The 56,528-nt window shown below is 70.1% G+C and carries 50 protein-coding genes and 1 pseudogene; 35 read left to right on the top strand and 16 right to left on the bottom strand.

Annotated elements, in window-relative coordinates:
* Window positions 1-65: 65 nt before the first annotated feature.
* The 4 genes from tsaB to U9R90_RS13465 are packed head-to-tail and all read left to right on the top strand — an operon-like array spanning window position 66 to window position 2,611.
* Entirely contained in the window at window positions 66-719 is a 654-nt protein-coding gene (tsaB, locus tag U9R90_RS13480; protein ID WP_411056687.1) for a tRNA (adenosine(37)-N6)-threonylcarbamoyltransferase complex dimerization subunit type 1 TsaB, read from the top strand.
* Between the two features lie 35 nt (window positions 720-754).
* Entirely contained in the window at window positions 755-1,240 is a 486-nt protein-coding gene (gene rimI / locus U9R90_RS13475) for a ribosomal protein S18-alanine N-acetyltransferase (protein ID WP_411056686.1), read from the top strand.
* The gene (gene tsaD, locus U9R90_RS13470; protein ID WP_411056685.1) at window positions 1,233-2,360 is read left to right on the top strand and encodes a tRNA (adenosine(37)-N6)-threonylcarbamoyltransferase complex transferase subunit TsaD; all 1,128 of its coding nucleotides are present in this window, start codon (window positions 1,233-1,235) and stop codon (window positions 2,358-2,360) included. The genes rimI and tsaD overlap by 8 nt, the downstream gene beginning before the upstream one ends.
* Complete coding sequence (locus tag U9R90_RS13465) at window positions 2,357-2,611, top strand: hypothetical protein (protein WP_411056684.1); 255 nt, start codon at window positions 2,357-2,359, stop codon at window positions 2,609-2,611. The genes tsaD and U9R90_RS13465 overlap by 4 nt, the downstream gene beginning before the upstream one ends.
* On the opposite strand, the gene U9R90_RS13460 is transcribed toward U9R90_RS13465, so the two are convergent.
* Entirely contained in the window at window positions 2,597-3,223 is a 627-nt protein-coding gene (locus tag U9R90_RS13460) for a dihydrofolate reductase family protein (RefSeq protein WP_411056683.1), read from the bottom strand. The two genes, U9R90_RS13465 and U9R90_RS13460, sit on opposite strands and share 15 nt — an antisense overlap.
* Window positions 3,224-3,738: 515 nt before the next feature.
* Between U9R90_RS13460 and U9R90_RS13455 the strand changes: the two genes are divergently transcribed.
* The 4 genes from U9R90_RS13455 to U9R90_RS13440 all read left to right on the top strand — a co-directional run bounded on the left by U9R90_RS13455 (window position 3,739) and on the right by U9R90_RS13440 (window position 7,959).
* Window positions 3,739-5,604 carry a glycosyl hydrolase family 18 protein gene (locus U9R90_RS13455; protein WP_411056682.1) on the top strand — a complete coding sequence of 622 codons (1,866 nt, stop codon included), beginning with the start codon at window positions 3,739-3,741 and terminating at the stop codon, window positions 5,602-5,604.
* A gap of 138 nt (window positions 5,605-5,742) precedes the next feature.
* Entirely contained in the window at window positions 5,743-6,099 is a 357-nt protein-coding gene (locus U9R90_RS13450; protein ID WP_411056681.1) for a YciI family protein, read from the top strand.
* A 44-nt stretch (window positions 6,100-6,143) separates the two neighbouring features.
* Window positions 6,144-7,439, top strand: a complete 1,296-nt coding sequence (locus tag U9R90_RS13445; RefSeq protein WP_411056680.1) for an RNA polymerase sigma factor — start codon at window positions 6,144-6,146, stop codon at window positions 7,437-7,439.
* 73 nt (window positions 7,440-7,512) lie between these two features.
* Entirely contained in the window at window positions 7,513-7,959 is a 447-nt protein-coding gene (locus tag U9R90_RS13440; protein WP_411056679.1) for a hypothetical protein, read from the top strand.
* Here U9R90_RS13440 and U9R90_RS13435 read toward each other — a convergent pair.
* Entirely contained in the window at window positions 7,888-9,132 is a 1,245-nt protein-coding gene (locus tag U9R90_RS13435; protein ID WP_411056678.1) for a THUMP-like domain-containing protein, read from the bottom strand. The genes U9R90_RS13440 and U9R90_RS13435 overlap by 72 nt on opposite strands.
* Window positions 9,133-9,222: 90 nt before the next feature.
* Here U9R90_RS13435 and U9R90_RS13430 point away from each other — a divergent pair, with 90 nt between their 5' ends.
* The 3 genes from U9R90_RS13430 to groL all read left to right on the top strand — a co-directional run bounded on the left by U9R90_RS13430 (window position 9,223) and on the right by groL (window position 12,412).
* Window positions 9,223-10,143, top strand: coding sequence for a polysaccharide deacetylase family protein (locus U9R90_RS13430; RefSeq protein WP_411057731.1), 921 nt, complete (start codon window positions 9,223-9,225; stop codon window positions 10,141-10,143).
* Between the two features lie 212 nt (window positions 10,144-10,355).
* The gene (groES, locus tag U9R90_RS13425) at window positions 10,356-10,664 is read left to right on the top strand and encodes a co-chaperone GroES (protein ID WP_055418319.1); all 309 of its coding nucleotides are present in this window, start codon (window positions 10,356-10,358) and stop codon (window positions 10,662-10,664) included.
* A 119-nt stretch (window positions 10,665-10,783) separates the two neighbouring features.
* Window positions 10,784-12,412: a chaperonin GroEL gene (gene groL, locus U9R90_RS13420; protein WP_411056677.1), complete on the top strand. Its 1,629-nt coding sequence runs from the start codon at window positions 10,784-10,786 to the stop codon at window positions 12,410-12,412.
* A gap of 93 nt (window positions 12,413-12,505) precedes the next feature.
* On the opposite strand, the gene U9R90_RS13415 is transcribed toward groL, so the two are convergent.
* Together U9R90_RS13415 and U9R90_RS13410 are read right to left on the bottom strand one after the other, a co-directional pair.
* On the bottom strand, window positions 12,506-13,279 hold the full coding sequence (locus U9R90_RS13415) for an SDR family NAD(P)-dependent oxidoreductase (RefSeq protein WP_411056676.1): 774 nt from the start codon (window positions 13,277-13,279) through the stop codon (window positions 12,506-12,508).
* A 21-nt stretch (window positions 13,280-13,300) separates the two neighbouring features.
* Window positions 13,301-14,860: a multicopper oxidase family protein gene (locus U9R90_RS13410; protein ID WP_411056675.1), complete on the bottom strand. Its 1,560-nt coding sequence runs from the start codon at window positions 14,858-14,860 to the stop codon at window positions 13,301-13,303.
* Between the two features lie 158 nt (window positions 14,861-15,018).
* On the opposite strand from U9R90_RS13410, the gene U9R90_RS13405 reads away from it, so the two are divergent.
* The gene (locus tag U9R90_RS13405) at window positions 15,019-15,915 is read left to right on the top strand and encodes a LysR family transcriptional regulator (protein WP_411056674.1); all 897 of its coding nucleotides are present in this window, start codon (window positions 15,019-15,021) and stop codon (window positions 15,913-15,915) included.
* Between the two features lie 113 nt (window positions 15,916-16,028).
* Here U9R90_RS13405 and U9R90_RS13400 read toward each other — a convergent pair whose 3' ends face one another.
* Window positions 16,029-16,358, bottom strand: coding sequence for a WhiB family transcriptional regulator (locus tag U9R90_RS13400; protein WP_411056673.1), 330 nt, complete (start codon window positions 16,356-16,358; stop codon window positions 16,029-16,031).
* 377 nt (window positions 16,359-16,735) lie between these two features.
* Here U9R90_RS13400 and U9R90_RS13395 point away from each other — a divergent pair, with 377 nt between their 5' ends.
* From U9R90_RS13395 to U9R90_RS13380, 4 genes are all read left to right on the top strand, one after another.
* Window positions 16,736-17,347, top strand: coding sequence for a response regulator transcription factor (locus U9R90_RS13395; RefSeq protein WP_003948568.1), 612 nt, complete (start codon window positions 16,736-16,738; stop codon window positions 17,345-17,347).
* A 277-nt stretch (window positions 17,348-17,624) separates the two neighbouring features.
* The gene (locus tag U9R90_RS13390) at window positions 17,625-18,200 is read left to right on the top strand and encodes a sigma-70 family RNA polymerase sigma factor (protein ID WP_411056672.1); all 576 of its coding nucleotides are present in this window, start codon (window positions 17,625-17,627) and stop codon (window positions 18,198-18,200) included.
* A gap of 183 nt (window positions 18,201-18,383) precedes the next feature.
* Window positions 18,384-19,895, top strand: coding sequence for an IMP dehydrogenase (guaB, locus tag U9R90_RS13385; RefSeq protein ID WP_411056671.1), 1,512 nt, complete (start codon window positions 18,384-18,386; stop codon window positions 19,893-19,895).
* Window positions 19,896-20,002: 107 nt separating this feature from the next.
* Window positions 20,003-21,127 (top strand): GuaB3 family IMP dehydrogenase-related protein, encoded by a 1,125-nt coding sequence (locus U9R90_RS13380; protein WP_411056670.1) that lies wholly within the window; start codon window positions 20,003-20,005, stop codon window positions 21,125-21,127.
* A gap of 119 nt (window positions 21,128-21,246) precedes the next feature.
* Here U9R90_RS13380 and U9R90_RS13375 read toward each other — a convergent pair whose 3' ends face one another.
* On the bottom strand, window positions 21,247-22,506 hold the full coding sequence (locus U9R90_RS13375) for a nucleotide sugar dehydrogenase (RefSeq protein WP_411056669.1): 1,260 nt from the start codon (window positions 22,504-22,506) through the stop codon (window positions 21,247-21,249).
* A gap of 222 nt (window positions 22,507-22,728) precedes the next feature.
* On the opposite strand from U9R90_RS13375, the gene U9R90_RS13370 reads away from it, so the two are divergent.
* The 8 genes from U9R90_RS13370 to U9R90_RS13335 all read left to right on the top strand — a co-directional run bounded on the left by U9R90_RS13370 (window position 22,729) and on the right by U9R90_RS13335 (window position 37,798).
* Entirely contained in the window at window positions 22,729-24,435 is a 1,707-nt protein-coding gene (locus U9R90_RS13370; protein ID WP_411056668.1) for a glycerol-3-phosphate dehydrogenase/oxidase, read from the top strand.
* A gap of 247 nt (window positions 24,436-24,682) precedes the next feature.
* Complete coding sequence (locus U9R90_RS13365) at window positions 24,683-26,503, top strand: serine/threonine-protein kinase (RefSeq protein WP_411056667.1); 1,821 nt, start codon at window positions 24,683-24,685, stop codon at window positions 26,501-26,503.
* 182 nt (window positions 26,504-26,685) lie between these two features.
* Window positions 26,686-29,334: a protein kinase gene (locus tag U9R90_RS13360; protein ID WP_411056666.1), complete on the top strand. Its 2,649-nt coding sequence runs from the start codon at window positions 26,686-26,688 to the stop codon at window positions 29,332-29,334.
* 43 nt (window positions 29,335-29,377) lie between these two features.
* On the top strand, window positions 29,378-30,751 hold the full coding sequence (locus U9R90_RS13355) for a protein kinase domain-containing protein (RefSeq protein WP_411056665.1): 1,374 nt from the start codon (window positions 29,378-29,380) through the stop codon (window positions 30,749-30,751).
* Window positions 30,748-32,439 carry a serine/threonine-protein kinase gene (locus U9R90_RS13350; protein ID WP_411056664.1) on the top strand — a complete coding sequence of 564 codons (1,692 nt, stop codon included), beginning with the start codon at window positions 30,748-30,750 and terminating at the stop codon, window positions 32,437-32,439. Before U9R90_RS13355 ends, U9R90_RS13350 begins: the two co-directional genes overlap by 4 nt.
* Before the next feature lie 32 nt (window positions 32,440-32,471).
* A complete protein-coding gene (locus U9R90_RS13345; protein ID WP_411056663.1) occupies window positions 32,472-34,091 on the top strand; it encodes a serine/threonine-protein kinase in 1,620 nt (539 codons plus the stop codon).
* Between the two features lie 136 nt (window positions 34,092-34,227).
* Complete coding sequence (locus tag U9R90_RS13340) at window positions 34,228-35,877, top strand: succinic semialdehyde dehydrogenase (RefSeq protein ID WP_411056662.1); 1,650 nt, start codon at window positions 34,228-34,230, stop codon at window positions 35,875-35,877.
* A gap of 124 nt (window positions 35,878-36,001) precedes the next feature.
* Window positions 36,002-37,798: a GMC oxidoreductase gene (locus U9R90_RS13335; protein WP_411057730.1), complete on the top strand. Its 1,797-nt coding sequence runs from the start codon at window positions 36,002-36,004 to the stop codon at window positions 37,796-37,798.
* Between the two features lie 124 nt (window positions 37,799-37,922).
* Here U9R90_RS13335 and U9R90_RS13330 read toward each other — a convergent pair whose 3' ends face one another.
* Both U9R90_RS13330 and U9R90_RS13325 read right to left on the bottom strand, forming a co-directional pair.
* Window positions 37,923-38,951, bottom strand: coding sequence for a peptidase (locus U9R90_RS13330; RefSeq protein WP_411056661.1), 1,029 nt, complete (start codon window positions 38,949-38,951; stop codon window positions 37,923-37,925).
* Window positions 38,952-39,158: 207 nt separating this feature from the next.
* The gene (locus U9R90_RS13325) at window positions 39,159-41,063 is read right to left on the bottom strand and encodes a glycosyltransferase (protein ID WP_411056660.1); all 1,905 of its coding nucleotides are present in this window, start codon (window positions 41,061-41,063) and stop codon (window positions 39,159-39,161) included.
* Between U9R90_RS13325 and U9R90_RS13320 the strand changes: the two genes are divergently transcribed.
* The 4 genes from U9R90_RS13320 to U9R90_RS13305 all read left to right on the top strand — a co-directional run bounded on the left by U9R90_RS13320 (window position 41,029) and on the right by U9R90_RS13305 (window position 44,301).
* Window positions 41,029-41,442: a ribonuclease domain-containing protein gene (locus U9R90_RS13320; protein WP_411056659.1), complete on the top strand. Its 414-nt coding sequence runs from the start codon at window positions 41,029-41,031 to the stop codon at window positions 41,440-41,442. The two genes, U9R90_RS13325 and U9R90_RS13320, sit on opposite strands and share 35 nt — an antisense overlap.
* Before the next feature lie 1,114 nt (window positions 41,443-42,556).
* Window positions 42,557-42,838 (top strand): hypothetical protein, encoded by a 282-nt coding sequence (locus U9R90_RS13315; RefSeq protein WP_411056658.1) that lies wholly within the window; start codon window positions 42,557-42,559, stop codon window positions 42,836-42,838.
* A complete protein-coding gene (locus U9R90_RS13310) occupies window positions 42,835-43,245 on the top strand; it encodes a type II toxin-antitoxin system VapC family toxin (RefSeq protein ID WP_411056657.1) in 411 nt (136 codons plus the stop codon). The genes U9R90_RS13315 and U9R90_RS13310 overlap by 4 nt, the downstream gene beginning before the upstream one ends.
* 657 nt (window positions 43,246-43,902) lie before the next feature.
* The gene (locus U9R90_RS13305; protein WP_411056656.1) at window positions 43,903-44,301 is read left to right on the top strand and encodes a hypothetical protein; all 399 of its coding nucleotides are present in this window, start codon (window positions 43,903-43,905) and stop codon (window positions 44,299-44,301) included.
* A 160-nt stretch (window positions 44,302-44,461) separates the two neighbouring features.
* Here U9R90_RS13305 and U9R90_RS13300 read toward each other — a convergent pair.
* Both U9R90_RS13300 and U9R90_RS13295 read right to left on the bottom strand, forming a co-directional pair.
* Window positions 44,462-44,667 (bottom strand): annotated as a pseudogene (locus U9R90_RS13300) (site-specific integrase); the annotation flags it as partial.
* A gap of 221 nt (window positions 44,668-44,888) precedes the next feature.
* On the bottom strand, window positions 44,889-45,431 hold the full coding sequence (locus tag U9R90_RS13295) for a hypothetical protein (RefSeq protein WP_411056655.1): 543 nt from the start codon (window positions 45,429-45,431) through the stop codon (window positions 44,889-44,891).
* Between the two features lie 360 nt (window positions 45,432-45,791).
* Here U9R90_RS13295 and U9R90_RS13290 point away from each other — a divergent pair, with 360 nt between their 5' ends.
* Window positions 45,792-46,427 carry a Uma2 family endonuclease gene (locus U9R90_RS13290; RefSeq protein WP_411056654.1) on the top strand — a complete coding sequence of 212 codons (636 nt, stop codon included), beginning with the start codon at window positions 45,792-45,794 and terminating at the stop codon, window positions 46,425-46,427.
* Between the two features lie 22 nt (window positions 46,428-46,449).
* Here the strand turns inward: U9R90_RS13290 and U9R90_RS13285 are convergent, their stop codons facing one another.
* Together U9R90_RS13285 and U9R90_RS13280 are read right to left on the bottom strand one after the other, a co-directional pair.
* Window positions 46,450-46,920 carry a pyridoxamine 5'-phosphate oxidase family protein gene (locus tag U9R90_RS13285; protein WP_411056653.1) on the bottom strand — a complete coding sequence of 157 codons (471 nt, stop codon included), beginning with the start codon at window positions 46,918-46,920 and terminating at the stop codon, window positions 46,450-46,452.
* Window positions 46,921-47,009: 89 nt separating this feature from the next.
* On the bottom strand, window positions 47,010-47,360 hold the full coding sequence (locus tag U9R90_RS13280) for a hypothetical protein (RefSeq protein ID WP_411056652.1): 351 nt from the start codon (window positions 47,358-47,360) through the stop codon (window positions 47,010-47,012).
* Between the two features lie 162 nt (window positions 47,361-47,522).
* Here U9R90_RS13280 and U9R90_RS13275 point away from each other — a divergent pair, with 162 nt between their 5' ends.
* Window positions 47,523-48,068: a DoxX family protein gene (locus tag U9R90_RS13275; protein ID WP_411056651.1), complete on the top strand. Its 546-nt coding sequence runs from the start codon at window positions 47,523-47,525 to the stop codon at window positions 48,066-48,068.
* A 156-nt stretch (window positions 48,069-48,224) separates the two neighbouring features.
* On the opposite strand, the gene U9R90_RS13270 is transcribed toward U9R90_RS13275, so the two are convergent.
* Window positions 48,225-49,808, bottom strand: coding sequence for a PspC domain-containing protein (locus tag U9R90_RS13270; RefSeq protein ID WP_411056650.1), 1,584 nt, complete (start codon window positions 49,806-49,808; stop codon window positions 48,225-48,227).
* A 169-nt stretch (window positions 49,809-49,977) separates the two neighbouring features.
* Here U9R90_RS13270 and U9R90_RS13265 point away from each other — a divergent pair, with 169 nt between their 5' ends.
* Both U9R90_RS13265 and U9R90_RS13260 read left to right on the top strand, forming a co-directional pair.
* Window positions 49,978-51,276: a PspC domain-containing protein gene (locus U9R90_RS13265; protein ID WP_411056649.1), complete on the top strand. Its 1,299-nt coding sequence runs from the start codon at window positions 49,978-49,980 to the stop codon at window positions 51,274-51,276.
* Window positions 51,273-52,073 carry a LuxR C-terminal-related transcriptional regulator gene (locus U9R90_RS13260; protein WP_411056648.1) on the top strand — a complete coding sequence of 267 codons (801 nt, stop codon included), beginning with the start codon at window positions 51,273-51,275 and terminating at the stop codon, window positions 52,071-52,073. Before U9R90_RS13265 ends, U9R90_RS13260 begins: the two co-directional genes overlap by 4 nt.
* Here the strand turns inward: U9R90_RS13260 and U9R90_RS13255 are convergent.
* Window positions 51,973-52,461 (bottom strand): ATP-binding protein, encoded by a 489-nt coding sequence (locus tag U9R90_RS13255; protein WP_411056647.1) that lies wholly within the window; start codon window positions 52,459-52,461, stop codon window positions 51,973-51,975. The genes U9R90_RS13260 and U9R90_RS13255 overlap by 101 nt on opposite strands.
* A gap of 134 nt (window positions 52,462-52,595) precedes the next feature.
* On the opposite strand from U9R90_RS13255, the gene U9R90_RS13250 reads away from it, so the two are divergent.
* From U9R90_RS13250 to U9R90_RS13240, 3 genes are all read left to right on the top strand, one after another.
* A complete protein-coding gene (locus U9R90_RS13250; RefSeq protein WP_411056646.1) occupies window positions 52,596-53,405 on the top strand; it encodes a helix-turn-helix domain-containing protein in 810 nt (269 codons plus the stop codon).
* Complete coding sequence (locus tag U9R90_RS13245; protein WP_411056645.1) at window positions 53,402-53,587, top strand: DUF397 domain-containing protein; 186 nt, start codon at window positions 53,402-53,404, stop codon at window positions 53,585-53,587. The genes U9R90_RS13250 and U9R90_RS13245 overlap by 4 nt, the downstream gene beginning before the upstream one ends.
* Before the next feature lie 259 nt (window positions 53,588-53,846).
* Window positions 53,847-54,854, top strand: coding sequence for a MarR family transcriptional regulator (locus tag U9R90_RS13240; protein WP_411056644.1), 1,008 nt, complete (start codon window positions 53,847-53,849; stop codon window positions 54,852-54,854).
* Here U9R90_RS13240 and U9R90_RS13235 read toward each other — a convergent pair.
* Together U9R90_RS13235 and U9R90_RS13230 are read right to left on the bottom strand one after the other, a co-directional pair.
* Window positions 54,808-55,269 carry a hypothetical protein gene (locus U9R90_RS13235; protein WP_411056643.1) on the bottom strand — a complete coding sequence of 154 codons (462 nt, stop codon included), beginning with the start codon at window positions 55,267-55,269 and terminating at the stop codon, window positions 54,808-54,810. The two genes, U9R90_RS13240 and U9R90_RS13235, sit on opposite strands and share 47 nt — an antisense overlap.
* An 89-nt stretch (window positions 55,270-55,358) precedes the next feature.
* Window positions 55,359-56,528: hypothetical protein (locus tag U9R90_RS13230; protein ID WP_411056642.1), on the bottom strand; the 1,170-nt coding region annotated here is incomplete at its 5' end.

Below are 56,528 nucleotides of genomic sequence, written 5' to 3'. Positions count from 1 at the left end.
GTAGCAGCCGCGGGCAGGCAGTCTCGGGCGCCGTGCCCCCGTCCGCCAAGCCGTAGGCTGTTTGCGTGCTCTTGCTCGCTCTGGATACCGCCACCCCCGCCGTCACCGTCGCGCTGCACGACGGCTCTTCGGTCGTCGCCGCAACGAGTCAGGTGGACGCCCGCCGGCACGGGGAGCTGCTGCTCCCGGCCGTCGACCGGGTGCTCGCCGACGCAGGTCTCAAGCTGGACGCGGTCACCGCGCTCGTGGTCGGCACCGGCCCAGGACCGTACACAGGCCTGCGTGTCGGCCTGATGACCGCCGCGGCCTTCGGCTCCGCGCTGGACGTCCCGGTGTACGGACTGTGCACCCTGGACGGACTGGCGTACGCCTCCGGGCTCGACGTCCCCTTCGCGGTGGCCACCGACGCGAGACGCAAGGAGGTCTACTGGGCGCGCTACGCCTCGGCCCGTACGAGAACCACCGAGCCCGCGGTGGACCGGCCGGCCGACATCGCGGCCGAGCTCGCGGGCCTGCCGGTGGTCGGCGCGGGCGCGCTGCTGTACCCCGACTCCTTCCCGGACGCGCGGGGTCCTGAGTACGTGCCCGCCGCGGCGCTCGCCTCGCTGGCCGCCGAGCGGCTGGCCGCGGGTGAGGAGCTGGCGGAGCCCCGGCCGCTGTATCTGCGGCGGCCGGACGCGCAGGTTCCCAAGAACTACAAGGTGGTCACACCCAAGTGACGTCTGTGACTCCTGTGGATTCGGTGAATCCTGTGATGCCTGTGCTGCGTGAGATGCGCTGGTGGGACATCGCCGACGTGCTGCGGCTTGAGCGTGAGCTGTTTCCCGAGGACGCCTGGTCGAAGGGCATGTTCTGGTCCGAGCTCGCCCATGCGCGGGGGCCGGGGGCGACCCGGCGCTATGTCGTCGCCGTCGCCGGTGAGCGCCTCGTGGGGTACGCCGGACTGGCCGCCGCGGGCGGCCTCGGCGACGTACAGACCATCGCCGTCGCCCGCGACCACTGGGGCACCGGGCTCGGCGCCGAACTCCTCACCGACCTGCTCAGGCACGCCACCGCCTTCGAGTGCGGCGAGGTGCTGCTCGAAGTGCGCGTCGACAACACCCGTGCGCAGAAGCTCTACGAGCGCTTCGGCTTCGAGGCGATCGGCTTCCGGCGCGGCTACTACCAGCCGGGGAACGTGGACGCGCTGGTCATGCGCCTGGCCCTGGACCCGTACGAAGAGATGAAAGCTGATGGCTGACGAACCCCTGGTGCTCGGCATCGAGACCTCCTGCGACGAGACCGGCGTCGGTATCGTCCGCGGCACCACCCTGCTCGCCGACGCGATCGCCTCCAGCGTCGACGAGCACGCGCGCTTCGGCGGCGTGGTGCCCGAAGTCGCCTCGCGGGCCCATCTGGAGGCCATGGTCCCGACCATCGAGCGCGCACTGAAGCAGGCGGGCGTCTCGGCCCGCGACCTGGACGGCATCTCCGTCACGGCGGGGCCGGGGCTCGCGGGCGCGCTGCTGGTCGGTGTGTCGGCGGCGAAGGCCTACGCGTACGCCCTGGGCAAGCCGCTGTACGGCGTGAACCACCTCGCCTCGCACATCTGCGTGGACCAGCTGGAGCACGGGGCGCTCCCGGAGCCGACGATGGCGCTGCTGGTGTCGGGCGGGCACTCGTCGCTGCTGCTGTCGTCGGACATCACGTCTGATGTCCGCCCGATGGGCGCGACCATCGACGACGCGGCGGGCGAGGCCTTCGACAAGATCGCCCGGGTGCTGCACCTGGGCTTCCCCGGCGGTCCGGTCATCGACCGGTACGCCAAGGAGGGCGACCCGAACGCGATCGCCTTCCCGCGCGGTCTCACCGGCCCGCGCGACCCGGCGTACGACTTCTCCTTCTCCGGGCTGAAGACGGCGGTAGCCCGCTGGATCGAGGCCAAGCGGAACGCGGGCGAGGACGTCCCGGTGCGCGATGTGTCGGCGTCCTTCCAGGAGGCGGTCGTCGACGTCCTGACGCGTAAGGCCGTACGGGCCTGCAAGGACGAGGGCGTGGACCACCTGATGATCGGCGGCGGGGTCGCCGCGAACTCCCGGCTGCGGGCGCTGGCCCAGGAGCGCTGCGAGCGCGCCGGGATCACGCTGCGGGTGCCGCGGCCCGGGCTGTGCACGGACAACGGCGCGATGGTGGCGGCGCTGGGCGCGGAGATGGTGGCGCGGAACCGGGCGCCGTCGGACTGGGATCTGTCGGCGGACTCGTCGTTGCCGGTGACGGACCCGCATGTGCCGGGGGAGTCACACGCGCACGCACACGCGCCCTCGCACTCGCACGATCACGTTCACGTTCACGAGACGAGCAAGGACAACCTCTACTCATGACGGTCGCGTTGATGTGGGAGGCCAGGGCCGTCGAAGGCCGCGGCGCGCAACTCCTCGCCTGGGTCAGGGAGCAGCGACTCGACGGCACCCCGCTGCGGCACGAGACCCTCACGGCGCCCGGCGACCGGGTCCTCGTCATCACCTGGTGGGACGCGACGTACGACGCCGACCTCCCCGAACTCCCGGAGCCGGCAGCTGAGCTGATCAGCCGTCCGGTGCACCGGTGGCGGTTCGAGTCAGCGACGGACTAGGCGAGTGTGCGTGACGGCCGCGGAGCTGATCTGCTCGGTGACCCGGTAGTCGGCGATCGCGTCTCCCAGGTTGTCGAGCAGGCGCTCGCCACGCCCGACGAGGAGCGGGGCGAGCGTCAGGTGCACCTCGTCGACCAGCCCCGCGCGTACGTACTGCTGGAACGTGGCCGGACCTCCGCCGATCCGTACGTCCTTGCCGTTCGCCGCCTCGAACGCCCGCCGCAGCACCGTCTCGACGGGCTCGTCGGTGAAGTGGAAGGTGGTCCCGCCCTTCATGGGCAGTGACGGCCGCAGGTGGTGGGTGTGGACGAACACGTCGTGGTGGTAGGGCGGGTTGTCGCCCCACCAGCCCGTCCATGACTCGTCCTCCCACGGCCCGCGCACGGGACCGAACATGTTGCGGCCCATGATCGTGGCGCCGACGTTCTCCTCGCCGCGGTTGAGCCAGTCGACGTCGATCCCCGGCTTGCCGTCGGCACGGTCCTCCATGGCGGCGAACAGCCAGTCGTGCAGGCCGTCGACGCCGTCGCCGAAGGGTGCGTCCAGGTGCTGGTGCGTCCCGGCGGCGAAGCCGTCGAGTGAGACCGTGAGGTGCGCGCGCAGCTTGGGCATGGGGTTCTCCGCTCTCCGTGGTGCGTTCGTGACTGTTCGGTGGGGAGTGAGGCGTGTTCCTGCTCCCACCCGTACGTCGAACGAGACGCTGCCGGATCGACAGGTGCCCCGAGATTTTTCTTCCGGGCCTGCTCGTACGTGTGTGCGCTAGTCGTCGAGCCTCTGGAAGTTGAACCACATGTTGTCGGCGCGTTCGAGCCGTCAGCCAGGGTGACCTGACGAATGCGGGCGGAACCCGCCCCTCGCGGCCGTGCTGTCAGCGAGAGCCTCAACCTCGGCCCCCACGGCCATCGGTGGGCTCACCGGTACCGTCGGCGAGATTCACCCGCACAGATCAACCGCTCATATGTATGGGCAGTTACCATCAGCTGTACAACTTTGGTCCAGACCTATTGACCACTGGTCTGGACCTTTCTATTCTCACCGCACACTGTGGTGAGTGCGTGTTCAACAAACGTGCTCACGGACGGCGCAGGGCTCCACCTCCGACTCCGCCCCCACTCGAGGAGCACGCCTTGAGCACGAGTACCGGTACACCCGAACGCAGAAAACGATTCCGGCACAGAGCCACCGCCGCTCTCGCCACCCTCACCCTCCCGCTCGCCGCCCTGGTCGGCCTCGCCTCGCCCGCGCAGGCCGCCGAGGAGGCGACCGCCACGTACACCAAGACCCAGGACTGGGGCACGGGCTTCGAGGGCAAGTGGACGATCAAGAACACCGGGACCACGACCATCAACTCCTGGACCGTGGAGTGGGACTTCCCGGCCGGTACGAAGGTGACCTCCGCCTGGGACGCCAACGTCACCAACTCCGGTGACCACTGGACCGCCAAGGACAAGGGCTGGAACGGCACCCTCGCGCCCGGCGCGTCCGCCTCCTTCGGCTTCAACGGCTCCGGCGACGGCGCTCCGAGCGGCTGCGAGCTCAACGGCGCCTCCTGTGACGGCGGTCCGGTCGAGCCGGGTGACAACCCGCCGTCCGCGCCCGGCACTCCGTCCGCGTCCGGTATCACCGACACCTCCGTGAAGCTCTCGTGGTCCGCGGCCACCGACGACGAGGGCGTCAAGGAGTACGACGTACTGCGGGACGGCGCCGTGGTCGCCACGGTCACCGGCACCTCGTACACGGACACCGGGCTGACCAAGGGAACCGACTACTCGTACAGCGTCCAGGCCCGTGACACGGCCGACCAGACCGGCCCGGTCAGCGGCTCCGTCGCGGTGCGTACGACGGGCGGCGAGGACCCCGGTCCGGGCCCCGGCCCCGGCAGCAAGGTCAACCTCGGGTACTTCACCGAGTGGGGCGTCTACGGGCGCAACTACCACGTGAAGAACCTGGTGACCTCGGGCTCCGCCGAGAAGATCACGCACATCAACTACAGCTTCGGCAACGTCCAGGGCGGCAAGTGCACCATGGGCGACGCGTACGCCGCGACCGACAAGGCGTACACCGCGGACCAGTCGGTCAGCGGCGAGGCGGACACCTGGGACCAGCCGCTGCGGGGCAACTTCAACCAGCTGCGGCAGCTCAAGGCCAAGTACCCGCACATCAAGGTGCTGTGGTCGTTCGGCGGCTGGACCTGGTCCGGTGGGTTCGGTGACGCCATGAAGAACCCGGCGGCCTTCGCCAAGTCCTGCCACGACCTGGTCGAGGACCCGCGCTGGGCCGATGTCTTCGACGGCATCGACCTGGACTGGGAGTACCCGAACGCCTGTGGGCTGTCCTGCGACACCAGCGGTCCCGCGGTCTTCAAGGACATGATGAAGGCGATGCGGGCCGAGTTCGGTTCGGACAACCTGGTCACGGCCGCGATCACCGCGGACGCATCGGACGGCGGCAAGATCGACTCCGCGGACTACGCGGGTGCGGCGCAGTACAGCGACTGGTACAACGTCATGACGTACGACTTCTTCGGCGGCTTCAACAAGAACGGGCCGACGGCCCCGCACTCCCCGCTGACGTCGTACCCCGGCATCCCGCAGGACGGCTTCAACTCCGCGGACGCCATCGCCAAGCTCAAGGCCAAGGGCGTACCGGCCGGGAAGCTGCTGCTCGGCATCGGCTTCTACGGGCGCGGCTGGACGGGTGTCACGCAGTCGGAGCCGGGCGGCTCGGCCACGGGTCCCGCCTCGGGTACGTACGAGTCGGGGATCGACGACTACAAGGTCCTCAAGAGCAAGTGCCCGGCCAACGGGACCGTGGCGGGTACGGCGTACGCGCACTGCGGCAACGACTGGTGGAGCTACGACACCCCGTCGACGATCGCCGGGAAGATGGACTGGGCCAACCAGCAGGGGCTCGGCGGCGCCTTCTTCTGGGAGTTCAGCGGTGACACCGCGAACGGTGAGCTGGTGAGCGCGATCGACAGCGGACTGCGCTGACCCCATGCGGCGCAGCTCGCACCGCGCCGGGAATTTCTTCGGGAAATTCTCGGCGCGGTGTCGATTCCGGTGTCTCCCGTTCGACGCAGGGTTGAGAGGCAGGGGGGACAGGCCCCCGCCGGTACCCGAGGAGTCACCATGCCGCGCTTTCTGACGATGATCCGTATCGACGAGAACTCCGTGCCCGCCGAGGGCCTGGGGCCCGAGTTCGAGGAGCGCATGGGCGCGCTGTTCGAGGAGATCACCAAGGCCGGGGTCATGCTGGACACGGCCGGTCTCAAGCCGACCTCCGAAGGCACCAGGGTCACCTGGTCCGGCGGCAAGACCGGGTACACCGACGGGCCGTTCACCGAGACCAAGGAGGTCATCGGCGGGTACTCGATCATCCAGGCCAAGGACAAGGCCGAGGCGCTGGAGTGGGCCAAGCGGTTCGTGGAGATCCACCCGGACCACTTCACGATCGCCGCCGAGGTCCGCGAGATCGCCGAGGACTGACGGCCGGTTGCTCTCCATCCCGGTGGCTGCTGTGATGAGTGGCCGTGACGGGAACAAGGGCGACCGACACGGTCGAGACGGTGTTCAGGATCGAGTCCGCGCGGATCATCGCCGGTGTCACGCGCATTGTGCGCGACGTCGGCATCGCCGAGGAACTGGCGCAGGACGCCCTGGTCGCCGCGCTGGAGCAGTGGCCGGAGTCGGGTGTCCCGGACAACCCGGGCGCCTGGCTCATGGCCACCGCCAAGCACCGCGCCGTCGATCTCGTACGCCGACGGGAGCGGTACGCGCGCAAGCTCGCGGAGATGGGGCGGGACCTGGAGTCCGCGCCCCAGGGCGTCGACGACCCGGCCGACATCGACCCGTACGCCGACGACATCGACGACGACCTGCTGCGGCTGGTCTTCACCGCCTGCCACCCGGTGCTCTCCGCCGAGGCGCGGATCGCCCTCACCCTGAAGCTCCTCGGGGGCCTGAGCACGCCGGAGATCGCCCGTGCGTTCCTGGCACCCGAGGCGACCGTCGCCCAGCGGATCGTCCGCGCCAAGCGGACGCTCGCCACGAAGAACGTCGCCTTCGAGGTGCCGTACGGGCCGGACCGTGAGGCCCGGCTCGACTCCGTACTGGAGGTCATCTACCTGATCTTCAACGAGGGGTACGCGGCGACCGAGGGGGACGACTGGCTGCGGCCCGGGCTGTGCGAGGACGCGCTGCGCCTCGCCCGCGTGCTCGCCGGGCTGATGCCCAAGGAGCCCGAAGTGCACGGCCTGGCCGCGCTGCTGGAACTCCAGGCCGCGCGCTCGGGCGCCCGTACCGGGCCTGCGGGCGAGCCGGTGCTGCTCGCGGACCAGAACCGGGCGCGCTGGGACCGCCTGCTGATCCGCCGCGGCTTCGCGGCACTCGCCCGCGCCGAGTCCGTGGCGTCCGGTGCCCACGGCCCGTACGTCCTGCAGGCCGCCATCGCCGCCTGCCACGCCCACGCGCACACCTACGCGGACACCGACTGGCAGCAGATCGCCGCCCTGTACGACCTTCTCGCCACCCGCGCCCCGTCGCCGGTCGTGGAGCTCAACCGTGCGGTCGCCGTGTCCATGGCCTACGGACCCGAGCGCGCACTGCTCCTGGTGGAGACCCTGGCCGCGGAACCCGCCCTACGCGACTACCACCTGCTGTTCAGTGTCCGCGGCGACCTGCTGTCCCGGCTGGGCCGCCGGGACGAGGCCCGCGCGGACTTCGCGCACGCGGCGTCCCTGACCCGCAACGAGCGGGAGCGGGCGCTGTTGCTGGGGCGCGCGGCCGAGTGCGGGGCGCGCCCTGGCGGGCAGTCGGGGCGAACCTGAGGGCGTGGTTCGAACGGGGGTGCCGTCTATTCTGAAATGGCGGGCGTGCCGCGCAGAGGGGAAGGGGCGGCTGATGGGCTGGTTCTGGGTGGTGCTCATCATCTTCTGGACGGGCGGCTTCGCGTGGGCCGCTGACAACGTCCGTACGGCGCTGCGTCATCGGCATGAGCGCAAGCTGGAGCTGATGGAAGCGGCGAAGCAGGAGCGGCTGGCGGTCGAGGCGGCGCACAAGCCGCCGGAGCCGGTGTGCGGGTGCACCCATCACCTGGCCAAGCACGACAAGCAGGGCCGGTGCCATGAGCGGGTCGAGCTGGCGACGGACTGGGACGAGAACAAGAAGCCGGTCCGCTTCGAGGCGGGACAGTGCAACTGCCAGCAGTACGTGGGGCCGCAGCCGCTGTCCCAGGTGTTCGCGGAGGAGCTGACCGACCGGGGGGAACTTGGGGAACTAGGCGGTGGCTGGGGCTCCGATGAGCATGGTGGGGGCGTCGGCGACCCTGGTCAGGAAGACCGTCGCTGACCGCTTGCCCTGGAGCTTCATTTTGCGGCGGAGTTCCTCCGGTTCCACGGCTGAGCCGCGCTTCTTCACCGTCAGGACGCCGACCTCGCGCTCGCGCAACAGGGCCTTGAGCTTCTTCACGTTGAACGGCAGCTGATCGGTGATCTCGTAGGCGGTGGCGAACGGGGTCGGGTGCAGCGTGTCGCTCGTGACGTACGCGATCATCGGGTCGATGAGCCCCCCGGCGACCTGCCGGGCGACCTCGGCGACCAGGTGTGCGCGGATGACGGCACCGTCGGGCTCGTAGAGGTAGCGGCCCACGGGACGGGGTTCGGGGTCGGGCAGCATCGCGGCCAGGGGTGCGTGCAGCGTCGCGCCGCTCGGGAGGAGGGTGGCGCGCATCGACGCGGGCTGCGGGGCGGTGCCGCTGCCGGACTCGCCCGTGGACTCACTTCCGAACCAGAGCACGGCCTCCTTCACATCGCCGCCGTCTGAGATCCACTCCGCCTCGGCGTCCTCGGGTACCGCCTCGTGCGGGATACCGGGGGCGATCTTCAGCGCGGCGCGCGGGGCCTTGCGGGCGGCCTCGACCGCCCAGGACAGGGGCGGGGAGTACGCCTCCGGGTCGAAGATACGGCCGCGTCCGCCCCTGCGCGCCGGGTCCACGAAGACCGCGTCGTACGCCGTCGTGTCCACGTCCGTGACATCCGCGTGGCGCACCTCGATCAGCGCGTCCAGGCCGAGCGCCGCCGCGTTGGCGCGGGCCACCTCGCCGGTCAGCGGGGACCGGTCCACGGCCAGTACGGCGATCCCGGCGCGGGCGAGCGCGATCGCGTCGCCGCCGATGCCGCAGCAGAGGTCCGCCACACTCCGTACGCCCAGCGCGTGGAAGCGCTCCGCGCGGTACGTGGCGACCGCCGTCCTGGTCGCCTGCTCGACGCCGTTCGGTGTGAAGTACATCCGCCGCGCGTCGTCCACGCCGAACTTCGCGGCCGCCCGCTGCCGCAGCCGCGCCTGCCCCAGCGCGGCGGAGACCAGCTCGGCCGGGTGGTCGCGGCGCAGCCGGGTGGCGAGCGCCAGCTCCTGCGCGGGGTCGTGGTCGCGCAGCTCGGCGAGCAGCGCCTGGCCCTCGTCGGTGCGCAGGGCGGCGAAGGCGGCGAGATCGGGGTCGAGGCCGGAGTCGAGGTCGTTCACCCGGCCATTGTCGGCCAGTCGGTGGATCGTGCGCGCCGGGCGGCGGTGCCTGACCGTCGGCGGTGCGGTGCGCTGACAGGATCCGACGCCATGCGAACAGGACTAGTGCGACAAAAGGAAAATAGCTCCGGGAGGTGGGGTGTGCGGGTTAGGGCGGGGCTGGCCGTCCTCACCGCGGCCGCCATCGCCTCGGGCTGCGCCTCCGGCGAGTCGGCGAAGGCCCCGGTCGAGCCCGCCCCCGGTCAGCAGCAGGCGGAACGGGCCAAGCAGGCCAAGAAGCGCGCCGCCGAACAGCGGGCCGCGAAGGTGGCCGCGGTCAAGCGCTGGGGCCTGGCCAAGATGCCGCTGACCCCGCCCAAGCCGCCCGCCAAGAAGCCGTCGATCAGTACCCGCCGGGGCTTCGAGGTCGCCGGGCACAAGAAGCTGCCGCCCGTGTTCACCACCATCCCGACCAAGGACAAGGTCGTCTTCCTGACGATCGACGACGGCGCGGAGAAGGACCCCGAGCTGCTCCGGATGATGAGCGAGCTCAAGATCCCGTACACCGCCTTCCTCAGCGACTACCTGGTGAAGGAGGACTACGGCTACTTCAAGAAGATGCAGGACCGCGGGGTGGTCCTCAACAACCACACCCTCAACCACCGGTATCTGCCCGGGCTCTCCTACGAGCAGCAGAAGCGCGAGATCTGCGGCATGCAGGACGTCATCGAGAAGCGCTACGGCAAGCGGCCCGAGCTCTTCCGCCCGCCGTACGGCAACTACAACGGCGACACCCTGCGGGCCGCCAAGTCCTGCGGCATCAAGGCCGTACCGCTGTGGAACGCCGAGGCCTTCGTGGACCGTATGGACTGGCGCGAGTGGGACCGCGACCTGCACCCCGGCGACATCATCCTCACCCACTTCCGGGGCAAGGAGGACTGGAAGGGCACCATGCCCGACATGATCCGCCAGATGATGAAGACGGTGACCGACAAGGGGTACGCGGTGGCCAGACTGGAGGACTATCTGTGACCCGCCGCGCCGTCCGTCACCTCGACGCCAGAGGGACTCATTGGCACTCCGCTTGACCGAGTGCTAATCGCGGTCATAGTCTCAGGTCTGGCACTCCCCACTGGAGAGTGCCAGTAGCGACGGGCAGGTCCGGCACCCGCGACGACGGATCCACCTGGTCGCCACCCCAGAACAGTTAACCCCGTGAGATCTCCGAAGGGGGAGACCGGACCGTGACGACCACCAGCTCCAAGGTTGCCATCAAGCCGCTTGAGGACCGCATTGTGGTCCAGCCGCTCGACGCCGAGCAGACCACGGCCTCTGGCCTGGTTATTCCGGACACCGCCAAGGAGAAGCCCCAGGAGGGCGTCGTCCTGGCCGTGGGCCCGGGTCGCTTCGAGGACGGCAACCGTCTTCCGCTCGACGTGACCGTCGGCGACGTCGTGCTCTACAGCAAGTACGGCGGCACCGAGGTGAAGTACAACGGCGAGGAGTACCTCGTCCTCTCGGCTCGCGACGTCCTCGCGATCGTCGAGAAGTAGTTCACCAGGGAGTCAGACAGCTCCCGAAGTTGTGTACCGCGCCCCTGGCCCCCGTGAATCCAAGAATCGCCGGGTGGACAGGGGCGCGGTTCTTTTTTGAGAGGACTTGAGACAGCTCCATGGCGAAGATCCTGAAGTTCGACGAGGACGCCCGTCGCGCCCTTGAGCGCGGCGTCAACAAGCTGGCCGACACGGTCAAGGTGACGATCGGCCCCAAGGGCCGCAACGTCGTCATCGACAAGAAGTTCGGCGCCCCCACCATCACCAACGACGGCGTCACCATCGCCCGTGAGGTCGAGGTCGACGACCCGTACGAGAACCTCGGCGCCCAGCTGGTGAAGGAGGTGGCGACCAAGACCAACGACATCGCGGGTGACGGCACCACCACCGCCACCGTGCTCGCCCAGGCCCTGGTCCGCGAGGGCCTGCGCAACGTCGCCGCCGGTGCCTCCCCGGCCGCCCTGAAGAAGGGCATCGACGCCGCGGTCAAGGCCGTCTCCGACGAGCTGCTCGCGACCGCGCGTCCGATCGACTCCAAGGGCGACATCGCCGCCGTCGCCGCGCTGTCCGCCCAGGACAAGCAGATCGGCGAGCTCATCGCCGAGGCCATGGACAAGGTCGGCAAGGACGGTGTCATCACCGTCGAGGAGTCCAACACCTTCGGCGTGGAGCTCGACTTCACCGAGGGCATGGCCTTCGACAAGGGCTACCTGTCGCCGTACATGGTGACCGACCAGGAGCGTATGGAGGCCGTCCTCGACGACCCGTACATCCTGATCCACCAGGGCAAGATCGCCTCGATCCAGGACCTGCTGCCGCTCCTTGAGAAGGTCATCCAGCAGGGTGGCTCCAAGCCGCTGCTGATCATCGCCGAGGACGTCGAGGGCGAGGCGCTCTCCACCCTCGTCGTCAACAAGATCCGCGGCACGTTCAACGCCGTGGCCGTCAAGGCCCCCGGCTTCGGCGACCGCCGCAAGGCGATGCTCGGCGACATGGCCACCCTCACCGGTGCCACGGTCATCGCCGAAGAGGTCGGCCTCAAGCTGGACCAGGCCGGTCTTGACGTGCTGGGCACCGCCCGCCGCGTCACTATCACCAAGGACGACACCACGATCGTGGACGGCGGCGGCAACGCCGAGGACGTCCAGGGCCGCATCGCCCAGATCAAGGCCGAGATCGAGACCACGGACTCCGACTGGGACCGCGAGAAGCTCCAGGAGCGCCTCGCGAAGCTGGCCGGCGGCGTGTGCGTGATCCGCGTCGGTGCCGCCACCGAGGTGGAGCTCAAGGAGAAGAAGCACCGTCTGGAGGACGCCATCTCCGCGACCCGCGCCGCGGTCGAGGAGGGCATCGTCTCCGGTGGTGGCTCCGCTCTGGTGCACGCCGTCAAGGTGCTCGAGGGCAACCTCGGCAAGGAGGGCGACGAGGCCACCGGTGTCGCCGTCGTCCGCCGCGCCGCCGTCGAGCCGCTGCGCTGGATCGCCGAGAACGCCGGCCTCGAGGGCTACGTCATCACCGCCAAGGTCGCCGAGCTCGACAAGGGCAACGGCTTCAACGCCGCGACCGGTGAGTACGGCGACCTGGTCAAGGCCGGCGTCATCGACCCGGTCAAGGTCACCCGCTCCGCCCTGGAGAACGCCGCGTCGATCGCCTCGCTGCTGCTCACGACCGAGACCCTGGTCGTCGAGAAGCCGGCCGAGGACGACGAGGCCGCTGCCGGTGGGCACGGCCACGGCCACGCGCACTGACCTGGTGCGAGCTCTCTGAGCCGAGCTGACGAAGGCCCGGCACCCCTGGAAAAACGCCACGGGGTGCCGGGCCTTCGCGTTGTTCCACGGCTCCTACTGCGGCCCGTACTTGCGGCCCGTACGGGAGCTGATGCCGCCGAGCAGCGCGCGCGGCGTCACCTTCACCACGCCCATCATGGCCTTGTACCGCGGGTCCGGAATCGACAGCGACTTGCCGCGCGCCAGGTCGGCCAGCGCGGTGGTCACCAGCTTGTCCGCGTCCAGCCACATCCAGTTGGGGATGTTGTCCGTGCCCATCCCGGCCCGCTGGTGGAACTCCGTACGTACGAAGCCGGGGCACAGCGCCATCAGCCGCACCCCCGAACCCGCCAGGTCCTTCGCCGCGCCCTGCGTGAACTGCACGACCCACGCCTTGGACGCGCCGTACGTCCCGCGCGGCACGAAGGCCGCCACCGAGGCCACGTTGACGACACCGCCGCGCCCGCGCTCCCGCATCGAGTCGGCGGCCGCCGAGGTCAGCCGGAGCACCGCCTCGCAGTGCACCTTCAGCATCGTCAGCTCGTCGGCCATGGAGACCTCGAGATAGCGGCCCTTGTTGCCGAAGCCCGCGTTGTTGACCAGCAGGTCGACCGGGTTCCTGCGGTCGCCCAGCCGGGTCTCGACGGCCTCGATGCCGTCGTCGGTCGACAGGTCGGCGGTCAGCACCTCGGCCTCGATGCCGTGCCGGTCGTGCAGTTCGGTCGCCTGCTCCTGGAGCCGTTTGGTGTCACGGGCGACCAGCACCAGGTTGTGCCCGTCCGCGGCGAGGCGCCGCGCGAACGCGGCGCCGATGCCTGCGGTCGATCCGGTAATCAGAGCCGTAGTCATGGCCCAAGGCTAGTGTGACGCTCAGTGGTCGTGCTGCCCTTGCTGTCCCCGCGGCGGCGTCCCCGCCCGCTGACCCTTCTCGACGACCACGAACTGGCCCATCATGCCGCCGTCTTCATGCGACAGCAGATGGCAGTGGTACATGTACGGGACATCCGGGTCCGGTGGTCCGTCGAACCGCATCGCGAGCTTCACCGTCGAGCCGTCCGGCACGAAGACGGTGTCCTTGGCGCCGCGCAGTTCGGGCGGCGGGGCCTCGCCGTCCACCTCAAGGACGCGGAACTGCACGTCGTGCACATGGAAGTTGTGCGCCATGCCGTTGCTGTTGCGTACGGTCCAGACCTCCTCGGTGCCCCGGGTGACCGTCTCGTCTATCCGGCCCATGTCCATCTTCCGGCCGTTGATCCCGGACATCTTCAGGTCGAAGTGCCGCCCGCGCGCCGCGTCCTTACCCTCAGGGACCTCAAGCTCGCCCAGCTCGTCGGGGAGTTCGGGGGACGGCCGCAGGGTGTCCTTGGCCCGCAGCTCCAGTACGTCGAACGAGTCGTCGCCCCCGCCGAACCGGGTCGCGAACGAGTCGCCGAGCCGCTGCGGGTAGCTGCGCAGCACGGTCTTCTCGCCCGGCTCCATCCGCACCACGACCTCGGCCCGCTCGCCGGGCGACAGCCGCAGATGGCCGCCCATCCGCACCGGCTTCTCCAGCAGCCCGCCGTCGGTGCCGATCAGCGCGAACTGCCTGCTGTCGGAGAAGCCGAAGGCGTAGGTGCGCGCGGTCGAGGCGTTGAGCAGCCGCAGCCGCACCAGCTCGTCACCGACCTCCTGATACGGGTCGAGGGTGCCGTTGACCAGCGTCTGGTCGCCCAGGAAACCGACGCTCTGCATCATCCCGTGGCCGTGGTCGAACTTCGCGCCGTCGAACTTCACGTCCTGCACGATCACCGGCAGGTCGTCGACGCCGTACCTCTTCGGCAGCGGCAGCTTCGCGGCCTTCGTGCCGTCCTTGTCGTCGAGGATGAACATCCCGGCGAGGCCGCGCTGGACGTGCTTCTCCGTGGCGCCGTGCGGGTGCGGGTGGTACCAGAGCGTCGCGGCGGGCTGGTCGACCTTCCAGCTCGGGGACCAGGTGCCACCGGGCCGCACCATCTGGTGCGGGCCGCCGTCCATCTTCGCGGGCAGGTGCATGCCGTGCCAGTGCACGGTGGACGCCTCGTCCAGGCCGTTGGCTACCCGCACCTTGACCTTCTCGCCGCGTTCGGCGCGCAGGGTCGGGCCCAGGTAGCTGCCGTTGAAGCCCCAGGTCGGGGTTGGCCGCCCGTCCTTGAACTCGGTCTCGCCCGCCTGCATGCGCAGGTCGAAGACCCGGGTGCCGTCGGCGTCGACCGTGGACTTCGCGAGTGGCGGGATGGCCAGCTCGTTGCGGAAGGACACCTTGCCGACGGTGCTGACGTCCGCGCTGGTCCACAGCCACGCGAATCCGCCGCCGACCGCGGCGATCAGTACGCCGACGACCACACCGAGGGTGACCAGCACCCGCTTGAGCCTGCTCGGCCTGTTCCCCGTTTCCCCACCCGTTGGATTCATGCCATCGACGATCCCGTTGGCGGGCGGGGCGCGGCATCGGGCAGTGCCCTGAACCGACCCCGGCCCGCCCCTTACGGGACCCTGGCCCCGACCCCTCAGATGGCAAAGCCTCAGCGCTGTATTCGCGCTGCTCTCCAAGTTTCGCTTATGCTCGACGCATGATCGAGGCCCGTCATCTCCGTGTGCTGCGCGCCGTGGCCGCCACCGGCTCCTTCTCCGCCGCCGCCCGCGAACTGGGCTGCACCCAGCCCGCGGTGAGCCAGCAGATGAAGGCGCTCGAACACTCCACGGGTACCCCGCTGCTGATCCGTACGGGCCGCGAGATGCGCCTCACCCAGGCCGGCGAGGCCCTGGTCCGGCACGCCGCGGGCATCCTCGCCGGGCTGACCGCGGCCGAGGAGGAGGTCGCCGCCATCGCGGGGCTGCGCGCCGGCCGGGTGCGCCTGGTCTCCTTCCCCAGCGGCAGCTCGACACTGGTGCCCACCGCGCTGGCCGCCCTGCGCGCCGCACACCCGGGCACCCGGGTCTCCCTGGTGGAGGCCGAGCCCCCGCGCTCGGTCGAGATGCTGCGCGAGGGGGACTGTGATGTGGCCCTCGCCTTCCGCTACGAGGGCGCGAGCGCGACCGACGACTGGAGCGATCTGGTCGTACGGCCTCTGCTCGCCGACCGCCTGGTCGGCCTGGTCCCCGAGGGGCACCGGCTCGCCGGCGCGAAGACGGTCGCCATCGGGGACCTCGCCGACGAGCCCTGGATCGCGGGCTGCCCGCGCTGCCGCAAGCAGCTGGTGGAGGTCTGCGAGGGAGCGGGCTTCACCCCGCGTATCGACTTCGCGACCGACGACTACCCCGCGGTGATCGGCCTGGTCGGCGCAGGGCTCGGGGTCGCGGTGCTGCCGGAGCTGGCTCTGGAGTCGGTACGTCCCAAGGGTGCCCGCTCGGTGACGGTGGAGCCGGCGGTGCGGCGCGAGATCGTCGCGCTCACGCTTCCCGACCTGGCCCAGGTGCCCGCTGTGGTGGCGACCCTCGACCGGTTGGCGGGTGCGGCGGCGCGCTGAACCAGTGCGGGCGCGCTGGACCAGGGTGCGGCGGCGCGCTGGACCACGGTGCGGCGGCGCGCTGAGTCCGCCCCCGAAGAAAAACGTTCCTCCTCGCAGTCGGTGCGGTGAGGTCAGTGACCGGGTGTGCTCGCGCCCGAGGCGGCGGACGCCGTGACCAGGCGGTGCCGGGCGCGCCCCATGAGTTCTTCGCGCTCGTCTTCGGTGAGTCCACCCCAGACCCCGTACGGTTCGCGGACCGCCAGCGCGTGCGCGGCGCACTGCGCGCGGACCGGGCATCTCATACAGACCTCTTTGGCTGAGGTCTCGCGTGCGCTGCGCGCCGCGCCCCGCTCGCCTTCCGGGTGGAAGAAGAGCGAGCTGTCGACCCCGCGGCAGGCGGCCAGGAGCTGCCAGTCCCACAGATCTGCGTTCGGTCCGGGAAGGCGGGAGAAATCTGCCATTGCGTGTCCCCTTGCAACCGTGGTGAGCGGGTTCAGTGCTCGATGACCGTACATCTACTGTCCTAGTAGATGAAAATATGATCCATGGTGAATCTAGCTAGAGACACCAATGAAAGGGAAGAAAATCCGCTAAATGGGGCATCGCTCCAGGCGAACCTTCGGTGACCTGCGGTGCCTGTCCCGTGTCTGCGCCCTCACGTAGAGTGTCGAAGGGGGTCGACGGACCCGTAACTCTTTCGAGTGACCGTCGTTGAGAGTGCGAGGCGGTTGAGAACTCAAGCTCTCGGGCAGGTGTCCGAGGGCGTCAATCGCACAGGTGACGATTCGTACCCAGCCTGGAGGCTCAAGGTGACGCGCATCAGCTGCGGAGGGCGGCCATGACATCCGTCCTCGTCTGCGACGACTCCCCGCTTGCCCGAGAGGCGCTCCGCCGTGCGGTCGCGACCGTTCCCGGCGTCGAGCGTGTCACGACGGCGGCCAACGGCGAGGAAGTCCTCCGCCGCTGGGGTGCCGACCGCTCGGACCTGATTCTGATGGACGTACGCATGCCGGGTCTCGGGGGTGTCGAGACCGTCCGCCGACTGCTCTCCGCCGACCCCGGCGCCCGGATCATCATGCTCACGGTCGCCGAGGACCTGGACGGCGTCGCGCTCGCGGTCGCCGCCGGTGCCCGCGGCTATCTGCACAAGGACGCCTCGCGCGCCGAACTGCGGGCGACCGTCACCCAGGCGCTCGCCGACCCGACCTGGCGGCTCGCCCCGCGCAGACTGCGCTCGGCCGAGATGGGTGCCGCGCCGACCCTCACCGCGCGTGAGATCCAGGTGCTCGAAGGCATGAGCCACGGCCGGTCGAACGCCGAGATCGGGCGCGAGCTGTTCCTCTCCGAGGACACCGTCAAGACCCACGCCAGGCGGCTCTTCAAGAAGCTCGGCGCCTCGGACCGCGCGCACGCCGTCGCGCTCGGTTTCCGCTGGGGCCTGGTCCGCTGAGACCGCGCCGCCGCGGGGATTCCGCGCGCCGTTCTGGTCCCGTCCGCCCTGGTGCGGACGGGGCGGCGGGTGCGTGGAAGTGCTCCTCGCGGTGGTGGCTTACGCCGTTTCCCGCGCGATGCCGCATCCTTGGAGTGTGGAGTTCCTCGGGGACGAGTCGATCGAGCGGGAGGGGAGGGCGCAGGAGATGAGTTCCGGCGCACCTGCTCATAACGCTTCAGTGCACAACTATGGGCGCGGTGTCACGGATCGGTCGGAGCCAAGGCACCATGGACCGATGCGTGATGACGAGACGACGGCGATTGGTGCCCTCGTCCATCGCGCCGTCGAAGGCGACCAGCAGGCCACCCACGACCTGTTGGCCCATGTACACCCCCTCGCGCTGCGCTACTGCCGCACCCGGTTGTCCCGCCTTCCGGGTGACGCGCGGCACTTCGTGGAGGATCTGGCCCAGGAAGTCTGTGTCGCCGTCCTGCTCGCGCTGCCGCGCTACAAGGACACCGGCCGCCCCTTCGAGGCCTTCGTCTTCGCCATCGCCGGGCACAAGGTCGCCGACCTGCAGCGGGCCGCGATGCGCCACCCCGGCTCCACCGCGGTGCCCTCGGACGAGATGCCCGAGCGGCCCGACGACTCGCTCGGCCCCGAGGAGCGGGCGCTGCTCAGCAGCGACGCCGAGTGGGCCAAGAAACTCCTCGCCAACCTGCCCCAGACCCAGCGCGAGTTGCTCCTGCTGCGGATCGCCGTCGGGCTCACGGCCGAGGAGACCGGCCAGATGCTGGGGATGTCACCGGGCGCCGTCCGGGTCGCCCAGCACCGGGCACTGAGCAGGCTGCGGGCCCTCGCCGAGCAGTGACCACCCCGGTCCGCCTGGCCGCACGGCCACCCCGGCCGCACGGATTTCGTAGAAACGTACAGCGGTAGCTTCGTAGAAAAGTACAGAGATCGTGATCAGGGGTGATGCGATCGTGGAATGAAGTACCGCTGGGGCCCGTTAGCATGGTGGTCCGCGGCTGGCAAGAGCATTGGGGAAGGTGTCATGACTGATCTCGTCGACGACGGAGCCGGAGCACCGGAGAAATTCGCGATGCTCGGGCTGACCTACGACGACGTCCTGCTGCTGCCGGGCGCCTCCGAGGTGCTGCCCAACAAGGTCGACACCTCGTCCCGGATCTCGCGGAACGTCACGGTGAACCTTCCCCTGCTGTCCGCCGCGATGGACAAGGTCACCGAGGCCCGGATGGCCATCGCCATGGCCCGGCAGGGCGGCGCCGGTGTGCTGCACCGCAACCTCTCCATCGAGGACCAGGCCAACCAGGTCGACCTGGTGAAGCGCTCCGAGTCCGGCATGGTGACCGACCCGATCACGGTCTCGCCGGACGCCACGCTGCACGAAGCCGACGCCCTGTGCGCCAAGTTCCGTATCAGCGGCGTGCCGGTCACCGACCCCGCGGGCAAGCTGCTCGGCATCGTGACCAACCGCGACATGGCCTTCGAGCTGGACCGCTCGCGCCAGGTCCGCGAGGTCATGACGCCGATGCCGCTGGTCACCGGCAAGGTCGGCATCTCCGGCGAGGACGCCATGGAGCTGCTGCGCCGCCACAAGATCGAGAAGCTGCCGCTGGTCGACGACGCCGGCATCCTCAAGGGCCTCATCACGGTCAAGGACTTCGTCAAGGCCGAGAAGTACCCGAACGCCGCCAAGGACGCAGAGGGCCGCCTGGTCGTCGGTGCCGCGGTGGGCGTCGGCGACGAGGCGTACGACCGGGCGCAGGCCCTGGTCGAGGCCGGTGTCGACTTCCTGGTCGTGGACAGCGCGCACGGCCACAGCCGCGGCATCCTCGACATGATCGCCAAGCTCAAGACGCACATCGACGTCGACATCGTGGGCGGCAACGTCGCCACCCGCGACGGCGCCCAGGCGCTGATCGACGCCGGTGTGGACGGCGTGAAGGTGGGCGTCGGGCCCGGCTCCATCTGCACCACGCGCGTGGTCGCCGGTATCGGCGTGCCCCAGGTGACCGCGATCTACGAGGCCGCCAAGGCCTGTGGCCCCGCGGGTGTGCCGCTGATCGGCGACGGTGGCCTGCAGTACAGCGGCGACATCGCCAAGGCGATCGCCGCCGGTGCCGACTCGGTGATGCTCGGCTCGCTGCTCGCGGGCTGCGAGGAGTCGCCGGGCGAGATGGTCTTCATCAACGGCAAGCAGTTCAAGTCGTACCGCGGCATGGGCTCGCTGGGCGCGATGCAGTCGCGCGGCCAGGCCCGCTCGTACTCGAAGGACCGTTACTTCCAGGACAACGTCCTGTCCGAGGACAAGCTGGTGCCCGAGGGCATCGAGGGCCAGGTGCCCTACCGCGGTCCGCTCTCCTCGGTCGCGCACCAGCTGGTGGGCGGTCTGCGGGCCTCCATGGGGTACGTCGGCTCGGCGGACATCCCGGAGCTGAAGGCCAAGGGCCGGTTCGTACGGATCTCGGCCGCCGGGCTCAAGGAGAGCCACCCGCACGACATCGCGATGACGGTCGAGGCGCCGAACTACTCGCGCCGCTGACCGGCCGTTGAGCTTCAGGAGCCCGCGGGCCATGCCGCCCGCGGGCTCAGCCGCGTGTGTCGGGGATACTGGTACGCGCAGACCGGAGACTGGAAAGGCCACCCAACGTGACTGAGATCGAGATCGGGCGCGGCAAGCGCGGCCGCAGGGCGTACGCGTTCGACGACATCGCTATCGTCCCGAGCCGGCGCACTCGGGACCCGAAGGAGGTCTCGATCGCCTGGCAGATCGACGCCTACCGCTTTGAGCTGCCCTTCCTGGCGGCTCCCATGGACTCGGTCGTCTCGCCGCAGACCGCCATCCGGATCGGTGAGCTGGGGGGCCTCGGCGTACTGAACCTTGAGGGCCTGTGGACCCGGTACGAGGACCCGCAGCCGCTGCTGGACGAGATCGCGGCCCTGGACCCGGAGACCGCGACCCGGCGGCTTCAGGAGATCTACGCGGCTCCGATCAAGGAAGAGCTGATCGGGCAGCGCATCAAGGAGGTGCGCGACTCGGGCGTGGTGACCGCCGCCGCCCTGTCGCCGCAGCGCACCGCGCAGTTCTCCAAGGCCGTGGTCGACGCCGGGGTGGACATCTTCGTGATCCGCGGCACGACCGTGTCGGCCGAGCATGTGTCGGGTGCCGCCGAGCCGCTGAACCTGAAGCAGTTCATCTACGAGCTGGACGTCCCCGTCATCGTCGGCGGCTGCGCCACCTACACCGCCGCGCTGCACCTGATGCGTACCGGCGCCGCGGGTGTGCTGGTCGGCTTCGGCGGCGGCGCCGCGCACACCACCCGTAACGTGCTCGGCATCCAGGTGCCGATGGCGACCGCGGTCGCCGATGTGGCGGCCGCCCGCCGTGACTACATGGACGAGTCCGGTGGCCGGTACGTACACGTCATCGCGGACGGCGGTGTGGGCTGGTCCGGCGACCTGCCCAAGGCGATCGCCTGCGGCGCCGACGCCGTGATGATGGGCTCCCCGCTGGCCCGCGCCACGGACGCGCCCGCCCCTGGCAACCACTGGGGCATGGAGGCCGTGCACGAGGACGTGCCGCGCGGCAAGAAGGTCGACCTGGGCACGGTCGGCACGACCGAGGAGATCCTCTCCGGCCCGTCGCACAAGCCGGACGGGTCGATGAACCTCTTCGGCGCGCTGCGCCGCTCGATGGCGACCACCGGCTACAGCGAGCTCAAGGAGTTCCAGCGGGTCGAGGTCACGGTGGCGGACTCGCAGCACCGCCGCTAGGCGCTCCGCGGGGTAGGCCGGTACGCCACCTGCGGGTGCTTCGTGGCTGGTCGCGCAGTTCCCCGCGCCCCTTTGGGGCGCTGGGCCCGCACCGATCGGTGCGGGCCCTTTCCGCGTTCTCAGAGCCGGTGCGCCGCGCCCACCGGGCTCGCGCCGCGGGTGTCCAGGAGGAGCTGGGCCTTGACCGCGAGTCCCTGGAGGTCGTACGTGCGATGGGACTGGAGCAGGATCGTCAGATCGGCCTCGGCCGCGGCCTCGTAGAGGGAGTCGGCGCGTGGGACCGGGCGGCCGAGCACGCGCCAGTGCGGGATGTACGGGTCGTGGTAGCTGATGGTGGCGCCCATCTCCATCAGACGGGTGGCGATCTCCTGGGCCGGGGCGCCCTGCTGGTCGGCGAGGTCGGGCTTGTAGGTGGTGCCCAGGAGCAGGACGCGGGCGCCGCGGGCCGACTTGCCGTGCTCGTTGAGCAGCGTCGCGGCGCGCTGGATGACGTACTGCGGCATCCGGTGGTTGATCTCCTGCGCCAGGCCGACCATCCGCAGGGGGTGGCCCGGAGTGCGGGTGGTGTGCGGGAGGTAGTTGGGGTCGAGGGGGACGGCGTGGCCGCCGACGCCGGGGCCCGGGCGGAAGGCCTGGAAGCCGAAGGGCTTGGTCTCGGCGCAGCGGATGACGTCCCAGAGGTCGACGCCGAGGTCGTGGCAGAGCACGGCCATCTCGTTGACCAGGGCGATGTTGACGTGCCGGTAGTTGGTCTCCAGGAGGTGGACGGTCTCGGCCTCTCGGGTGCCACGCGCGCGTACGACCTTGTCGGTGAGCCGTCCGTAGAAGGCGGCGGCCGACTCGGTGCAGGCGGGGGTGAGGCCGCCGATCACCTTGGGGGTGTTGGTGTAGCCGTGGGTGCGGCTGCCCGGGTCCAGGCGGCCGGGCGAGTAGGCGAGGTGGAAGTCGCGTCCGGCGCGCAGTCCGGAGCCCTCTTCGAGCAGCGGGCGGAGGAATTCGTCCGTGGTGCCGGGGTACGCGGGCGACTCGAGGATGACCGTGGTGTGCGGGCGCAGCCGGGCGGCCAGCGCACGGGCCGCGTCGGCCACGTGGGTGAGGTCGAGGGCGCGGTCGGCGCCGAGCGGGGTCGGGGCGCAGATGACGGCGGTGCGCACCCGGCCGAGTTCGGCCGCGTTGGTGGTGGGCCGGAAACCGCCCGCGAGCATCCGGCGCAGGTCGGCGGCGGTGAGGGGCCCTTCGTCTTCGGGCAGGCGGCCCGCGGCGAGCGCGGGGGTGTGCCGGGGGTCGTAGGCGAGGGTCTCGATACCGGCCGAGACGGCGGCCTGGGCGAGGGGCAGGCCGAGGTGGCCGATTCCGACGACGGCGAGATCTGCGGGCATGGCGGTGGGCCGTCCTTCCCAATAGCCGGAGCGCGATGAGCGCGCAAGCCCTGTGGACAGAACGAGCGAGCGCAATGTCAGGTTAGGAGTAAATATGACCGATATGCCGTATTGGGCGATGTCACGCTCCGGAGTGTTGTCCACAGGCGGTGGCTGAAGTCGGGCGTTGGCTACAGAATCGAGCATGTGAGCCCGACCACATGGGGGCGACGGGAGGCAGCGGTGAAGACAACGACACTGGGACCGGCCGAGCGGGCCGAGGCGCTGGCGGCGATGGCTGAGCGAGAACTCGACGTGCTGGTCGTGGGTGCGGGCGTGGTCGGCGCGGGCACCGCGCTCGACGCCGTGACCCGCGGGCTCTCCACCGGCATCGTCGAGGCGCGCGACTGGGCGTCCGGCACCTCCAGCCGGTCGAGCAAGCTCATCCACGGCGGGCTGCGCTATCTGGAGATGCTCGACTTCGCGCTCGTACGGGAGGCGCTGAAGGAGCGCGGGCTGCTCCTGGAGCGGATCGCCCCGCATCTGGTCAAGCCGGTGCCGTTCCTGTACCCGCTCAAGGGCAAGGGCTGGGAGCGGATTTACGCGGGCTCGGGCGTGGCGCTCTATGACGCCATGTCGATGTCGAAGGCGCACGGGCGCGGGCTGCCCCTGCACCGGCACCTCACCCGGCGTCATGCCCTGCGGGTCGCCCCGTGCCTGAAGAAGGACGCGCTGATCGGGGCGATGCAGTACTACGACGCGCAGATGGACGACGCCCGTTATGTGGCGACCCTGGTGCGCACCGCGGCGGCGTACGGCGCCAAGGCCGCCAACCGCGCGCGGGTCACCGGGTTTCTGCGCGAGGGCGAGCGGGTGGTGGGCGCCCGGGTGCAGGACGTCGAGGGCGGCGGCGAGTACGAGATCAGGGCCCGGCAGATCGTCAACGCCACCGGGGTGTGGACGGACGACACCCAGGCGATGGTCGGGGAGCGCGGGCAGTTCCACGTGCGGGCGTCCAAGGGCATCCACCTGGTGGTGCCGAAGGACCGGATCCACTCGACCACGGGGCTGATCCTGCGCACCGAGAAGAGCGTGCTGTTCGTCATCCCGTGGGGGCGGCACTGGATCGTGGGCACCACGGACACCGACTGGGACCTGGACAAGGCGCACCCGGCGGCGTCCAGTGCGGACATCGACTACCTCCTGGAGCATGTGAACTCGGTGCTCGCGGTGCCGCTCACGCGCGATGACGTGCAGGGTGTGTACGCGGGTCTGCGGCCGCTGCTGGCAGGGGAGTCGGACGCCACCAGCAAGCTGTCGCGGGAGCACACGGTGGCGCATCCGGTGCCGGGCCTGGTGGTGATCGCGGGGGGCAAGTACACGACGTACCGGGTGATGGCCAAGGACGCGGTGGACGAGGCGGTGCACGGTCTGGACCAGCGGGTCGCGGACTGTGTCACCGAGGACATCCCGCTGGTCGGCGCCGAGGGGTACAAGGCGCTGTGGAACGCGCGGGCGCGGATCGCCGCCGAGACGGGACTCCATGTGGTGCGCGTGGAGCACCTGTTGAACCGCTACGGCTCGCTGACCGAGGAACTCCTGGAGCTGATCGCCGAGGATGCCTCGCTGGGGGCGCCGCTGACGGGCGCCGAGGACTATCTGCGGGCCGAGGTCGTCTACGCCGCCTCGCATGAAGGGGCCCGACACCTGGACGACGTGCTGACACGCCGTACGCGTATCTCGATCGAGACCTTCGACCGGGGGACGCGCAGCGCACGGGAGTGCGCCGAGCTGATGGCGAAGGTGCTGGGCTGGGACAAGGACCAGATCGAGCGGGAGGTGGAGCACTACCAGAAGCGGGTGGAGGCCGAGCGCGAGTCGCAGCGGCAGCCGGACGATCTGACGGCAGACGCCGCGCGGTTGGGGGCGCCGGACATCGTGCCGCGGTAGCCGCCGCGGCTGTCACCGCCGCGGCGGTTTCGTGCCGGTCGCGGCGGGGCAGGCGCCCCGCCGCACCACCACGGTTGACGCTGCGCAGGTCAGCGCGGTGCACCGGGAGATCGCCGTGCCGTTAGCCCGACAGAGCCACCCCGGGCCGGGCGGGGCCCTGGCATGGGGGACAATGGACGCTCTGCCAGGGCTGGTTGTCGGCGGCGACCTGACAGGCAACGTGGGCACGGCAACGCAGAGGGGACGCATGTCGGAGGCGGAGCAGCCGAAGGAGGCCGGTCAGGGCACGGGCGGGCGCCTGCTGGCCGGGCGGTACCGGCTGGGAGATGTGCTCGGTCGTGGTGGCATGGGGACCGTCTGGCGGGCGTCCGACGAGACGTTGGGCCGAACGGTCGCGGTCAAGGAGCTGCGTTTTCCCTCAAGCATCGACGAGGAGGAGAAGCGGCGTCTGATCACCCGGACGCTGCGCGAGGCCAAGGCGATCGCCCGGATTCGCAACAATGCCGCGATCACCGTCTACGACGTCGTGGACGAGGACGACCGGCCGTGGATCGTGATGGAGCTCGTCGAGGGCAAGTCGCTCGCCGAAGCCGTACGCGAGGACGGCCTGTTGACGCCGAAGCGCGCGGCCGAGGTCGGGCTCGCCATCCTGGACGTGCTGCGCGCCGCGCACCGCGAGGGGATCCTGCACCGCGATGTGAAACCGTCGAACGTGCTGATCGCCGAGGACGGGCGGGTCGTCCTTACGGACTTCGGGATCGCGCAGGTCGAGGGCGACCCCTCGATCACCTCGACCGGCATGCTGGTCGGCGCGCCCTCGTACATCTCGCCGGAGCGGGCGCGCGGCCACAAGCCGGGGCCCGCCGCCGACCTGTGGTCGCTGGGCGGGCTGCTGTACGCGTCCGTCGAGGGCTGTCCGCCGTACGACAAGGGTTCGGCGATCGCCACGCTCACCGCGGTGATGACCGAGCCGCTGGACCCGCCGAAGAACGCGGGCCCCCGGCTGGAGAAGGTCATCTACGGCCTGCTCGTCAAGGACCCGGAGCGGCGGCTCGACGAGGCGGGCGCGCGGGCGCTGTTGAACGAGGTGCTGGACGCGCCGGACCCGGCCGAGCCGGAGACGACGTCCGAGTCGGAGTCATCGGCGACCAAGGTGGTGCCGCTGCCGTCGGAGTCCCCCGGCGGGGGCGCCAAGGCGGGCGCGGGCCCGGCGGTCGCGAACCGCTCGGAGCCGGCGCCCAAGTCCGGTGCGGGGGCCGGACCCGGGACCGGGGCACTGGCCTCCGTCAGGCAGGTGCCGCGGCGGACGCTGGCGATCGCGGCGGCCCTCACCGCGCTCGCCCTGGTCGGAGTCGTACTCGGTGTCGCACTGAGCGGTGGCGACGGCGACCAGAAGGACAACAAGGGCCAGGGCAGCGACAAGGCCGCGTCGAGCGGGTCCGGCGCCGGAAGCGACACGGACCAGGACAAGGGCAGCAACAAGGGCGACGGCCAGGACGACGACGGCAAGGACGACCAGGGCACCGACAAGGGGCAGGGCGACTCCGACCAGGACGGCGACAAGGACGGGGACAAGGACGCCGACAAGGGCACCGGGGGCGATGGTCTGCCCGCGGGATACAAGCAGGTGTCCGACTCCCAGTTCCGCTTCTCCATGGCGATGCCCGAGGGCTTCCGCCCCCAGTCGATAGCGGGTCAGAACTCCGGCCGGATATACAGCGAGTCGGGCGGGTTCCCGCGCGTCCAGGTCGACTTCACCTCCGGTCCGGGTGACGACGCCGTCGCCGCCTGGAAGGCGGCGCTGCCCGCCGTCACGGCCAACAGCACCAACTTCAAGCTGCTCGGCATCCGCAAGGTCGAGGACTACAACGGCTATCCGACCGTGGCCGACTGGCAGTTCGAGCGTACGCAGCAGGGCGAGCGGGTACGGGTGCTCAACCGGGGCTTCAAGGTCGATGCCAAGCGCGGCTACTCGATCATGATCAGCTGCAAGGTCTCGGAGTGGGACGGCGACGAGTGCAGCACGCTGCGCAAGACGTCGTTCGACACGTTCCAGCCCGCGGACTGAGCGGTTTACCGAGACCCGGCGGCGCGGCGGGTCGAGGACACGTATCGTGAGAGCTCGCGGACCGTACGCAGCCGCAATGTGCCGGGAATCGACCGGACTTGACGGGTTGGTGACGGTGCGGAGGACTGGGGTGTCAGACCTTTCCGATGGGTTCTGGCTGCGCGCGCTGACGGGGAGGCGTCGTGGACGACTACGCGGGACGGGTACTCGCCGACCGCTACCGCCTGCCGCTGCCCCCTTCCGATGAGTACGAGTTCGCCGAGACCCGCGCCTTCGACACCTACAGCGGCCAGGAAGTCCTGGTCAGGCAGGTGCCGTTGCCCGAGGTCGTGGACGCGGAGGTGCTCGACGGCGATCCTGGCGCCGGTGGCTCGGCTCCGGCGCCGCGGCGGGCCTCCGGGCGTACGACACGACGGCCGACCGACCCCGCGGTGCGGCGCGCGATCGAGGCCGCGCAGGCGGCCGCGCAGATTCCCGACCACCCACGCCTCGACCAGGTCTTCGACGTCTTCGCCGAGGGCGGCTCGCTGTGGATCGTGAGTGAGATGGTGGCGGCCCGGCCGTTGGCCGCCCTGCTCGCCGAGCGGCCGCTGTCGCCGTACCGGGCGGCGGAGGTCGCATCCGATGTGCTGACCGCGCTGCGCGCGTTGCACGCGCACGGCTGGGTGCACCGGAACATCACCGCGCGCACGGTACTGGTCTGCGACGACGGCCGGGTGATGCTCACCGGGCTGGCCGCGGGCGCGGCGGAGGAGGCGCTCTGCGGCTACGACCCGGTGCCCGAGCCGCAGTTCGATGACGTCGAGCACGCGGAGCCGGGGCCGCCACCGCCATCCGGTACTGGTACCGGTGGCGGGCACGAGGTCGCCGAGCCGCCCGGCCACGCGGCGATCGAGACCGCGCGTGCGCAGGAGCGGGACATATCCCGCGGGCCTGGTGGCGCCGCGCCGCGCGGCGCGCTGCCCGCCGAAGACGTACGGGCCGCGCGGGCCGGGGCGATAGCGGCCTACCGCGCGGGGGCGAGGGCGGCCGCCGCGGCCCGCGTACACGAGGAGCGGGGCCTCCCGGGCCCGCGCCCCGACAGCGACGGCACGGGGCGGCCCGGCCAGGACAGGCAGCCCCCCGGCCGGATCACCGACCCGTACGGAGTCGCGGGACGCCCGGCAGGGGAAGGAACCCGGCACGGCCAACAGCCGGGCGACCTCAGGGACTTCCGAGTGGGCCGCCTGCCGGGAGACAGCCCGGCCGCTCGCGACGGCGCCCCGCAGCGCTCGGGCGACGGCCCGTCACCAGGTGGCGGGCAGGAGGCCGTGGCCGGATGGCACGGGGCCGTGCCCCGCCGGGGCGCGGCGCACGGCGACGCGGCCGTGGAGACGGCCCGGCCCGCCGACGCGTCCCGACCAGGCCACACCCAGGGTGCCGGGGGCTGGGGAGAGCTGGCAGGTGCCGGGCGGGTGCGGCGTGAGCCCGCCACGCCGCTGGCTCTGGAGCGTGCGCGGCAGGCGCGGATGACCGTCGTCGGCGCGGTCACCGAGCGGTGGGCGCCCGAGCAGGCCGGACCCGTACACGAGAACTGGCAGCTGGCGGCGCCGGTCGGGCCCGCCACCGACCTCTGGGCACTGGGCGCGCTGCTGTTCCGGGCCCTGCAGGGGCATGCCCCGTACCCCGAGGACAGTACGTACGAGCTCGTCCAGCTGGTGTGCGCGGAGCCGCCCGCCTTCGCCGAGGAGTGCGGCCCGCTGCGGCCGGTCGTGGAGTCGCTGCTGCGCCAGGACCCCACCGAGCGGCCGGACTTCGAGGAGCTGCGCGGCTGGCTGCGCTCCCTGGTCAGGTCCGCGCCGGAGCCGGAGGCCGGGACCAACGTGGTGCCGCTGCCGGCCGTCGAGGCCAGCAAACTGCCCGTCGTACGCCGCCGTGGCGAGCTGGTCCGCAGGCGCCGCGGCGATGCGCACGGCCGCCACAAGAGGGGCAGGCCGCCCAAAGAGAAGCGGGAGCACCTGGAGGAGAGCACCCGGCCGCAGAGGTCGCCGAGGCCGCCGAGGCCACAACGGACGCCGCGGCAGCGGGGGCCGCGGCGGCTCGGCCGCACCCTGCTGCTGGTGATCCTGCTCGGCATGGCGGCGGCGATCGCGTACGCCATGCTCTTCATGCCGAAGGCCGAGTCCGACTCGCAGGGCCCGGGCGACGCGCAGAAGGCCGGCGCCGGGCGGCCGGGTGCCACGTCGGCGGCCCCGTCCGATCCGGCACCGTCGTCCCCTCAGCAGTCCAAGGAGCCCGAGGACAAGGAGTCCAGGGACAAGGAGCCCAAGGACAAGGACAAGGAGACTGGCAAGGCGACGGACAACGCGACGCCCGACCCGCAGAGCACCATCCCCGACATCCCCGAGGGCTTTGTGCTCCGCAAGGACCTGGAGGGCTTCGAGGTCGCCGTGGCCAGCGGCTGGGACCGCCGCGGCAAGAACGGCGACGGCCAGGTCAGGTACACCGACGGCGAGTTCGAGCTGACCCTGGTACCCGGCCGGGACAGCACCAGCGGCAACGGCAGCGACCCGCTGACGTACCAGCGCGAGACCGAGCGCGAACTGCAGCCCTTCCGGGATTCGACCTGGTCCACCGCGACCGGGCTGCGCGAGATCGACATAGGCGGCCGGGCGATGGCCGAGGGGCAGTTCACCTGGCAGGAGTCGGGCGACGAGGTCTACGTCCGCAATCTCGCGATGATCGTCGACGGCCGGTACCACGTGGTCATGGTCAAGGGCCCGGAGTCCGAACGCGACGAGGTGACACGGCTCTTCGAGCAGGCCTCGGAGACCTACCGTCCGACGGGCTGAGCGTGCGGACTGGTCGGTACCCCCGTGCGGGCATGATGAGTACATGACCAGTGAAGCGGGCAACGGCCGCCTGATCGCGGGGCGTTACCGCCTGGCGGCCGCTCCGCTCGGCCGCGGCGGCATGGGTGTCGTCTGGCGCGCCACCGACGAACTCCTCGGCCGCGAGGTGGCCGTCAAGGAGGTGTACATCGATGAGTCGCTGCCGGCCGACGACGCGTGGCAGCGCCGTGAGCGGACCCTGCGCGAGGCCCGTACCGTCGCCCAGATCAAGCACCCGCATGTTGTGGTCCTGCACGATGTCGTGGTGGACGAGGGACACCCGTTCATCGTCATGGAGTTGGTCGAGGGCGGCTCGCTGGCCGACCGGCTGGCCCGGCACGGGCCGCTCGGCGCGGCCGAGGCGGCGAAGCTCTGCCTCGCCGTGCTGGGCGCGTTACGGGCGGCGCACGCGCGCGGGGTGCTGCATCGCGACCTCAAACCCGGCAACGTACTCCTGGAAGCCGGAACCGGCCGGGCCGTACTCTCCGACTTCGGGATCGCGCAGGTCGCCGGGTCCACCACGCTCACCGAAAGCGGGGCGTTCGTCGGCTCGCCCGAGTACACCGCGCCGGAGCGGATGTCCGGCGCGCCGGCCGGACCCGCGTCCGACCTGTGGTCGCTCGGGGTGTTGCTGTGTACCGCGCTGAGTGGGGAATCGCCGTTCCGCCGGGACTCGTTGAGCGCGATGGTGCATGCCGTGGTGATGGAGGACGTACGGCCGCCGCCCCAGGCCGGGCCGCTGCTGCCCGTCATACAGGGGCTGCTTGAGCGGGACCCGGCGCGCAGAATCGATGCGGCGGCTACGGAGCGGCTGCTGCGGGCGTACGTGGCGACGGGGGCCGTGCCGCGGGCGGCGTCGGCGGACGCGACCGCCCCCCGTCCGGTGACGAGGCGCCCCGCCGCGGTCCGGCGGCGGTCGCCGCGCCGCCGCTCGTTGCTGATCGCCGTCCTGGTGGCCGTCGTGGCCGCCGCGGGGATCTCCGCCGTGGCGCTGCTCCTGGACCGCGGGAGCGACGGCGACGGGGACCCGGGCAACGGTGACCGCACGGGGACGGGCGCGCCCTCGGCCACCACGCGCGCGCCGGACCGCACGCGGCCACCGGAGCGCACGCCGTCGCCGGACCGTACGCCGTCGCCCGACCGCACCCCGTCGCCTGACCGCACTCCGTCGCCAGGGCGCTCCGAGTCCGGCACCGGCGGGCCGACCACCGGAGCGCCGACCACGGGCGCGCCCACCTCCCCCCTCTCCCACCTTCCGTATCGGCGCACATACCACCTCAAGAAAGCGGCGAACGGCAGCAAAAGCGGCATCCCTCGTCACGGCTCGGTGACCGGGCTGGAACTGGTGGCTGCTCGCGCGATAAAGATGGACGCATGAGCAGCAACGGGGGATCTCCGTACGACCCCAACGACACCACGAGTTTCACCCTCCGGCCGCCCCAGCCGCCGGGTGGCACCCCGTACGCCCAGGAGCCCCCCGCGCCGCACGCCGTCCCCACCCAGGTCGCCCAGCACGCCCCCCAGGCGTCTCAGGACCCCGGCGCCGGGCGGCTGATCGCGGGCCGCTACCGCCTGCTGTCCAAGCTCGGCCACGGCGGCATGGGCACCGTATGGCGTGCCAAGGACGAGACGGTGGACCGTGAGGTCGCGGTCAAGGAGCCCCGCGTTCCGGACCACCTTCCCGAACGCGAACGGGCCACCGCGTTCGAGCGCATGCGCCGCGAGGCCCGCGCCGCCGCGCGGCTCGACCACCCGGCCGTGGTCAACGTGCACGACGTCGCGGTCGAGGACGGCCAGCCGTGGATCGTCATGGAGTTCGTCCAGGGCCGCTCGATGGGCGCCGCCCTCCAGGAGGGCACCCTCGGCGCCCGCGACGCCGCCCGGATCGGCCTGGAGGTGCTGAACGCGCTGGACGCGGCGCACCAGGCGGGCGTCCTGCACCGCGACGTCAAGCCGGACAACGTGATGCTCGGCCGCCACGACCGGGTCGTCCTCACCGACTTCGGCATCGCCCAGATCGAGGGCGAGTCCAACCTGACGGACACCGGCGGGTTCATCGGCTCGCCCGAGTTCATCGCCCCGGAACGGGTGCTGGGCCAGCGTCCAGGACCCGCGAGCGACCTGTGGTCGCTGGGTGTCGTGCTGTACGCGGCCACTGAAGGCGTCTCGCCGTTCCGGCGCAACAACATCCCCGCGACGCTCCAGTCGGTGCTCAACGCGACCCCGGCGGCCCCCGCGGCCGCGCAGGGACCGCTGGCCGAGGTGATCAACCGGCTGCTCATCAAGGACCCCAGCCACCGACCGAACGCCGCCCAGGTGCGCCAGCTGCTCGAAGAGGCGGCGACGCCACCGCAGCCCACGCAGATCGTCCATGTCAACGGCACCGGGGGCGCGGGGGGCACCGACAGCGGCGACGGGATCCGGGTCGGCCGCAAGACGCTGCTGGCCACCGGCGCGGTGATCGTCGCGGCGGCGGTGGCCGCGGTCCTGGTGATCACCGACCCGTTCGCGAAGACGACGTCCGAGGCGGACTCCTGGAAGAATCGGTCGCCCAAGGGCTTCGGGGCGACGCTGGCCCTGCCCGCGCACTACCAGGAGCTGCCGCGCAGCTCCTCGTCCAGCGACGAGGAGCGGGTCAACTACGCGGATCCCAGCGGGTCGATCGTGGTCGAGCTGGACGTACAGCGGAAGGCGGACGACGACTTCGGCCGGATCGCGAGCACCGCGGCCGCGCAGGCGTCCAAGGACCTGGAGTCCATCAAGGGCGGCAGCTTCAGCCCGGTCAGCGCGGTGGACGACCCCGCCCCGGACGGCGAGAACAATCCGAGCGTCCCGTTCCAGGGCGAGGAGAAGGCCGCCGAGAACCTCGTCACGTACGCGAACAGCAGCATCAGCCTCGACCCGGACAAGCCCGCACCGCGCGAGACGCGCTTCTTCTACTACAAGAACAAGGCGGGCGACATGTACCGGGTCCGCATCGACTACCCGGGCCAGGGCGACTTCACCGAGCGCGGCCGCGAGGTCGCCCAGTCCGTCATCGACAAACTGAAGATCGACAAGGGCTGAGCCGGGCGCCTCGGCTTCGGCAGGATGTGAGCATGACGAACGACCACGGGGGACAGCGGGACCAGCCGACGAGCTACGGGCTTCAGCCACCGAGGCCGGGCGTGCCCCCGCAGGGCGTGCCCGCGCAGGGCCCCGGCGGCCAGGCCCCGGACGTCGGCCGCGTGATCGGCGGCCGCTACCGCCTGGTCGCGCGTCTGGGCCACGGCGGCATGGGCACCGTATGGCGTGCGTACGACCAGGTGGTCGAACGCGAGGTGGCGGTCAAGGAGCCGCGGGTTCCCGAGCAGTTGGGCGCCAAGGTGCGCGACACCGTGTACGAGCGGATGCGGCGCGAGGCGCGGTCCGCGGCCCGGATCGACCACCCGTCCGTGGTGACCATGCACGACGTGGTGATCGAGGACGGCAGGCCGTGGGTCGTCATGGAGCTGGTGCGGGGCCGCTCGCTCGGCGACCGCCTGGAGCAGGGCACCCTGGACCCCCGCGAGGCGGCCCGTATCGGCCTCGCCGTACTCGACGGCCTCGACGCCGCCCACCGGGCGAGCGTGCTGCACCGCGACGTGAAGCCCGACAACATCCTGCTGGCCGACAGCGACGGCGACGCCGGAAACGGCGCACGGGTGGTCCTCACCGACTTCGGTATCGCCAAGGTCGAGGGCGAGCAGGCGCTCACCGAGACCGGCGCGTTCATCGGCTCGCCCGAGTACATCGCGCCCGAGCGGGTGCTGGGCCAGGAGCCGGGCCCCGCGTCCGACCTCTGGTCGCTGGGCGTGGTCCTTTACGTGGCCGTGGAGGGCTGGTCGCCGTACCGCCGCTCGCAGACCCCGGCGACCCTGCAGGCCATCCTCTCCGCCGAGCCGCAGACCCCGGCCCGCGCCGGGGGACCGCTCGGCACGATGATCATGCAGCTGCTGCGCAAGGACCCGGCGGCCCGGCCGTCCGCGGCCGAGGTGCGCCAGGTGCTGCGGTCCGTGGCGGAGCCCGCCGGGCAGACGCGGCCCTGGGTGCCCGACGACCGGGGGCCTGGCGGCGGCAGTAAGTGGCTGCCGCCCGTGCTCCAGGGCAACCGCCCGGCGCAGTACGGCCTCGGGGCCTCGGTGCTCGCCGTGGCGATCGCCCTGGTGCTGATCTTCGCCAACCCCTTCGGGGGCGACGAGATGCCGGACGGCTGGCTGGCGCGGCCCGAGCGGGAGACGGTCGCGGCGGACATCGCGGTGCCCGAGGACTACGAGCGGGTCGCGAACGACGGCGGCAACGGCATCACCTACTACGACCCCAGCGACGTCTTCACGGTCACCGTGAAGCTCGTGGACACCAAGGACCTCGAGGAGCCCATCGGCAACGACGGCGCGTCGTGGAAGAAGCACTACGAAGGGGGCGGCAACGACGGCAAGGAGTTCCAGAACCCGAAGGTGACCCAGAAGGAGCTCACGCACCAGGGGATGCAGGCGTTCGAGACCACGGTCGACTGGGAGCCGTACGACACGAACCCACCCGACAACCCCTACCGCTACCGCTGGCGCGAGCTGCTCATCCCCGACGGCAGTAAGTACTGGCGGCTGCGCGTGGAGATGCCCGCGGAGGGCTGGGCGGCCCCGCACGGGACGGAGCTGTACGACGAGATCGTCGACCGCTTCAAGATCCAGAAGTCGTAGAAATTTTGCGCCACCGTCGTGACAAGCCCCTGATCAGGGGCTTTGTGCCAGTGATCGCTGGCGCGATGTGCGCACTCGGTGAAACCTGATTACCGACGGGTACCCAAACGCCTGACCTCCCCGTACGCTCACGCTCATGACGGACTCCCAGGCCCCCACCGCCGCTGGTACTGGCACGAGCACATCTGGCACGAGCGCATCCGGTACGAACCCGATCGCGCCCGCCCCCGAAGGCGCCCGCACCGCGCCCGACGTGGTCACGCCCGAGCTGATCGCCCAGCTCACCCGCGGCGTCGTGGGTTCGGGACGTACCGCCAACCACACGCCGTTCACCGGCGAGAAGCTGGCCGACCTGCCCGAGTCGACCTCCGACGACGTCGAGCAGGCCTTCGAGCGCGCCCGCGCCGCCCAGCAGGTGTGGGCCGCGACGCCCGTACGCAAGCGGGCCGCCGTCCTGCTCCGCTTCCACGACCTGGTTCTGGAGCGCCAGGCCGAGGTGCTGGACCTCATCCAGCTGGAGACCGGCAAGGCCCGGCTGCACGCCCACGAAGAGGTCCAGGCGGTAGCCGTCGCCGCCCGCCACTACGGCCGCAAGGCACCCTCGTACCTGCGCTCCAAGGGTCACACCGGCGTCGTACCGACCCTCACCAAGGTCACCGAGAACCGCATCCCGCGCGGCGTCGTCGGCCAGATCGCCCCCTGGAACTACCCCCTCGAACTCTCCGTCGGCGACGCCCTGCCCGCCTTCGTCTCCGGCAACGCGGTCGTGATGAAGCCCGACACGGAGACCTGCCTGACCGCGCTCTGGGCGCGCGACCTGCTGATCGAGGCCGGTCTTCCGCCCGAGGTCTTCCAAGTGGTGCTCGGTGAAGGCCCGGTGGTCGGCCCCGAGCTCGTCAAGCACGCCGACTACGTCTCCTTCACCGGCTCGACCCGCACCGGCCGCGAGGTCGCCCAGGGCGCCGCCGCCCGCCTCGTCGGCGTGTCCCTCGAACTCGGCGGCAAGAACGCCATGTTGGTGCTCCAGGACGCGGACGTCGAGAAGGCCGCCGCGGGCGCGGTGCGCGCCTGCTTCTCCTCCGCGGGCCAGCTGTGCATCTCCATCGAGCGGCTGTACGTCCACGAGTCGATCGCCGACGCCTTCCTGGAGCGCTTCGCGGCCCGTACGAAGGCGATGCGGCTCGGCAGGTCCCTGGCGTACGGCGCCGAGATGGGTTCGCTGGTCGGGGAGCGCCAGTTGGAGACCGTCAGGCGCCATGTCGACGAGGCCGTCGCGAAGGGCGCCACGCTGGTCGCGGGTGGGGTGTCCCGCCCGGACATCGGCCCGTACTTCTACGAGCCGACGATCCTGGACGGTGTCGAGGCCCCGATGTCGGTCTGCACCGAGGAGACCTTCGGACCGGTCGTCTCGATCTACCGCTTCACGGACGAGGACGAGGTCATCGATCGGGCCAACGCCACCCCGTACGGCCTGAATTCCTCGGTGTGGACGAAGGACGGGCGGCGCGGCCGCGCGGTCGCCGCCCGGCTGCGTACCGGCACGGTGAACGTCAACGAGGGCTACGCGCCCGCGTACGGCAGTGTGCAGTCGCCGATGGGCGGCATGAAGGACTCGGGCCTCGGCCGCCGCCATGGCTCCGAGGGCATCCTCAAGTACACCGAGGCGCAGACCGTGGCGCACCAGCGGCTGATGCCGTTGGCGCCGTCCTTCGGCATGGACGACGAGAAGTACGCGCAGTTCATGACGCGGAGCCTGCGCGCGATGAAGGCGCTGCGCCTGCGCTGACGTTTCCTGGGGCCCCCGTTTTCCTGCGGCCCCGCTTCCTGGGAGCCCCAGGGTCCCCCAACTCGCTGACCTGCACTTTCCTCTGGAGGTATCGGTGTCACAGGACGAGTCTGCCCAAAATGGTGTGGAGGACGGTGCGGACGGCTACGGCTACGGCTACGGCTACGACTACGACGTGATCGTGGTCGGCTCCGGCTTCGGCGGCGCGGTCTCCGCACTCCGCCTGGCGGAGAAGGGCTACCGGGTCGGCGTACTGGAGGCCGGGCGGCGCTTCACGCGCGAGTCACTGCCCCGCAACTCCTGGGACCTGAAGAACTTCCTGTGGGCCCCGGCGCTCGGCCTGTTCGGCATCCAGCGCATCCATCTGCTCGGCAACGTCATGGTGTTGGCGGGCGCGGGGGTCGGCGGCGGCTCCCTCAACTACGCGAACACGCTCTACGTACCGCCCGCGCCGTTCTTCAACGACCCGCAGTGGAAGGACATCACGGACTGGCAGGACGAGCTGAGTCCGTACTACGACCAGGCGAAGCGGATGCTGGGCGTGCGCCTGAACCCCACCATGACGGCCTCGGACGTCCACCTCAAGGCGGCCGCCCGGGAGATGGGCGTCGGCGACACCTTCCACATGGCCCCGGTCGGGGTGTTCTTCGGGGACGGCGAGGACGCCACGGGGGACGCGAAGGCCAAGCCGGGCGCCGAGGTCCCCGACCCGTACTTCGGCGGGGTGGGCCCGTCCCGTAAGGCCTGCACGGAGTGCGGCGAGTGCATGACGGGCTGCCGCCACGGTGCCAAGAACACCCTGAACGAGAACTACCTGTACCTGGCCCAGCGGGCGGGCGCGACCGTCCACCCCATGACGTCGGTCGTAGCCGTCACCGAGGACTCGCGCGGCGGCTTCGCGGTAGCCACCCTCCCGACCGACAACAAGCGCAAGGGCAGGGGCCGTACGTACAAGGCGAGGCGGGTGGTGATCGCCGCGGGCACGTACGGCACGCAAACCCTCCTCCACCGCATGAAGGACACGGGACTGCTCCCGCGCCTGTCCGCCCGGCTCGGCGACCTGACCCGTACCAACTCCGAAGGCCTGGTGGGCGCGCAGACGACGGACCGCCGCTACCGCAAGAAGCACGGAGCCGAGAAGGCCGACTTCACGCGCGGCGTGGCGATCACGTCATCCGTCCACCCCAACGCCAACACCCACATCGAACCGGTGCGTTACGGCAAGGGCTCGAACTCGATGGGCGGCCTGACGGTCCTCCAGGTGCCGTACGGCCCGCACCGGGTCGCGCGCTGGCTGGCCAACTGCGCCCGCCACCCCCTGCTCACCGCCCGCTCGCTCTCCAACCGCCGCTGGTCGGAGCGGTCGATGATCGGCCTGGTCATGCAGTCCCTGGACAACTCCCTGACCACGTACCGCAAGCCGAAAGGCCTGGGCAAGGGCCTGTTGACGGCCCGCCAGGGCCACGGCGCCCCCAACCCGACGCAGATCCGCGAGGCGACCCAGGCGGCGACCCTCCTCGCCGAGGAGATCAACGGCTTCGCGGGCTCCAACGTCGGCGAGCTGATGGGCACTCCGCTCACCGCGCACTTCCTGGGCGGCTGCCCGATCGGCGACTCGGCCGACTCCGGCGTCATCGACCCGTACCACCGGCTGTACGGCCACCCGGGCATCTCGGTGGTCGACGGCGCGGCGGTCACCGCCAACCTGGGCGTCAACCCGTCCCTGACGATCACTGCACAGGCCGAACGCGCGATGTCCCTGTGGCCCAACAAGGGCGAACCGGACCCGCGCCCGGCGCAGGGCTCGGCGTACGTCCGCCTCGCACCCGTGGAGCCGAAGTCGCCCGCGGTACCGGCGGACGCGTTCGGCGCGCTGCGGCTGCCGTTTCTGGGGATGCCGACGGTGCCGCGGAAGAAGTAGCGCCGACGCGTCCGCGATACGTACGTCCGTACGTCCGTACGTCCGTATGCACGCACGCGAAAGGACCTGCGCCCCCCTCCGAGCGCAGGTCCTCTCTTGTGCGTCAGCTAATTGGGGCTGAGCGTTACGCGACCGCGCCCGCGTCCTCGCCACGACGACGCTTCACGGCGAACATGACACCGGCACCGGCGACGATGGTGATACCGCCGATGAGGCCGATGGTCGGCAGCATGGAGCTGGAACCGGTCTCGGCGAGCTCGCCGTCGATCTCCTCGAGCTCACCCTGCGGCGCGGGCTTGGCGCCCTTGCCCGGCTTGCCCTTGGAGTCCTCGACCTTGCCCGGCTTGGTGCCCGCGGCGAGGATGTCGAACTCGAACTCCATCCAGTCGGCGAACTCGCAGTCGCCTTCCTCGGTGACGTGCACACCGGTGGTGAATGCCACGCCGAGGCCGGTCGGGGCCTTGGCGTCGACCTTCACGCGCATCTGGGCGTCCTCGGACGCGCCGGCGGCGAGCTTCGAGGTCGTGCCGAAGTAACCGAACTCGTCGGTGATGGCGCGCCAGCCGTCCTTGCTCTTCCACTCGACCGTGATGAGGTCGGAGATCTCCTCGAACTTCTCGAAGTCCACGCCGATGACGTCGACGTACGCCTCAACGGCGTGCATCTCCTTGTCCGACGTGTTGGTGGCGCGGAAGGTGAAGTCCACCCAGCCCGAACCCGCGACGATCTTCGACGGCAGGCCGAGGAGCTGGGTGTCGATCTGGGCGCCGTCGACGATGTCCTCGCACTCCTCGACCGGGCCGTCGGTGGGCGAGGCGGTGGCGGTGGGCTCCTCGGTCGGCTCACCCGTCTCGGTGGGCTCCTCGGTCGGCTTGGCCGTCTCCGTGGGCTCCTCCGTGGGCGAGGCGGTGGCGGTGGGCTCCTCGGTCGGCTCCTCCGTCTTGGTGGGCTCCTCCGTGGGCGAGGCGGTGGCGGTGGGCTCCTCGGTCGGCTCCTCCGTCTTGGTGGGCTCCTCGGTGGGCTTGGCCGTCTCCGTTGTCTCGGTGGCCGAGGGGGTCGGGTCGGTCGCGTACGCGGCCGGGGCAGCCAGGAGGGCGGCAGGGGCAATGACAGCGGTCGCGGCGGCAACCGCCATGGCACGGCGAAGCTTCATCAAGACCTCAGAAGTCCGGTGTACTGCGACATCCGCAGTACGAAAAGTTGTGGGCGGCCGCCGCGGTGGGGGCGCAGGCGTGGCCGGTGTTACGCATGGATGACCCGTGACCCCTGTGAATGGTTGCCCTGAGCTTCACAGAAAGTTTATGTGAGCTGGATCACGGCTCTGTGTGGGGAGGTTGCGCAGAGCGCTCGAACGGCGGTCCTACCCGCGTGCGTCACGAACGCTCAGCGCCAGGTCATTGGTGACCGTGAAGAACGGCTTGACCCGCGTGGCACCACGCTCGGGGTGCACCATTTCGAGCGCCGGGCAGGCATCCGTCTTCTTGCGTTCGACGATGTCTCCGGTCACGCGACCGACGGGAACCGGTTCCGCGGTCGCGGTGGTCAGCAGACGCAGGTCCCACAGGTCGTGCTCCACACTGCGGCGGGCCAGCGCCTCGCCGTACGGGACGGTGAACTGGAACCGCCCGTCACCCAGGAAGCGCGCCGGCATCGCGAAGTCGTACGCCCTGCCCTCACGGCAGGACGCGTTCACCGTCGCTCCCTCGGCGGGGAGTTCCGCGCCGCCGAGCACTGTCGCGGTGACGGTCGCCGAGTCCGCGCCGATGAAGGTGTGGTCGACCTCGGCGTGGGCGGGACGTTGCCAGGTGCGCACGGCGAGAAAGCCGTCGGTGGTCCGGTAGGGAATCCAGGCGGACAGCCCGTCCTTGCCGACGACGGGCGGCAGCGTCACCAGCCGGGCCTGCTCGACGAGCCGGGCGACGAGGCGGCGGCGCCTGTTGGTGCCCCGGGGTGCGATGTAGCAGTCCCAGCGGCCCTCGGCGAGACGGTGTTCCTGCCGTTCGACGGCGATGTCGACGCCCGAGTGACCGGAGGTGGATGCGGCTGACGACACCGGGACCCGGATCTCCCGCCGCGCGGGGTCCTTGCGCAGCCGGGCCACGAAGTCGAGCGGACCGCTCGGGAGCGATGCGGAGTCCAGACGGACGGACAGGCCCCCGTCCGCCGTAGCGCGTACGGAGGTGACCGACTGGATCAGCGGCGGCTCGGCGTCACCCGCGGGCTCCTCGGCGGGATCGGCGGCCGATGCTGGGCGGGAGCTGGGGCGCGCCTTGCCCAGCGAGGCGCGCAGTCGTGAGAGGAGCGAGGTCTTGCCGGGTGCGGGGCTCTCGTCCTGCCCGCGGCGGTTCTGCTTCCGGCTCAGCTCGTGGAAGAGCTGCTCGTAACGGCGTCCGATCGCGGATGGGGCGTAGGTACCGGCCTTCGCGCGGGCGGCGTGCCCGAGGCGCAGGCGCAGCTCCTGGTCCGTGATGAGGGTGGTCAGCGCCCCGGCGTAGGCGTCGGCACCGCCGTCCAGCGGGACGAGCAGCCCGTCCTCGCCATGGGAGATGATCTCGGCGGGGCCGTGCGGGCAGTCGGTAGCTGTGACCGGGACGCCGCAGTGCATGGACTCCACGATGGTCATGCCGAAGGACTCCATGTCGGACGAGACGGCGGCTATGGAGCCCTTGGCCCACTCGGTCTCGATGGGCGACACGGCACCCATCAGGAAGACCCGGTCGTACAGCCCGAGTTCGTCGATCTGCCGCCGCAGTGCGGACTTCGCCGGTCCCCGTCCGTAGATCCGCAGGGTCCAGTCCGGGTGCTCGGCGGCCACCTTGGCGAACGCGTCGATCAGCTGGTCGTACCGCTTGACGGCTACCAGGCGGCCCGCCGCCACGATGACCTTGGAGTCCGGGGGTGCCTGCTCCACGGCGGGAGCGGGAACGCCGTTGGGTATGCAGAGCACCTCCGCTCGCACGTCGGGCAGCGCCGCCCGGTAGAGCCCGGCGTCCGCCTCTGAGACGGTGACGAAGGCGTCGAGCCCGGCGGCCATCGCGGAGTTCTGGTCCTCGCGCAGCTGGTCGCTGTGCGCGTCGAACGACAGATGCTCCTGACCGATGCGCAGACAGCGCTGCTGTCCGTGGCGGGCGAGGTACCCGTTGAGGATCGGCCGGGTCGCGATCACCGCATCGGCGTCGGTCCGCTCAAGGAGCGCGGCGATCCGCTGGTCGTGGAGGGCGGTGTAGTGCATGCGGCCGAAGTCCACGCCCCTTTCAGGGAACATGGTGTTCGGCTGCTGGGCCAGTGCGTGCCCGCCCTCGTACGAGGCACTGTCCTGCCGTAGAGGTCGACCTGCCGGAGAGTACGGCAACGGAAATGGGCAGCTCCCAGGTAGGCCGCTGGGCTACTACACGGAGAGCGATGTTTGGCCTTCCGGTAGAGGGACGGGAAATCGAGGGTCGGAGCGTCTCGTATTCGGGGGGGAAGGGCGAGGTGTACTACACCTCCAATCACTACGACAATTTCATCCGGCTTCGATGAGGAGCTGGCGAAAGGTTGAGGAAACGTGCAGTGGCGACCGATCTCTAGCGTCATTCCAGCGCTATCTGCCCCGCCCTATCTGCTTCCAGAGGCTGGCCGAGACGAGGTCAGGCGTCGCGTAGAGGGTCAGGGATTCGAGGTCCAATGCGTCGATGCGTCACTCTTCCAATCGGAGCGTGACGCCTCTCTAGCGGTTGGGCAGGAGCTTGACTTCCCGAGCTACTTTCGTAGTGGCTGGGATGGTTTCTTCGACTTGCTGTCTGCTGAGTTTCAGGAGAAGCCGCGCCGATTGATCGTGGGGATTCTGAACACGGAAGTCCTTGTAAGTCGGGATTTGCGCCTGTTCGTCAACACGTCGTGGCACCTTCAGGATGCGACGGAAACGATCGAGTCTGAGGGTGGTGGTGAATGGCAGCTAGAGTTCTTCTACTGGGGGACCTGGCGCCCAGAGGGGCAGTGAGGTTGGCCCTCTGCCCGTGATCGCGTCGTGAGCGATAGCGAACTACAGGCCCCACCGGAGCCTTCCGGTGGGGCCTGTGCGGTGTCTGACGGCAGTAATTGACGGCAACGTCAGCGGACGTGGGCGATGCGGCACGGCGGTTCCTGGCCATCGGCGATGCCCGTTTTGGTCTGCGTCAACCCGGCAACTGAGCGAGGGTGGCGTGGCCACCGGCAGGGCGACGCCCATCCGGGTTGCGAGCTGGGCGGTGGTGACCGGTGTTCCGTGCTCGGCGTTGTGGGTGTCCGCGATGCGCCGGGCCGCATTCAGGAGTGATGCGGGCAGGGCCGGGCGAGAGCCGGTGGCAGGCGCCCTGGCGACGGCCGGGATGGAGGCGAAGTCGAGCACCTCGATCACGGAAGGCACGTCGGCCGGAGGCGGCGCAGGTGTCGCGGCGGGGACCCGCTCAAGGACGGGGCGGCAGTCGTGGGAACGGGTCCCCGCCGCGACAGCAGCGCTCCTGACGGCAGAGCTGACACATCGGCCAGTGGGTTGTCCAGTCCCAGTTGATGTACGACGTTCTGGTCTCAGGAGATTGGCGACGGTGGGCCTAGACAACATCGGGAACTTCCCCCGTTCGCGGGCGAGCGTATGACCCCCGGACCACGACCGGCCCTACACCGGGCAGGACACCGACCCAAGGTCCCCCAACCCACGCGAGCACACGTGACAGGACCCGGAACGGGAGGTCGAAAGAGCCAGGACAGCGGACGCGGGCGCGTGCCAGACTTGGGAGCATGACGGCAGCACGCGACTACGAGCACCTGCACCACCTGGTTGATCGGTTGAGCCCGACCCAGGTGCGGCGCTTGCGGCTGATCATCACCGAGGACGAGGAACTCTCCCAGGTCGACCAAGAGGTCCCGGAGGCGGTCGGTGGGAGTGGCGACGAGGGCGACCTCCTGCCCGGCAGCTTCCTGGCGCTGTCCGGCAGCATCGAAGCACCGGCCGACTATGCCGAGCGGCACGACGACTACATCCGTGAGCGCACGAACCGCGAGCGGAGTGCCAGCGAGTGATCACCACGGTCCTCGACACTGGCCCGCTGATGGCGTTCTTCAATGCCAAGGACAAGCATCACTCGAACTGCGTTGCCTTCTTCTCCCAGCTGCGAGGGCGCAAGCTGCTCCCCGCCACGGTTCTGGCCGAGGTGAGCTGGCAGCTGGAGCACTGGCCGCGCGTTGAAGCCGCCTTCATCGAGCACGTCGCCGACGGCTTCTTCGAGCTCGTCAGCTTCACCCCCGAGGATCTACTGCGGATCAGCGAACTGGTCGCCCAGTACGCCGACTTCCCCCTCGGCGCGGTGGATGCCTCCGTGATCGCCATCGCGGAACGCTACGAGGTCGACCGCATCGCCACCCTCGACCATCGCCACTTCCGAGCAATCAAGCCGAAACACGTGACCGCGCTGACCTTGCTGCCGTAGGAAATTGACGGCAACGCTTACGGCAACAGCCGCGAATTCCAGCGAACAAGCACGAACGTCGATTTACTGTCAAGTCGCAGGCTGACCAGTGAAGTTGCAGGTTATGCCCTCCCGGTTAGTGCACGTACTATTTTCTGGCGGGGGCCACGCCGATCCTTGTGCACAATTCCACTCCGTGCGGTCCGGATTTGGATGCTCTTTCCCGGAGCGGAATGCGTCCGGCTAAGGGCAAGGCGACTCATGCCGGACGCGAATATCAGAAGCATATGAACCGTGGAGATCCTCCCGTGGTTCCAGTGAAGCAGTTGAAGTCTGCCGGTCAGGACCTGTTGGACGACATTCTGACCAACCCAAAAACTGCTACGTCTCCTGTAAACTCCGGAAACTTCGCTGGCGGGACGCGGTATATCATGCGGATCCGGCTGGTGGGTGCGGGATCGGAGCGACCTTCGATGCCAATAACCAGTTCCAGTACTTTGGGTGGTATCAGAAATGTTGGTGATTAACCCGTGGGCTGCTCTGGCCCATAGCGGTGCTGGGCTCACTGAACTCCGAAAGGCTGTCGCGGGTGAGGTCGTAAGAACGGTTCGCTATGTGGCGCCGCAGGGGGAGGGCTGGCCCGAAGGGCATAGATATGATCGTGCCCACGAAGTCGACATGGCCGTTGTGTTGAGCATGGAGAGTGGGCCCGTGCTGGTTCTTTCCTGGGCGATGGATGGCGTCAACGAAGGCATGGAGGTTGAGTTCAGGAGTCCCGGAGAAGCGGGCGCCAGCCTTCCAGGGGACCCAATCGACGTGAGTGGCCACGTCGATTGGGAGGGGCTCTTGGGTGTGCCGATCGTGAGTATCGGAACCTCCTGGCATATCCCTAACGAGGGATGCCCAGAGATGCCTTGGGCCTACAATTTTCGCTTCTCCGATGAGTCGAGCCTATTCATTGCACTAGGTGAGGCCGAGGGTACGGGATTCACGTATATGCCTGATGCTCTGCTCGTGGTCTTCGATATGAGCCTTGCGGCCGCGTACAAGACCCCAGCGGCTTCTTCGTGCGGGTAGATTGCATGGTGCATAGTTCGATGCGCGCAGGGTTTGCGTGTTCGGCTCCTCTAATTCCTGGGCGATGTAATTCCTAGGGAAAGAAGGGAGTGTGAGGGGCCACTGGAGTGATTTCCGGTGGGGCCCCTGGCGCCGTTTGACGGCAACGGTGACGGCAACGTCACCGGACGACGGCTGTGGTGGGTGGGGCGTCGGTCGGGCCGATGGCGGTGCCGAGAATATCGATGGCCTGCCGCTGAAGGCGGACGTGGGCGTAGCCGTGACGCCGATGTGGGCGTGGTCGAGGAGTTCCTTGATGGCGACGAGTTCGACGCCCTGTTCCAGGAACAAGGTGACGGTGGGGTATTGGAGGTCGTGGCAGCGGACGTGCCAAGGTCCGCTGCCTGAGGATCGGCCGAAGCGGTGGTGAGGTTGCCGGGCTCGCTGCTTGGTGGTCGGGCTGCGTTCGGCGCGACGGGGTGTCGGCAGTCAGGATGCGTGGTTCTAGGTGAGTGGGTGGAGCCGCGCGTCCCTCTGCGGTGGGTGGCCGTTCAGTGTCCTCGCCGGCGACGCGGGGGTCGTTGATGCACCGGACGCACAGTTCGTCGTTAGCGCGGTGGGCGCGGCGACGGTACGCGGTAGGAGCGGATGATCGTCAGGAAGGAGAGGGCGGCCAGGCCCAGGGCGAGGCCGGCCGTCTTGGTGAGGGAGCGGTCCAGGGACTCGGAGAAGCCCGCGCCTCGGGGGCGTAGGAGGCCCTTGGGGTCGGAGATGATGCCGATGGCGTCTCCGGGGCGGGTGGCCTGGCTGCAGCCGCGCGTGATCGTGGTCCGGGCGATCCTGCCGTCCGGTTGTGCCACCGAGCAGTGCGGTGCGGTGTGGAACGCGATCGAGGTCACCGTGGCTGTTTGTGGTTCGCCTCGTACGGTCAGGACCGTTTCGGCCGCTACCTCGGGTGACTGCAGGGCCAGTGTGACGCCCAGGACGGTGACCGCGGCTACCAGCAGGTGTCCCGCCCTGGTGGCGATCAGGTAGATCGCGAGGCTCAGGGCGAGGAGTACGCCGATCATTCCTGAGAACAGCACTGGGATGCCCGTGAGTGCTCCGGCGACCCCCGCTCCGATGATCGAGGTCGTGCCGACCGTCGACACCAGCAGGCCCTCCCGGGACAGCCAGCGGGGTGGGCGGTCGGTGTACTCCGCCGGTCCCCAGAGGGTTCGCGCCAGGCGGGTGCGCAGGAGGCGTTGGGGGTTTGGGGNCCCCGCGTGCGCGTACCCCCGCGTGCGCGTACCCCCGCGTGCGCGTACCCCCGCGTGCGCGTACCCCCGCGTGCGCGTACCCCCGCGTGCGCGTACCCCCGCGTGCGCGTACCCCCGCGTGCGCGTACCCCCGCGTGCGCGTACCCCCGCGTGCGCGTAGCGGGTCAACGCCACTGCCGTCGCTCATTCGTTTGGGCGGCGGCTTTGTCGTATCCGGTGGGTACGCTGCCTCTACGGCCCAGAATCCTGCCCATGGGAGGAACCATGACCGCCGAATCGCTGTCCGAGCCCGCCTCGGAAGGCAAGCCCGCGCGGTCTTCCAAGCGAGTGTGGCCTGTCCCGCCGCCAGGAGGCTGGACGGTGGACCACCTGTTCAGCCTGCCTGATCTCCCGCCGCACACCGAGCTGATCGACGGGAGCCTGGTCTTCGTGAGCCCGCAGCGGAGTTTCCACACTCTGACGATGTACCTGCTGGAAGCAGGGTTGCGTAGCACCGTCCCCGGAGATCTGCGTGTGCGGCGGGAGATGACCGTGGTCATCGACAAGCGGCAGGGGCCGGAGCCGGATATCTCCGTGGTGCGCGCCGAAGCCGTGAGTGGGGGTGAGGAGACCCACTACCCGGTCGCGGACGTGGTCCTCGCCGTGGAGGTGGTCTCTCCGGACTCGGAGTCGCGGGACCGCGAACGCAAGCCGGAACTCTACGCCAAAGGTGGCATCCCGCACTTCTGGCGGATCGAGCAGAGCGAGGACGGCCGCCCTGCGGTGTATGTCTACGAGCTGGACCCGGCGACCGGGGCGTATGTCTCAGCCGGCGTCCATCACGACCGCCTCAAGCTCAGCGTTCCCTTCACCGTCGACATCGACCTCAGCGCGATCGAGGACATGTAGAGCCGGCCGTCCGAGGCGGCGATCACTGCCGGTGCGTCGTGCGCAGCGGCTTTCCCGGGTTCCAGATCTGGATGGCGAGCTGGTCGCCGTCGACGGACGTCCTGACCACCTCGGTCAGCTCGGCCCTGAACAGGTGGAACTGCCCCGGCGGGCCGACCTCGCCCACGTAGTGCGCGATGACCTCCGGGTCGTGGACCTCGATCGCGCGGCCGCCGATGCGGACGTCGCCGCCGCCCATCTCGGTGCCGGAGCCGGGGTTGGCCTGGAGCGCGAAGCGCGGGTCGCGGCGCAGGTCGATCGCCTTGAGGGAGTCCGACATCATGCCGAGCCACAACTCCCCGGCGAGGAAGCGGACTTCCAGGCCGGAGGTGCGGGGTGAGCCGTCCTTGCGGAGAGTCGCGAGGATGTGGTGCGTGAACGCTTCGAAGCGCTCCTGGACGGTCTTGGCGAGCGTCGGTTCCGCGGTGGCGAATGTTTCCCAGTTGAAGGACATGACGTCAGTGTGGCCTGGATACCGGACATCTTTTGTCGGGTATCCGGATATTCGGATTCAGGTGGTGTGGTCTACGGGTGCCCAGGGCGCTACGGGTGGGCTCCAAGGTGCTCGCGGGCGGCCTCGACGAACGCCGTCCGTAGCTGCGTATAGCGCTCCCAGACGCCGTCCGGCTCGGTGTCCTCGGCGTGCATCGAGCGGATGCAGGTGACGAGGGCCCTGGCCTCTTCTATGGGGCCGAGGCCTTCGAGGTCGATCATGTTGAACTCGGCCTGCGTCCGCGTGTACGCCGCGTCGGTCTCGGTGAGGGCCCACTCCTTGTCGGCGTAGTCGCCGCGCCACCGGTGCCAGGACACCCGCGCCTCAGCGTCGGTGGCCGTGAGGAAGGCGGCGTATGTCGTGCGGTGTGCGAGGTAGATGGGGGTCCAGTCCTGCGCCATGGCGGTGCCTCCGGTCCGGGATCGTCGCATGGTCTGTCTGACGGGTGCTCAGGAACCATGGCATGGGAGTGATCAGTCGAGAAGACCCGTGGTCTGGTGAGCGGGGCGTTCCTGTCGTACGTATGGTCCTGCTGAGGGATCAACCGAGAGGCGGCGGGCTCGATGGCGCACGGTATGCGGACCGACCTGTACGACACATGGGGGGACGGCGGCAGCGGAGGCAGCTGGCGCGGCGAGGGCTGGCGGGAGGCCGCGTCGCGTTACGCGCTGCTGCCGTTGCGCGTCTTCCTGGGCGTCACCTTCATCTACGCGGGCCTGGACAAGCTGACCGACTCCGCCTTCATGTCCGCGACCGGCGAGGGGTCGATCGGCGAGATGATGAACGGCGTACGGGACTCGGCGGCCATCCCCGCGCTGGTCGACCTCGCGCTGAAGAGCCCGGTCAACTTCGGCTACGCCATCGCCTTCGGCGAGCTGGCCGTCGGCATCGGCACCCTGCTCGGCCTGCTGGCCAGGATCGCCGCGCTCGGTGGCGCGCTGATCTCGCTGAGCCTGTGGCTGACCGTGAGCTGGGCCGTCGAGCCGTACTACTACGGCAACGACCTGGCCTATCTGATGGCCTGGCTGCCGTTGCTACTCGCCGGCGCGTCGATGTTCTCGCTGGACGCGCTGCTGCGCGAACGGCGGCGGCGCCGTCGAGTGGCGTAGTCCGCGGCCGACACGACCGCCGCGAGGAACAGGCCCCCGACGACGATCGGGATCGCCGTGTACCACGGGATGCTCCAGGCGCCGCCCGCGTCGCCCGCGTACAGGGCCCCGGCGGTCACCAGGACGAGGCCCGCGACCAGCTTGCCCGGCTGGAACTCATGGCGCGGCACGGGTCACCTCCACCTGTCCGATGCCGACTTCGATGTCCAGCTCAAGGGTGCCGCCCTTTGGGCTGTCCTTCTTGCCGTCCTCCTTGCTGTCCTTCTCGCCGTCTTTCTTGCCGTCTTTCTCGCTGGTCTGGGGCTCAGGTGGCTTGAGCGTCACGTCCCGCTTCTGGTCCGCTGCGACGTCCACGTCGTTCCGCCCCTCGCTGGGCAGCTGGATGTCTCCGATGCCGACCTCGGCTTTCAGACGCACGGTCACGTTGTGCGGTACGACGACCTTGAAGCGGCCCGCGCCCACGTCGGCGCCGGTGTGCAGGGTCTGGTCCTCGGACAGCTTGATCCCGCTCAGATCGAGGGTGGCGTCGCCGGTCCCGAGCTCGTAGGTCGTTCGTACGTCGGCGACCGCGGTGGGCGTCCACTCCGTCCGCATCCACTCCGTGCTGATGTTGGCCGGGAGGGCCGCGGCTCCGGCCAGCAGACCCGCGGTGATCACCGCGAGGATCACCGACCCCACACCCGTACGCCCGAGGAACGCGCTGACCGCGATGCCCAGGCCGAAGACGATCAGGGCGCAGGCCAGGCCGGTCTGCAGGCTGGTGCTGAGCGAGGCGCCGCCCCATTGGTCGCCCCAGGTCAGGCCGGTGCCGATGCCGCCCGCGAGGAGCGCGAGCAGGAGGGTCCAGCCGCCGATCCAGCGGGGGCCGCGCGGCTTGGGCACTCCCGCGGGGCGCTGGGTCACGCGGGAGTGCCGGGACTGTCCTGGCGGCGCCCATATGTGGCCCGGCTCGTACCGGACCTCGGTCCCGGCCAGGTCGGGGGGACCCCAGTAGTAGCCGGTGGACCCGACGTAGGTGCCGTCCTTGACGATGGGGTCCCGCCACCAGGAGGGCGCGCCGGAGACGGGCGGCGCCTGGGCCTCGGGCGGGGCGTCGGCGACGGTCTGCGCCGTCACCGGGTCCGGGTCGGTCGTCGAGCGCTGCTGCGACCAGTAGCCCGCGCCCGCGAGCAGCAGGGCGAGCACGGCGGCGAAGGTGATCACGCCGCCGTTGTTCAGCATGGAGAGGAAGAGCCCGGAGCCGACGAGGGCGAACAGCAGCGCGGTGAGCGCCGGGCCGTCGACCCGGCCGGAGAGCAGTCGCCGCGCTTCGTTCTCCTCGGTGTCGTCGAACGGGATGAGGAGCCAGGCGAAGCCGTAGAAGATCAGTCCGACGCCACCGGTGATCGCGAGCACGGCCAGCCCGATCCGGAAGATCACCGGGTCCATGTCGCAGCGCCGCCCGAGCCCGGCGCAGACACCGCCGAGTACCTTGTGCCGTCGGTCGCGGCGCAGCTTGACGTGGATACCGGGCCCGTCGGGGTCGCTGCCGGTGCTGGTGCCTGGGGCCTGCTCGCTCGCGTGACCCCAGTGGTGGCCCCAACCGTGCCCCCAGCCGCCGCCGTGCTGGCGGTTGCCTGCCCGCGGAGGTCCGCCCGCCGGTGCCTGGCCGGCCGAGGGCCCCGGCTGGCCCGGCCCGCCCGGCTGCCCCGGTGGCTCGGCGTCGTGCGGCTCCGGGGCCGCGGCGTGCTGATCCGTCATACGTACATGGTGACGGGCGAAGGCCGCGTCCGGCAGGCGGGACAACCCTGGCGCATCCCTGATATCGCCCCTGAGGCGACCTGTCGAAAGGGAGGCTGACGGAGATCAGGGGCGCCTCCGGGACCAACCCTGATGCCTCACCCCCCGCCCACGTGTGACTATCGGTGACATGCCCGCAGCCGCCACCGCGCCCACCGAAGAACCGCAGCCGCTGCGCAAGCTCTACCGCAGCGGCGACGGCCGCTGGCTCGGCGGAGTCGCGCGCGGACTCGCCGGGCATCTCGGCCTGCCTGTCATCTGGGTGCGGCTCGTCTTCATCGGTCTGTTCATGGCGAACGGCCTGGGCGCGCTGCTGTACGCCGCGTTCTGGTTCTTCGTCCCGCTCGGCGTCGGCGGCGTCGGTGGCGGCGGCGCCGAGCGCCAGCACTCGGTCACCACCGAGACGGGCCCCGACGGCCGCCGCAAGCTGGTCGTACGCAAGGTCGACAAGGGCCAGTTCGTCGCTCTCCTCGCGATGGTCATCATCTCGATGGTCTTCGTCGGCTCCGTCGACATCGGCGGCCACGCCCAGGCCTACCTGTGGCCCACCGTCCTGGTCGGTGCGGGTGTCGCCCTCGTCTGGCGGCAGGCGGACAACGCCCGCAGGGCCCGCTGGATCGCGGTCGGCCGCCGCCGCAGAACCCTCAACCTCGCGCGGTCCGCCGCCGGTGTACTGCTGGTCGGCGCGGGTGTCTCCAGCATCTTCATCGTGCAGGGCTCGGCCGAGGACCTCGGCGCCGTACTGCAGGCCGCGCTCGCCGTGTTCGTCGGCATCGCGCTGCTGGCCGGCCCGTATCTCATCCGGATGACACAGGACCTGTCGGAAGAGCGGCTGATGCGCATCCGCGCCCAGGAGCGCGCGGAGGTCGCCGCCCACGTCCACGACTCGGTGCTGCACACCCTGACCCTGATCCAGCGCAACGCCGACAACGCGAACGAAGTGCGCCGCCTCGCCCGCGCCCAGGAGCGTGACCTGCGCACCTGGCTCTACAAGCCGGAGGGCACGGGCAAGGACGAGGACGACGAGCCCGACACGCTCGCCGACGCGGTCCGCAGGTCCGCCGCCGAGGTCGAGGACAAGCACGGAGTCCCGATCGAGGTCGTCGTGGTCGGCGACTGCCCGCTGGACGAGAAGCTGACCGCACAGATGCAGGCCGCGCGGGAAGCCATGGTGAACGCCGCCAAGTACGGTGGCGAGGGCGGCGCGGTCCAGGTCTTCGCGGAGGTCGAGGGCGACACGGTCTTCGTGTCCGTACGGGACCGAGGCCCTGGCTTCGACCTGGACGCGGTTCCCACGGACCGGATGGGCGTACGAGAATCGATCATCGGCCGGATGCAGCGGCACGGCGGTACGGCGCGACTGCGCTCGCCGCAGGGCGGCGGTACGGAAGTCGAGCTGGAGATGGAGAGGACGGCGACGACGACATGAGCGACATGAGCGGCGCGACCGACGCGACCGACGCGACGGGGCAGACCGGAGCGACGGCCGGAGCGGAGGGGACCGGCGCGGAGCGGACCGGCGCGGCCGAGAGCGGGAGCGGGTCCGGGCCCGCGTCCGGACCCGGGCGTCACGTACGCGTCGTACTCGTCGACGACCACCGGATGTTCCGCACCGGCGTCCAGGCCGAGATCGGCGAGACCGAGCGCACCGGCGTCGAGGTCGTCGGCGAGGCGGCCGACGTCGACCAGGCGGTCACGGTCATCACCGCGACCAGGCCGGAAGTCGTCCTGCTCGACGTCCATCTGCCGGGCGGCGGCGGCGTCGAGGTCCTGCGCCGCTGCGCCCCCCTGATGGCTGCGCCGGAGAACGCCGTACGCTTCCTGGCCCTCTCGGTCTCCGACGCCGCGGAGGACGTGATCGGCGTGATCCGCGGCGGCGCGCGCGGCTATGTCACCAAGACCATCACCGGCACGGACCTGGTCGACTCCATCTTCCGCGTCCAGGACGGCGACGCGGTGTTCTCGCCGCGGCTGGCGGGGTTCGTCCTCGACGCCTTCGCGTCCACGGACGCCCCTCCGGTGGACGAGGACCTGGACCGCCTGACCCAGCGCGAGCGCGAGGTCCTGCGTCTGATCGCCCGCGGCTACGCGTACAAGGAGATCGCCAAGCAGCTCTACATCTCCGTCAAGACGGTCGAGTCCCATGTCTCGGCTGTGCTGAGGAAGTTGCAGCTGTCCAACCGGCATGAGCTGACTCGGTGGGCGACGGCTCGACGTCTGGTCTGAGCAGCAGTTCGAACCACACCGTCTTGCCGATGCCGCAGGGGCGGGGTTCTGCGGCCCAGGCGTCCGAGAGCGCGGCGACGAGGGCCAGGCCCCGGCCCGAGATGTCGTCGGGCGACGCCTGGCCGGGCTTGGGGAGTGTCGCGTTCGCGTCCGACACCTCCACGCGGAGGCGGTCGTCGTCCAGGACGCACCGGGCCCAGATCTCTCGGCCCGGCGGGACCGTCCCGTGGCGGTACGCGTTTGTCGTCAGTTCGCTGAGCAGCAGCTCGGCTGTGTCGGTCACCTCGTCCGGGATCTTCCATTCCCTGGCCTGTTCTCGCAGAAGCGCACGGACAAGGCCCACGCTTCGTGAGTGACGCGACAGGTACCACTCGGTTTCCCTTGCCATGCGGGTCGTTTCCTTGCGTGTGAGCTTCCGTCATTTACCCAGCTCACGTTGGAGGTTGGCGCGTAGCCTCTGGAGTAGCGGTGCGGGTACGGAGGGTGGGTGTACCCGGCGTGGACTGCGGGGAGGTGGACGTTGTGTCCGAGGCGAACTCTCAGCCGCCGATTGCTTGGCGCTATTGCGGAAGTCAGATCAAGCTGTGGCGGACGGAGGCGGGTGTCAGTCGCCAGTCGCTGGCCAACGAGTCGAACTACGACTACGAGTACGTGAAGTCGATGGAGAACGGCCGCAGACGGCCGACGTTGCGGTTGTTGCAGGTGGCGGATCAGGTGTGTGGGGCGGGTGGGAAGCTCACCGCTGCGCAGGAGTACCTGAAGCCGGAGAAGTTCCTCTCGTATGCCGAGGACTACGTGCGGTACGAAGCCGAGGCGACCGACCTGAGCTCCTACCATCCGCTCCACATCCCAGGCCTGCTGCAAACCGAGGAGACCGTCAGGGCGCTGCTGAGCGCCTATCTCCCTCCGCTTGACGACGAGACGATCGAGGAGCGGGTAGCTGGCCGGATGGAGCGACAGGCGGTGCTCGGCAAGAGCACCAGGGCGTTCAGTTTCGTGATCGGGGAGGGCGCGCTCCGGAATCCGGTGGGCGGAGTTGAGGCGCACAAGCGTCAGTTGCTGCGGCTGCTGGAGGCGGCCGAGGCGCGTAACGTGATGCTCCAGGTGCTTCCGTTCCTGGGAGCCGGTCCTGGCGTCGATGGACCGTTCGTGCTGTTGGAGATGGTTGACCACGAGCGCGTGGCCTACGAGGAGGGGCAGGCGACGGGGAGGCTCTATTCAGACCCGGAATGCGTCAGCATCATCGCCCAGCGCCATGCCATGATCCTGCGACAGGCTCTCAGGCAGGATGAGTCGGTCACGTTCATCAGAAAGTTGGCGGAGGGGCTATGAGTAGCGAGCTGGTGTGGTTTAAGTCCAGCTACAGCAGCAGCGGAGGCGGCGAGTGCATCGAAGTCGCCACCTGCCCCCACACCATCCACATCCGAGACTCGAAGCTCGGAGCCCAAAGCCCCCAGTTCGCCGTGTCCGCACCCGCCTGGGCCGCTTTCGTCTCGTACGCCACCCGCGTCTGAGTACCGGCGCTCGCGTCCCGAGCTTCGGGCGCCGAGATCCGAGCTCTGTTTGCAGGGAATGGGAGGTTGGGTTACCCCTTCCTCCCCGCCAACTCCCGCACTCACCAGCCCACATGACTTTTCGTGATCGGCTTGCCACGGGCAGTTGCGACGGTCTAGCGTTCGCAGCAATAAACAACCCCGGCAGGTGTTAGAGCACCGGCCGGGGTCTCACCCCAAGATCGAATCGAGCGATCTCGTGGCTTACGAAAACTCTAACGTGGCCCTGCCCGCGTCCGCACACCCCATGGCGAACCCCGGCTACGGCAAACGCTCCGTGTTCGATCAGCCGCCCAGCCGCCCCGGCGACTTCGCCCACCTCCCCGCCCGCGAGGCCTACATCGCCGTCTTCATCGACCGGCTCCCCGAAGGCGCCGCGATGGACGCCAAGACCCTCGCCAAGGCCCTCCCGCTCTACGGCCAGCAGGCGGTCCGTACGGCCCTCAACGCGCTCTCCAGCGCGGGTCACCTGCGCCGCGTACGCCAGCTCGCCGACACCGCTGACGGCGGAGTCCGCTGGGTGTCCCGTACGTACTGGTCCCGTACCGCACGTAACGGCGAATGGTGGTCCCAGTACCTCAGCGGTGACGCCCCGACCGCCGCTGCGGCAGCACCCGCAGCCGCAGCACCCGCAGCCGTACCCGCGAGCGACGCGCCGACGGTGGACGACGTTCCGCCCGAGGGCGCGCCCGCACCCGAGCCGACCCGTACCCCCGCCTACTACGCCCTCGCCCAACTCGGCCGCAAAGACCCCCGCCTGGCCCTCTCCGCCGCCGACTGCGAGGCTCTCGAACCCCTCACCGCCGACTGGTTGGTGCGCGGGGCGACGTCCGTCACCCTCGCGCACGCCCTCACGGCCGGGCTCCCCGCCGAGGGCGTACACGCGCCCGGAGCCTTCACGCGGCGGCGGCTCATCGACCGGATGCCGCCCGAACTCCCATCGGCCCCGGTACCTTTGGCCGCCCGCGCGCCGATCATGGAGTGCACGGACTGCGGTGTACCCGGTCGACCGGAGGCGCTGCCCGGCGGTCTCTGCCGCGCCTGCCGAGACGACGGAGGCGCGGCAGACGCGCGGGACTTGCTGCCCCCGCAGGACGTACGCGCGCGAGCCGCACAGCTACGCGACATGGCCCGCGAGCCACGGCGCACACCACTCTCCGTGCCGCTCTCGCACGGTTCGCTCAGTCGGCCATCAGCCGGGCGCGCTGCGCCGCGGACATCGGCGTGACCACGACCGCCAGCGCTCCCGAACGCCAGGCGGACAGCAGCCATGCCGCAGGGAGCTGGAGACTGAGCATCGCGATGATGCCCGTCACGAACGCGCTGTCGGCCGGCGCCTCGTCCCCGGCCGCCCAGGCGACGAGGCCCGCGTACACCAGCAGCACGACGGTGTAGCCGATGCCGTCGGTCAGGATCACGCGCCAGCGCGGCAGCGGCGGCAGGAGGCGACGGGCGACGGCCAGGGACAGGACGGCGACGGGCGGGAAGGCCAGCTCCCATGGGTCCGACGCCCTGCTGGCGCTCCAGCCGCCGGACCCTTCGGAGAGGGTCATCAGGCCGAGTTCGACAGCGACGCCGGTCAGCCAGGACAGAACGCCGACGACGAACGCGTACGAAAAGGCGCTGCGCCAAGTGACAGTCACGTCAACCCCCTTCGGACAGGGTGCTTGGTCGGATAGCGCCCCTGTTCCCGGACATTCTTCCACCGCCCCGCAGACCGCCGGTCGCCGGGTCAGTAGCCGCCGCTGTTGCTGATGGTGCCGCGTTCGCACATCGGCTGGGACAGGCAGAGCAGGCTGCTGTTCCTCGAACGGTGCACGACCTTGGTGCTGTGCTTCTTGCCCTTGTGGCCGTACAGGTACAGCTCGTGGTCCGGGGCCTTGCGGTACTTGCCGGTTGCGTAGAAGTCACCGTTGCGGGCGAGGCGCATGTCGAAGGTGGCGCCGATGCCGGCCCGGCGCGGGCCGGACGACGGGCAGAACGGGTCGGTGGCCTCGACGCGGCCGCGTACGGCGCGGGTCTTTCCGTTGAACCTCGACATCGTACGGAAGTCGATCTTCTTCTTACTGGCCTTGCGCTTGGCGACGAACTTGCCGGACTTGGCCTTGTAGACCTTGGTCCAGCCCGTCGTCGGGTACAGGTTGTACTTGGACTTGGTCCAGGAGATGACGCCGCGGACCCCCGCCCGGTGCGAGGCCCCCTTGATCTTCTTGGAGTAGCCGCGGTTGTCGCCCCGGTACTTGTAGCCGGAGGTGTACTTACAGCCGGAGATCTTGCCGAGCTTCTTCGGGACCTTGGCCCACTTCTGGCGGATGAAGGAGCGCCACACCACGGTGGTCTTGGAGTACTTCTTCGCCCTGGCTTCGATCTGCCGCGCGGTGGACGCGAGCGTGGCGGCGTCGTCCGCGGCGGGCACCGTGGCGTTCAGGCCCCAGGTGTGGCCGATGCCACCCTTGGACTCGCCGAAGACCTTGTACTCGGCCTGGCTGCCGGGGGTGACGGCGGTGTCGCGGAAGCTGTGAGCGGCGGTGTCGGCGATCTTCACGCCGTCGCGGTACACCGTGTACTCGGTGGCGCCGAGGTCCGGCCAGGACAGGTCGACGAACTTCGAGGACGCGGCCCAGGCGGCGCGCTCGGCCTTGTTCGGCGAGGAGGCGAGGGTGGTGTCGGCGAGCACCTTCTGCTTCCCGGCGGAAAGGATCTGGCTGTCGGTGGCGGTTCCGACGTAGTTCTTGAGGGTTTTGACGCCGATGTCGCCGGACGCGCCGCTGCTGTTCGCGCTCCCGGTGGACTTCGCGGCGCCGAACGTAGCGGACTTCGCGGCGCCGAACCTGCCGCTCTCGGCGTCGAGTACGAACGCGGCTTCCGCGGCGGGGGCGGGGGCGGGGGCGGCTTGCGCCAG

The organism is Streptomyces sp. E11-3 (genome assembly GCF_046540415.1).
In the GTDB taxonomy this organism is placed as follows: domain Bacteria; phylum Actinomycetota; class Actinomycetes; order Streptomycetales; family Streptomycetaceae; genus Streptomyces.
Note: the sequence above shows the minus strand (reverse complement) of the source record. Positions and strands in the feature narration are given on the sequence as shown.

Excerpts from the sequence above, each read along its gene's own strand:
- U9R90_RS13320 (WP_411056659.1), top strand. The coding sequence starts at position 41,029 with ATGCGGCCGAAGTCCACGCCCCTTTCAGGGAACATGGTGTTCGGCTGC.
- guaB (WP_411056671.1), top strand. The coding sequence starts at position 18,384 with ATGACTGATCTCGTCGACGACGGAGCCGGAGCACCGGAGAAATTCGCG.
- U9R90_RS13365 (WP_411056667.1), top strand. The coding sequence starts at position 24,683 with ATGTCGGAGGCGGAGCAGCCGAAGGAGGCCGGTCAGGGCACGGGCGGG.
- groL (WP_411056677.1), top strand. The coding sequence starts at position 10,784 with ATGGCGAAGATCCTGAAGTTCGACGAGGACGCCCGTCGCGCCCTTGAG.
- U9R90_RS13465 (WP_411056684.1), top strand. The coding sequence starts at position 2,357 with ATGACGGTCGCGTTGATGTGGGAGGCCAGGGCCGTCGAAGGCCGCGGC.
- U9R90_RS13325 (WP_411056660.1), bottom strand. The coding sequence starts at position 41,063 with ATGTTCCCTGAAAGGGGCGTGGACTTCGGCCGCATGCACTACACCGCC.
- U9R90_RS13405 (WP_411056674.1), top strand. The coding sequence starts at position 15,019 with ATGATCGAGGCCCGTCATCTCCGTGTGCTGCGCGCCGTGGCCGCCACC.
- U9R90_RS13410 (WP_411056675.1), bottom strand. The coding sequence starts at position 14,860 with ATGAATCCAACGGGTGGGGAAACGGGGAACAGGCCGAGCAGGCTCAAG.
- U9R90_RS13330 (WP_411056661.1), bottom strand. The coding sequence starts at position 38,951 with ATGAAGCTTCGCCGTGCCATGGCGGTTGCCGCCGCGACCGCTGTCATT.
- U9R90_RS13350 (WP_411056664.1), top strand. The coding sequence starts at position 30,748 with ATGAGCAGCAACGGGGGATCTCCGTACGACCCCAACGACACCACGAGT.
- U9R90_RS13275 (WP_411056651.1), top strand. The coding sequence starts at position 47,523 with ATGGCGCACGGTATGCGGACCGACCTGTACGACACATGGGGGGACGGC.
- U9R90_RS13430 (WP_411057731.1), top strand. The coding sequence starts at position 9,223 with ATGCGAACAGGACTAGTGCGACAAAAGGAAAATAGCTCCGGGAGGTGG.
- U9R90_RS13355 (WP_411056665.1), top strand. The coding sequence starts at position 29,378 with ATGACCAGTGAAGCGGGCAACGGCCGCCTGATCGCGGGGCGTTACCGC.
- U9R90_RS13415 (WP_411056676.1), bottom strand. The coding sequence starts at position 13,279 with ATGACTACGGCTCTGATTACCGGATCGACCGCAGGCATCGGCGCCGCG.
- U9R90_RS13375 (WP_411056669.1), bottom strand. The coding sequence starts at position 22,506 with ATGCCCGCAGATCTCGCCGTCGTCGGAATCGGCCACCTCGGCCTGCCC.
- U9R90_RS13395 (WP_003948568.1), top strand. The coding sequence starts at position 16,736 with ATGACATCCGTCCTCGTCTGCGACGACTCCCCGCTTGCCCGAGAGGCG.
- U9R90_RS13440 (WP_411056679.1), top strand. The coding sequence starts at position 7,513 with ATGGGCTGGTTCTGGGTGGTGCTCATCATCTTCTGGACGGGCGGCTTC.
- U9R90_RS13450 (WP_411056681.1), top strand. The coding sequence starts at position 5,743 with ATGCCGCGCTTTCTGACGATGATCCGTATCGACGAGAACTCCGTGCCC.
- U9R90_RS13290 (WP_411056654.1), top strand. The coding sequence starts at position 45,792 with ATGGGAGGAACCATGACCGCCGAATCGCTGTCCGAGCCCGCCTCGGAA.
- U9R90_RS13315 (WP_411056658.1), top strand. The coding sequence starts at position 42,557 with ATGACGGCAGCACGCGACTACGAGCACCTGCACCACCTGGTTGATCGG.
- U9R90_RS13305 (WP_411056656.1), top strand. The coding sequence starts at position 43,903 with ATGGCCGTTGTGTTGAGCATGGAGAGTGGGCCCGTGCTGGTTCTTTCC.
- U9R90_RS13285 (WP_411056653.1), bottom strand. The coding sequence starts at position 46,920 with ATGTCCTTCAACTGGGAAACATTCGCCACCGCGGAACCGACGCTCGCC.
- U9R90_RS13345 (WP_411056663.1), top strand. The coding sequence starts at position 32,472 with ATGACGAACGACCACGGGGGACAGCGGGACCAGCCGACGAGCTACGGG.
- U9R90_RS13245 (WP_411056645.1), top strand. The coding sequence starts at position 53,402 with ATGAGTAGCGAGCTGGTGTGGTTTAAGTCCAGCTACAGCAGCAGCGGA.
- U9R90_RS13390 (WP_411056672.1), top strand. The coding sequence starts at position 17,625 with ATGCGTGATGACGAGACGACGGCGATTGGTGCCCTCGTCCATCGCGCC.
- rimI (WP_411056686.1), top strand. The coding sequence starts at position 755 with ATGCCTGTGCTGCGTGAGATGCGCTGGTGGGACATCGCCGACGTGCTG.
- U9R90_RS13255 (WP_411056647.1), bottom strand. The coding sequence starts at position 52,461 with ATGGCAAGGGAAACCGAGTGGTACCTGTCGCGTCACTCACGAAGCGTG.
- U9R90_RS13260 (WP_411056648.1), top strand. The coding sequence starts at position 51,273 with ATGAGCGACATGAGCGGCGCGACCGACGCGACCGACGCGACGGGGCAG.
- U9R90_RS13270 (WP_411056650.1), bottom strand. The coding sequence starts at position 49,808 with ATGACGGATCAGCACGCCGCGGCCCCGGAGCCGCACGACGCCGAGCCA.
- U9R90_RS13280 (WP_411056652.1), bottom strand. The coding sequence starts at position 47,360 with ATGGCGCAGGACTGGACCCCCATCTACCTCGCACACCGCACGACATAC.
- U9R90_RS13460 (WP_411056683.1), bottom strand. The coding sequence starts at position 3,223 with ATGCCCAAGCTGCGCGCGCACCTCACGGTCTCACTCGACGGCTTCGCC.
- tsaD (WP_411056685.1), top strand. The coding sequence starts at position 1,233 with ATGGCTGACGAACCCCTGGTGCTCGGCATCGAGACCTCCTGCGACGAG.
- U9R90_RS13340 (WP_411056662.1), top strand. The coding sequence starts at position 34,228 with ATGACGGACTCCCAGGCCCCCACCGCCGCTGGTACTGGCACGAGCACA.
- U9R90_RS13265 (WP_411056649.1), top strand. The coding sequence starts at position 49,978 with ATGCCCGCAGCCGCCACCGCGCCCACCGAAGAACCGCAGCCGCTGCGC.
- U9R90_RS13400 (WP_411056673.1), bottom strand. The coding sequence starts at position 16,358 with ATGGCAGATTTCTCCCGCCTTCCCGGACCGAACGCAGATCTGTGGGAC.